Genomic DNA, 54,583 nt, shown 5'->3' with positions numbered 1-54,583 from the left:
TCGATCAGTGCCAATTGCTGACGCGCCTGGCGCTCGATGCGCTGGGCGTGGGCGCCTTCGGGGCTGTCCTGCAATGCCTTGGCATGGTCCAAAATGCCCACCAGTGGCGAGCGCAGGTCATGGCTGATACGCGCCAGCAGGCTGCTGCGGTCCAGCAAGGCGGTGTGCAGCTCTTTGGTACGCAGGGCGACGGTCTGTTCCAGGCGTTCGTTCTCGGCCTGCTGCGCTTTGTACAGGGCACGCCGGGCGGTGCGTTCGCGCTGACGGCTGCTTCTGACCACCATGATCAACGAGCACGTCAGGAAGAACACGCCCCCCAGGCTTGAGGACAGGCTGTAGAAGGTGCTGCGTTCCTGCCAGGGCAGGTCTTCAAGACGCAGCACATAACGGGCCAGGCACTGCGCCGCCAGCGACCCCACCACTACCCAGGCCAGCCAGTTGTAGTTCAGACGCTTCCACCACCCCCAGCAGAACGCGACGATCACCACCGGGTACATCAGTTTCAGCAACCAGTAGACGACCGCGCGACCGGCGACGGCGTCCACCACCATTCCGTACAGCCAGGCTGCGACGTAACCGAACAGCAGCAGGCTGAACAGCGCCCCCACCCACCGGGACAGTTCGCGGACGCGTAGCAGTTCGCGCAAATAGGCCAGAAAGGCCATGAACGACACCGCAGCCAACACGCTCGTCAGCGCGCTGGACCAGGACAAGGCTTGCGGCCAATACAGCAGGTAACCGCTGATCAGGCAGGCCAAGCCTGCATAGCTGCCTACTGCCACCGCGTGCAGCAGCAACAGGCGTGACCGGAAGATCCAGCTGACCAGCAAGCTGAACGGCACTACCAGCAGGACGATGCCCAAGGCGATGCCGTCATGGAAATAGGTACGCTCGCGGTCTTTGTGCAACGCCGCATCGGTCCAGACATGGGGGTTGAGCAGCAAGGCGTTGGTACTGCTGACCCGCGCCAGCACCGTCTTGCCCTCCCGCGGTTCGAGCGTTATGGGAAACGCCGGCTGGCGCTCCTTGGCCGCCCAGCGCTCCAGCGGGTAGTCACTGCCGCCAACCAGCGTCTGCCAGCCCGAGAGCGCCGGCACGAAGACTTGCAGGTTTTCCAGCCGGGGCTCGCCCAACGTCAGCCAGCACTGCACGCGGTTCGCCGACGGGTTGACCACCGGCAGGCGCAGCCAAATGGCCGAGCGCGTCGGCACCTGCGGAACCACTTGGTTCAAAGAGCCGAAGCGCTGCGGTGCCAGGGCGGCCACCTGCTCGACAGACAGCAGGCCGTGCGGGTCTTCCAACGCCCCTGCCCCGCTCGCCAGGTGTTGTTGCGCCACCTCGCACGGCCCGGCAAATGTCCACGCGCTGATGAACCACAACACCAGCAGGTGCCAGCGCACACGCTTCATTCGGTGGATGTTCGAGTGGCAGCCTGGTTGCGAAACTCCCGAGGCGTCATGCCGCTGTATTCACGAAACGCCGTGGCGAAGTTGCCGGCGGCGCTGAAGCCCACATGGGCGGCGATGTCCTGCACGCTCATGTCGCTGGTGGCCAGCAACGCCTGCCCCGCCCGCAGGCGGGCGCCGCGCGCGAAGGCGAAGACCGTGGTGTTCAAATGCTGGCGAAACAGCAAGGACAAGCGCTTGCTATTGGTGCCCACCGCCTCGGCCAGGGCATCGAGTGACGGCAGTGCGTCCAGGTGCTCGTCGATAAATCGCATGGCCGCGCGCAGCACGAGCTGATCGCTGTCCACGGCGTCGCCGCCTGTACCGGCATCGGCACCGGTCTGGCGCCAGGTCAGTTGCAGGTGAATGCGAATCCGGGCGATGACTTCGGCGGGCTGGTAGGGCTTGACCACATAGTCCACCCCACCCAGGCTCAGGCCTTCTAGCCGGTGCTCCAGCTGGCTGGCAGAGGTGAGAAAGATGATGGGTACATCGCGGGTCACCGGCGACTCGCGCAGCAGCCGACTAACCGAGAACCCGTTCATTCTGGGCATGTGCACGTCCAGCACGATCAGGTCGGGCCGCAGCGCCAGGGCCCGCTGAAAACCTTGATGCGGTTCATGGCACACCGACAGCTTCCAGGGTTGCGTGCTGAGCTGGGCCAGCAGCGGGCGCAGGTCTTCGGGGGAATCGTCGATCAACAATAGGTGTGGCTTACGTGCCACTTTCAAGCCCTCGGGCATTGTTGTTATCCCATGTAATCATTCACTTCACCCGTGTCAGGCACGCGCTGGCTTGGGCTTGTAGGGTGCGGCGCAGAGCGGGTAATACGGGTGCAGGCGCTGGAAGAGAGGCTCTGACTGGCGTGCGAAACCGAACCGGTGCGCTGCGACGGGGCGCAGTATGATCAAAATTTGTGCTGTGGACAACGCGTGAACATGCTCGGCGGTACCCTGCTTGTAAGCGCAGCGCAGTGTTGCTAGTGTCGGGCAATGCTCATCTACCGCTCGACCCCGACAACCACCACCACGACCGCCCCTGGCGGAGCGTGCGAGGTGTCGTGAGCACATAGCGAACAGACTTCAAAGGCCCGCCAGTGATGGACAGGGCCTTTTTTGTGCCCTTGCTTCGCTGGCCTCATGCAAGGAAACGCACGAATGTACGCGCTAGTGATTCTGGATATTCAAGTTGGGTTGGTGCATGGCCAGGAAACGCCATGGCGTTGCGAAGCCCTGTTGGAAACCATCAATGAACTGATGGACAAGGCGCGCAGTGCTGGCGCGCCGATCTTTCTCGCCCGCCATGTAGGGCCCGCTGGCTCGCCGATTGCGCCGGACAGTGCATTGACGCAACTTGCGCCGGAGCTGCGGCTTGCGGGTGGCGAGGTGGTGTTCGAGAAGCACCGGCCCAATGCGTTTACGCGGACGGGCCTGGCTGACGATTTGCGGGCACTTGGAGCGACCGGGGTGGTGATTACCGGGATGAAGACCCAGTACTGTGTGGACAGTACCTGCAGGGCCGCTCGGGATCTTGGGTTCGAGGCGGTGCTGGTTGCGGATGGGCACAGTTGTACGGATACCGCGCAGATGCGGGCTGAGCAGATTGTGGCGCATCACAATGCGACGCTTGAGGGGGCGTTTTGTGAGGTGGTATTGGGGCGAGATTGGACTTTCAGGTGATTAGTACGGTGATGCCTGCATGGGCGGGCGTTACGAGAGAGCGCGTATCGTGTCGAAAGAGGCCTGGCCTCGCGCCCTGTTGGCTGTGGAAGCAGGCAAGCCGATTACATCTGATCTAGGAAAGCGCGAATCGGTGACCGTCTGGATCAATGAATACGTAGCTCGCGGCCTATATCATCAGCCCCGAGTACGATCCAACGTGATGGTTGATGTGCGAATGTCTGATCGCTACAGCACGCCGTTGATATCTAACTCGAGCCCGAACCACGGGACAATGCTGAATCTGATTCTGGACAAATAATGAGCATGGACAAAGCGCAACTGTTGTTGAATCAGGCAGGCAGCCTGGTGAGGGAGACAGAAGCCAAGCTCGCAGCAAGCGGTGAGCTTTTCAATATCTTCTCCATCACCCGAATCGAGCGGGCCGAGGTCAATACCCATTCTGCGATGATTGCAGAACTCTTGAACCCCAAGGGCCGCCACGGTCAGGGTGAATGCTTTCTAGAACTGTTCCTGGCGACAATGGGCTTCGACTACGAAGGCAGCATCAGCGATGCCAAGGTCAATAAAGAGCAGTTTTTTGCGGGCTACGGCCGTGTCGACGTGGTGATCCACCTGCGGGACCACCTCATCCTGATAGAAAACAAGATCGACGCCCCTGACGGCAACCAGCAACTCAAGCGCTATAACGACATTGGCGAGGTCTCACGCAAGCCGTGGCAGTTGTGGTACCTGACGACGAAAGGCACGCAAGCGCACGCAAACAGTCACTGCGGCGTGAGTTACCGCCAACTGTCCTACCAGGAGCACATCCTCGGCTGGCTTGAGCAGTGCATCAGCATCTCGACCGCAACGCCGGCGCTTCAGCACGCGTTGCTCCAGTACAAGCATCTGGTCCAGAAAATCACCGGGCAAACCATGACGCATACAACACGACATGCACTGATCGAACTTCTCATTGCCGGCGACAATTTGCAGGCTGCCGAAGCCATTGCCCAGGCACTGCCCCATGCGAAGGGGACGGTGTTGTTTGGCTTCTTCAATGCAGTACGACATGGGTTGTCGGCACAGTGCACACCGGTGTCAGCGCCGCCTGGCTTTTCTGGGCATGACTGCAGCGAGGAGAATTGCCGCAAATGGTTCTATCCCAAGGCTTCGAGATTGAAGCACGTGGGGCAGTTTTTCGACATTGGCGTCGATGGCATGCTGCTTAGAATTGAGGTTGCGTCTGAGGCGCTGCACTACGGGGTGGTGCGGATCACGGGCGGGAAGATGGCGAGCGAGGGTGAGTTATCTGGGCAGACGCTTTCATTGCCTTCAGCTTTGATGTGGAGGAATTGGAATGCGTTTAAATGGTATTCCTGCCTGTATCAGGACAATGTTGCTAGCGGCATGGAGGGTTTGTCTGATGCTGGGCCGTTGGTCATGGAGGTGCTGCGTGTGGTGGATTTGATCAGATCGGGCGAGGTGGACCGGTCTGGACTGCAGCTCGAAGGTGCATTGAGCTGAATCGCTGTCGGAGTTTGATAGACCCGTTAGATCGTTGGGGCCGGTCCGACGCCCCGGCAAGGCCGCTCCGGTGGTCGTGTGATGCCCTGGAGTGACGGGATAGGCTGCTAGGCCGTTCTGAGTGAACAGCGTGGTGCACTGAGGCGGCTTTTGCGGGGGTTCCAGAGATTTTAGTGGCCTTCGCTGGAATCTGAAGTGGTGCGGAGACAGGAATCGAACCAAACACCTAAAGCCCATGTAATTCGGCAAATTAACCGCAAAAAGCGCTATCCATATACCTAAACGTATACCTAAACCCAAATGTACCACCCGGCACCTTGAAAATGACAGCCCACCCGCCCGCCAACTCACCACGGGCCATATCAACACCTCGCCCTTGATGAACGCCCCACCACAGCGTCATACCAGCAGATCCTCCTGCTTTCTTGCGCCGCCTACAGCGGTGAAGCGTTGCTTCGCTACGAAGAATCTCGACACCCAGGGCGTTATGTGCGGCTTGAATCATTACCGATCAGCTAAATTTAAACTAAATAAAACGGATCAACTCACACCCAACCTTCGAACTAACACCTATTGCAAGGCCCACCTCAGCCTCTTCAACAACGATTGCCTTCGATACATCATCTCCATTTAAGCGCACGCTTTGCACGCTCACCAACATCGCTACCCCATCACCATACACATATAGAGGATCATTAACAGAAATTTCTGCATTGGAAATTTTTGCGACCACAATCCCTCTACTAAACTTTTCTGATATCACCCCCACCACTTGAACTCTACCTATCTCTTTCGCTCGACGCAAAGTATCATGCTGAACAAAATCCACTATACTCTGACACATCGCCTCAAAAAAATGACTGATCTCTATTAGAACATCCGCACCAAGAACATCATCAACTTCTCCATGGGCGGCTTCATTTCTATATTCGACAATTTGTTTAAGCTCACTGGCCGCTGTCTCTGAAAGACGAGACTGGTCAGCAAAAAAGCTCTTCATAGCAGAGTGAGCATTTATCCAACCTTCAATTCCACTCAAACCACAATGACTGAACAAACGTTGCAACTCAGGCATTCTCAGGTTTTGCTCAGCTCGTATTAATGCCTCGGGCTGAAGTTGATATCCCGCCCGTCCCGCCAACGCATCACCAGCTGCACTTAATACACTATCGATATCAAGCGCTTGATAACGCTGCTTATCTTGGTCTAACAAAATCTGACCAATACCTCGCGTATACTTCGCTTTGAAATCGGTTCCAAGATCGCTAAAGCTATAGGAGCCCGATAGAAATACCAAGTACTCTCGCAGCACTTGTAAAACAAATGACTCATACAGGGCATAAATCCTGGTGACTGCCGAGCAATGGTCTATTACTTTCCAATTAGTTGCATCCGGAGCATAGCTCAGCATCTCATCGACATTAAAACATTTTTCCGCCTCAGCCTTGCACACGAAACTCATCGCGCCTATTTTTTGGCGCATCATATTTGAGAAAGATATATGTTTTCGTACAGCACCAATCGCCTCAACACATCGTTCAAGCAGCGCTGTATGCATCAGACTAACGCCTCTTCGATCATTTCAGAGAACAAACGAATTCGAGTCAAAATATCTTCTTTCGTATTGCCTCGCCCGGTAAACGTACCGGCCTCATGCGCTTCAAACATTCTCTTTGTTGCGTCTACGATCTCAGCAGCCTTAGCTCGCACAAGATGTGCTCTTGGCAAGAAGGAAGACATTCCTACCATAACAGCATCGTAGTACGCTTTTTGCGGCTTCTTAGCCCATGCGCCAGTTCCGGCATCGTAAGGTCTAAAAAGCAGATCACCGTAAATATCGGAGGCCAGATCTAGGGTATCGATAAACTCACGCTCAAGTATTTCGATATCTTGCTCTGTAAAATCGGCCGCCTTACGCATATATAGATCTAGAAAACCTTGCATACCGTTACTATAATGCGCAGCATGCCTTAGAGCGAAGAACCGAAGAACCATCTCCACATCCTCCATCTTGGCATAGATCACTAAATCCAATAGCCCTGGAGTTTCATCTATCTCATTTTCAACATATTGCGGTATTCCCCATGCCTCACGAAATGCCGACCGACGAGAAAGCCTATCAATTAACTTATTGAGACGACCTCGGTACAGCGCATTCCGGATTTCTTGGCGTGTCAACTCAACACCCCCAGTATTCAAGCGCTCAAACACAGTCTCTCGTAGACTCGATGCTTCATCCTCATCCGTGGTGGATTCTTTAAGCAAAACGATAGAAGTGATAGATCGCCGATCTAGACCCGCCTGAATCTTTTCTGGAAGTGTTTGATAGCTCCGACCATTGATCTCTGGCCACTGAGTCAAACCGGTAAGCTCAAACTTACCTGCGTAAAACTCTCTCAGTGCCGTGATACGTTGCTGCCCGTCCATCACCTCGTAGGAATTGTATTCTTTCTCATAGAGGAATACCGGAGGGACTGGAATGTTCATTATAAATGATTCAATCAGAAGGCTCTGTTTCTCAACTGACCAGCGAGGCCGCCGCTGGTAAAATGGTCGAAGATCCATGTAGCTATCTTGCTTCAGCAAAGAGACGAAACCAGGCAACTTCTCACGGTTGGTTTCAATGACAATGCGTCCCTCGCCTCGCGCGTAGCGTTCATTGATTTCAGCATCAGTGGACCGAGCAGCCTTCACCTTAGGCTGTTTGACCCACAGAATCTCCTCGCTTGGTGAAAGTGACATCCGCTATCTCCTCATTTTTAAGTAGCTAACCAGCGTTAGCTCAATCTTTCTTGCTTAATTTTGCCTGAACACCAGCACACAAGCCCAGCACAAATCAATGTCCTCGTCATAGCATGGGGGATCGGGCAAATCCGGTGGCAGTGAGGCTTCATCAGCTCGTCGCGGGGAGAGGATTCAGCGGAGCCGACTTCTCAGATTCAAAGAGGCGTTCTACCGTGTCGTTTGGCGCAACGTAGAGCCAATGGAGCGCATCATGATTGGTGGCCTTTTCCGAACCGATCAGCCTACGCTGCAAGTTACCCGACACTTGCAGCCACCAGTTCCGCGATACCCCGTCGCACGGCGCAGATGTTGTCATCCATGGTCGCCAACGCGCCATTGACGTTACCTATTACTGCATACGATCCGCGCTCGCCAACCCACTTGGCCAGTTCCTCCACTGAGGCCCTAAGCGCGTCTTGGTTGTGACTGAGGCGTTCAAGCACCTCGGCCACGGTCCGTAGCTCTTTCATCGATGCCTCTCCCTTAGGTTGTCGAAGAACCATAGTCGGTCGGTAGCGTCTGGCAAATGCTCTAGGAGTCTCCGTCTCGGAGGTACCTTTGCCGCTAGGACGTGGTGATCTCCACCATTCCTTATCCGTGGTGGTGGCCCTGGTTCCCGCTTACACAAGGTGCGCCACGGATTTGTGCCGCGCCACCTTGGCCGCCATCTTCGCAGACCCGACATGTCATATTTTGGCAGGTTCTGGACCACCCGTTTTTCCCTTGACGAGCATTCGCGGAATTTCTTGACGACGCCCGCTCCAACTGGCCTACCAAAGTCAGCGCCAGCTCTAGCACAGCAAGGCTTACAGCCGAACCTGCTTGAGCGCCAGCGACGCAATCCGTCAAGAGTGGTCAAGAACCCCGTCAAGGACTGTCAAGGGCGAGAATAGGGTGAGAGCCATTCTGGACAGACACTCGACGGAGACCCAACGGCACATGCGCGCAGCCGCGGACCTACGCGCCTCCCGACCCACCTAGCCTCCTGCTGGCGCCCTGAATCCGTCCAGAGCCTGTCCAGAATTCGGGCTTCGGCATTAGACGGGACTGTCCTCGCCAACCCATCACGCATAGGCCCAGGCCAAGCCCGGCAAGTGATCCAGCGCAGGGAGCCACCGCTTACCGTCTAGTAGGGTCTAGTGCTGGTCTAGTTTCACCAGGCGATTCTGGACGAGCGTGCGGCCGAGCAGACCACCACCAGATCGGCAGCCTATTCATCACGCGCCATAGCGCCAGCATCATAGCGCAACACCAGCTACGATCCGTCCAAAGCTGTCCAGAATCCGTCAGAGGTCTGTCAGGGGTATGAGACGGCCAGGGCCTCGACTTTGACGGCCTCCAGCACCGGCCAGACCTCAGACGCCCGGACGCAAGGGCCACTGCTATCTGCCTGGCCCGTGATCCGTCAAAGCTTGTTCAAAGTAGCGCCCAGCACCACCAGCAATGTGAGACGGCGCCGACTCCAAGGTTTTGTCGGCACGGCCAGGTGCCCGGCCTCGGGCGTCCAGGCAATGCGGGTTTCGTCTCATGCCTGTCTCACATTCGGTAAAGGCTGGGTAAAGCAAGCCAGCACTCTGGGCACTCCCCTATGCAGGGCCGCCCATAGTGAGGTACAAATAGAGACAGATGGCCATTGACATGGTATGCCCCATGGCAATAATCAGCGTCCCTGTTGATAGCCAACCCGGGTGTCCCCATATCCTGGGGGTGACCACTCAGCCCAAAGGAGGTGCTCATGGCTTACTCAGCGCTAGCCGTAGCGAATGCCTTCATAGAGCAAGGCTTACGCGGGAATATCCCCAGATTGACCCCGATGAAGCTTCAAAAGCTCCTGTTCTTCGCCCAGTCTTGGCATTTGCGCAAGAATGGTCCAAATGCGCCGCTTTTCGATGACAATTTCGCTCGTTGGAAGTATGGCCCGGTGATTCCTTCGCTTTACCATGAGCTGAAGACTTATGGTTCGAGCCCCATCACCTCTATGTTAAGAAACGTGGAAAACGATGATGAGGGTGGCTTCGTACTGGTCACGCCATCGATCCCTGCATCAGACGCCAACGCTCATGAGCTGATTGACGCAATCATCACAAAATACGGTCGTCTCACTGGCTCACAGCTCTCCTTCCTAACCCACGAGGATGGCACTGCATGGCAGTTGGGATTGGAAGACGGCGAGGCTAATGGCTCCGTGATTACTTGGGAACAGATGGCCAGCCATATCCACCCGCCGAGCCGTATGCGTGGCTGAGAAGGCTGACAGCGGCCTGTCAAGCCTTGATCTTTCGGATATTCCCTCTGATCCAAGCGGGGTAGACGAACAGCCTGTGAACGAAAACCCTTCACGGGTCAAAGACGATGAGCGACGGGAGCACGTCAAGTCACTGGCCTCAGATCGCGCTCTACGCGAATCTTATGCCGACAAGGCGTGCTACATCGTGGTCGGTTGCCTGTGGGGATGGGCGATTTTCCTTCTATTCGCAGGCTGGACCAAGTTTCACGACAAGCCCGTTTTTTCTGATCAGACAATTGCAGTGGTGACCACTGGGGTCACTCTGAACATTTTCGCCGCCCTCCTGACAGTGATCCGCGGCTTGTTCCCCTCCCAAGCCAAACCATCCTCGGCCAAGAAGTCTAAGGGAAAGGGCAAGCGCGGCAAACGTTGATCTCCTCTTTGATTGTTTCCCGTGCGCATCGCAGTAGAGATTCCTCCGCCTTGCTGATCCCTACACAGTGCGTCGCTTTCGACAAGGTAGGGACCTGAGAAAATCTGAGGTTTGATCAATTGCCGCTGGGCAGCAAGCATTGTGGTTATCATGTGGTCAGTCACTGAGGCATGGTGGTCATCAGAAGCCGCAATACCGTGGAAACCAGAGTGGAAACCTGGGTGTGGAAACCATAACTTTTGATAACAGGCAGGCCGCCCAGGTTCGCACAAAAGGTTCGCGCATAGGGGTTGCGAACCTTTATCGCGAACCACTGGTGCGAACTGACTGCCCTTGCGACATGATCGACTTGAGCAGGCGTTTGCATCGGATTTGACTTGCAGGACAGGCAGTTATGAGTGGGGCAGCGTTGAAAGCGGTGGACGATAATCGGGATGCCCCTCGGTGCGCTCACCACGGGCTGAGGCCCAAAAAAATTTTGCGTAATGTTTGTAGACGTTGGCGGATTCCGATAAGTCGTACGCCATGCCATTCACCACACTCAACAGTAAACGTAGGATCTCGAGATTATCTTGATAAAATGCTTCAATCTGGTCATCAGTCGGCCAGGCACGCATTTCATCGTCTTTTTCTCGTCCTGAGGCATCCAATTCTGCCACTGATACAGGAACACCTGGCAACTGCCGGTGCGCCAAATGCTCGTGACGTAGGCGCTTCAGCTTCTCTAGGACCTCAAAGGCAGTACCACCCTGGCTGTATTTTCTGATCAATTTCAGTACTTGATTACGTCTAGAGGTTAGCTCTTCCCTCATACGGTCTGGGACAAACATGGATCTAAGGCCTAGGCGTCGCGCCCTGTACTGAACTAGGGCTTCAAAGAACGCCTTATCACCCAAATGGTGCGCAATCACGCTCATCCTCACGGCCCTATCGTCCTTATCCCACAGACGCGTAAGCGCTAGGATTAGCTCACGCCGCAGAGACATACGGATGATCTGAAAGGCATGGGACGCATATGAAGTACCTATACGGCTATGAAGGTCGGTGTCATATGCCGCAGGCCGCCATGTCTCATGGAACATAACTGCCAAATCGACCTCCTGCCGGGCCGTATCGACGATGCTCTTCAATCGCTCGATCTTTTGCTGGCTATCTTCCATTTGCTTCGTCTGCGAGTCAGTTTGGTCTGAGTGTAATGTGTGGGGACGAGAGAGGATCTGCAAGTTGGCGAACCACCGACGCAAACTCGCCCGGTACGCGCACCCGGCTGCGTATTTCGGGGGATCACGCACTCCACCTGCGTGAGGATCGTGCTTGAAGCACTGCGCGAAACAGGGCCGGCACTGCCTGCTGGAGCTTCCTATCTCGTGGATACCAGCTGATCTGTTCCGCGCCGGCGACACGGCCAGACGTTGACAAATGTTGACATGAGAAAGGCCAACGCCGGAGCAAAGCCGTCGCCCTGTTAGCAAATGTTAGTGCCTGACCGGGGCTGGCCAGCCTGCCTAGATCTAACCCATGACGTTGAGCTTCACGTAGGTAACTCACTGGCTATTTGTACTGTCCCAGAATCCTGTTGGCCATCAGCTCTAGGTCAGCGATTTCGACGCTATTCAGTACGATATTCACTGCGTACTCATCCGCCATTACATAGTGGAGTTTGACTTTGTTGTTCTTGCAAATGAGTTCAAAGGAGATTGATGAATCACTGAAGCTGCGAATTCTACCTAGCTCTCCACTTTTAACGACAGAGTTAGGACACCTGCCTGTGGAGATGATCTCTTGACTCGCGGACCTAGCCTTTTTGACCACATCTTGCAGCTTCTCTGCATCTGCCTTATCAAGTTGCCGCATCAGAACATCGTCACTTTCATCGCTTTTGTACATCCCCCAGGTGATTTCAGTTCCGGTCGTACTAACTGTGACCGAAGGCAGCGCTGGGTTTAAGCCCTTCACAGTAACCTCTCGCGTGAGCGCTGAGGCTGCTTGGGAAACCAGAATCGCAGAAAGTACGCTGAGCGCAATTTTTCTCATTTTTGTCATCCGTATTTTTTTCAGTCTAGGAATTTTGCCATCAATCAGACCAGACGTTTTGGTCTGTCTCGCGCCACAAAACGGTGAGGTCGCATTTCGTGGCGCGGGAACAGTCACAGGCAGCTCTTCGTCGACTCCAGCGCCGTTGCTCTACCAGCGCCAAAATCCATGTACCAGCGCTGATAGAACTTCACATCGCTGCCGCTGGCGGACTTGGTGATCTGCAAAATCTCGTTGGTGCCCATATCGTCACCACTGAGCAGGCGGTAACCGCTTTCGGTTTCAGCCAACGTAGCCCCTGGGCGACTCTCTTGCCACTGAGGGAAGACGCACAGAGCATATGCCTTGGGCTGCTTGGCTGTCTGAGCAGAATAGGTCGGGCCCTTCTGAATCAGTTCACCGGGTGAATAACAGCCCGCGACACTTAGGGCAAGAGTTGCGATTATGGCTAGGCCGGTAGAGCGCATGGTTCAGTCATCCGTTACTCAAGAAACGGAAAAGCTAACATGCGCCCGACCAAAGCCCAATCAGTGACGACGCTCTCCGAGCATCTCGGCGCCAGCGGCAACAGCGAACGAATGCCGCCAGCTCTCCATAAGATCGCCCTTGGCACTTGGAGACAGCCCCGTCAGGTAAACGACCGCAGGATGATGACCACCAACGGTGCTAATCAGATCTCGCGTACTCACGCCATGGTCGCTGCAGAAATCTGCAAAAGCTTGGTTCGCTGCGGCAATCTGATCAAGACATTCCAGCTTAGCGGCGCCATCCATAGCTGAACTCGCGAAGTTCAATGCCAGGCCGCGCATCTCGCACTCGAAAAGCTGGGCCACACGACATAGCATTCTCGTCGTGTTGAGAAACTCCAGGCTTGCCACCTCCACATGCTCTGTGGGGCAGTTATCTATCAACTGGCGGACCTGGGCGTGATCTTTTTGAGCAATGGCCTCAATCGTGCGGGCGATCCTTTCACGTACGTTCATACCTTGTCCTCCGCGACAATCGAGGCCGAAATGATCGCCCCGCCCCAGCGTCGTTCGCCGATGCAGATCGGAACGGGGTTACCGCTGGCGGTGGTGTTTTTGGCTGAGCCGAATGCATATGACGGCAGGTTTTCAGGGGCCCCACTCTGGGACAGCCCACTGGCTTGAGGACTTAGCATCTGGATGACGCCGCCGGCCGTCGATCCAATGCCCGCGGCAAGGAATGCCGCCTGAGATCCTGGTGCGACAAAAAACGATGCGATGATGAGCACTACCCCGATGACGGTTTGCAGAACCCCTGCCCGTTTGCTGCCTTGAATCACGGGTAGGAACCAGAGCTCCCGAGCGCCGCCCAGGTCTAGTTCATCCTGTCCGATGTTTTTGCCGTTCTTGAATACCGCGAATCTAAGTCCTCGACTTTCAGCATCGGCCACGTCCTGGGCAAAGCCCGGATAGTTCACGTCAATAGCCTTGACCGCCTCCTTGGGATCGCCCCGGTCCAGCAGGAAACTCTGTTCCTTGAAGTATTTTTTACGAAGGAAGCCGCCGAGGCGCACTTTCGTCCGGGGGGTGTAATGAGCTGCTGTAGCTGCCATGAGTAACTCCTTGATGCGCCGCTGGCGCTTGTTGTGGGCAGGTGCCCGATGGTGTGGTTGATCGGGCCGGTCACCCGATCAGGTTGCAAAGAATCGCCTCTGACTCCGCCATGTCGTCTCGCTGGCTGGCTATCAAGTAGCGGAATACCGCCAGCGCCTCGGCCTTATCGCGTGGCCTGATTTGCGCCAGCAAGCCGAACACGAACCAGTCACGCGCCGTCGCTTCGGGCGGCCCATCGCTGGCGTCTCGGTCTACGGCGTTGCGCAGCCGGTACAGGTGATCCCAGTAGCCCAGCTCGTACAGGCAGTCCGCCAAGGTGTGAGGCAGCAGCTCAGGGTGGGCGTTGAACAGGGCAGCCACTTCGCTCTTGTCGAAGTCACCGAGTTGGCCGGTAGCCTCCAGCCCGCGGAGCGCATCGATGCAGAACGTTTCCGCCTCGGTGTCAGCCAGCAGGGCATCACCGAAGCGAGCGTTACCCTCCAGCCTCAGCCGGTGCCGCTCGATAGCCCGAGTGGCCAGCGCCTCCAGGTCAGCGAAGCCGAACGACGACATGGCGGCGAATGGGTGGCCGGGGTTGGTGGCTATCAGGTGAGCCGTGTAGCGCTTCTCCAGCACATCGAGCGACGTTTTGATCTTCTTGACGCCCTCCATGGCCCGGTCAATCAGAACGGCCTGACCGGTGTTGATGATCGAGCGCAGCCACAGCACCGCATCCACCTCCTTGTCGCCTGTGACCACCTCCTGCGGCGGCAGCTCGGGCACGCTCGGCAGGGTCTCGGCGCTGGCGCTGATCGGCGGCAGTGTGAACATGGCGCGATGCTGCTCGTTGTCGCGGAACGCCCCGGAGCGTGAAACCAGGGTCTTAACCGTTCCCAGTGGTAGGCCTGTAATCTCGGCCACCTCACGCAGCGAGTGACGGCGGCGAAGGTCCAGCACCTGCCGGCGCTGATCGACTGAAACCCGCTGTTTCGTTTTGGCGGCTGAATCCGCTTGTTTCATTGCTGGTGCGGTCATGGCTTACACCACGCTCAGCTTGGGTGGCAGTTTCGGCCCGAGTGGCGCGCCAGGTGCGAACGGGTCAGGCAACACGCCATCCGGGCAATCCCTGATGAAGTCCGCCATGGCGGCGTGGCAGGCGTTGAATAGCGGCGCGTCATTCCACTCCTGTGCCCTGCGCTCTGCGCTGTCCTCCAGCGCATGGGTGAACACCAGGCCTTCCAGGTTGGTGACGCCCTCCTGCCTGGCCCGTTCGCGCTCCACCGTGTTCACGCTCAGCAGGTCGCACAGGCGCTCGAATCCCAGGGCCTGGGCCAGCCCGTCATGGTCGAACAGCAGCGATTGGCCAAACCCGGCCAGCGCCACCAGCGCCTTGGCTCGCTCAACGGATCGGTGCGTCTGTGCCTGTTCCTCCAGGTCGGCAATGGCCTGTCGGGTGAACGGCAGGAACGCTTTCAACTTGCCCGCCTGGCGGCGCATGGCACGTCGCTCAGCGTGGATCGCATCGAGGTTGCTGCTGATGTTGCGGCAGATGCGCCGGGTGGTGATGAGTTGTGTACTAGCGCTGATCCCAGGCTTCAAGGCGATATCGCACAGGCGCATGGTCGGTGTGGGCGTCATGGGTGTGCCTCCATGGGCGTGTTGTCGTAGGTGGCGCGCAGCTCGGCACCAATCGGGCAATAGCGGCCACCAGGCGCATAGCAGCCCCGGCAGGTCATCACGTGGCTGATGTACCGGTCGCGGGCCTGGCGCCATTCAGGCGTGGCGTTGGCGGCGTTGGCGTAGGGGCTGGACGGCAATGGCGCAGGCTCGACTAGCACCAGGCGCGGACGATCCGGGGTGCGTTTCGCCATGGGTGGTTTGCCAGCGCCAGCAACGTTCGGCGGCATGTGATTGAGCAGGTCGGCAAGGAGGCTCATGGCGTCACCATGCCTTGATAGCTGCTAATCAAATGTTTCTGTGAATTCAGAAAGTGTGGGAACAGTGGGAACGGTGGGAACGCCCCAGTAAATTCGCGGCCTCCAGGGGTGTTTTTCTGTTCCCAGTTCGTTCCCACGCCGACTATTGTGGGAACTGTGATAACCAAACAGGGCTGATTAGCACCGCGCTTATATTGAAAAGCGATTGTGTGTTCCCACTTGTTCCCACTCTTTTTATTGGGTGGGAACGGCTGTAAGCCCCGGCCCTGCTGGCTGTTCCCACCGTTCCCACTGTTCCCACCGAATCTAAGTTCCTGTGGATATTGGCAATCTCGGCTAGTGGTTTTGGTGGTCATACTGCAACACCTTCACTGTCCAGGGCCTCGGGGTCGATCACATACAGCCAAGGTGAACCACCACCAGGTACGCGGTACTTTTTGGCGTGTCGTTTACGATCCGCCCCGCGCTCGGCAATCGCGCTGGCGCCATCCAGCGCTTTCACGATGCGGCTCAGCCCGTACCCATGCGCCGCCTCGATCAATGCCGACTTGTTGAACAGATACAGCTGCTTGCCGCCGGACACCTTCCAGTATCCCGCCCGGTTGAACACCTTGGCGTCGGGCGTCTGGTCATTCACGTCCGAAAACCGGCTGCTGCCGTGCTTATCGATGAAGTCGAGGATGCCCGCCAATATCTGGCGGTCTTCGGCATTGCCGCTGCCCACCCGGCTCAGCCACTCACCATAGAGCAACTGGCAGTCAGCCAGAGCGGTGCCCGGCGTCCAGGGCAGTAGGCCGTAGGCAATGGCCATTTCGCCCGCCAGCGCGATCACCGCGAAGCGATCCGCCACGCGTCCGGCCTGAGCGTTGTCCTCCACGAACTGGGCGCGGATACCGGCGAAGTCCTCGAGCAGGCCGGGGCGGTCATCGCTGGCCAGCAGCTTCTCCACAAAGGCCGGCCCGATGTGTCCGTGGTTCGCTCCTACGGCCACCGTGAGCTGGCGGTGGAAGTCGGCGCCCTCCAGGCCATGCAATTCATCGAAGGCGCGGTGTGTGCGGGTACCGGCATTCACGTCGACCATACGCAGCTCAGCGCCAGCGTGGGCGGCATTGCCGCTGATGGCCGCGTGCTCGGACAGAGAGCGCTCACCGCTGGACAGCGCCAGCAGGCGCCAGCTCAGTTTGCCGCGGGCCTCCCGGTCACGGGTCATGGTGCCCTTGCCCTGGCCGTTGGCGAGCGAGTAGGCCATTTCCTGTACGCGCTTGGGATCGGCCCGTTTGATCTCGTCCAGGGGCAGCATGGTGTCGTTACGGCTGGACGCCTCGATCTCCAAGCCGCCCTTGGTCATGTCCCACGATGCGGCGAAGATGCCGGGGTCGCCCCATACGGATGAGCCGATCAGTTGCGCCAGCGACTTGCCGCTGGAACTGTCGCCCACCAGGTGAACACCGCCACCCAGCACGCCCACTAGGCTCAGCAGCGGGCCAGCGAGGGCGCAGCCGATGGCCAAGGTCAGTACCGGGTTACCCTCGCACTTGGCCGCAACCTCGACCTTCCAGCCCTCCAGGCTACCGCGCACGCTGAACAGGTTCTGTCCCTTGGCGCTGGCCTGGTAGCGCACCTTGTCGCTGCCAATGGTGCGCCCAGGCAGCACAAAGGCGCCCGACTCATGCCAGCCGGGGCGGCAGGTGGTGGCAAACACTTCTGCAGGGCGCTGGTCCAGCAGGTACTCCATGAACTGGCCGCGCTTCTTCAAGGCGATGATGACGCCCATGCCGAACAGCGTCCGCCTGGCGTCCTCGCCGCTCCCACCGAACACCTCCATGGGAATGATCCACTCCTTGGGACCGCTGTCGGTGAGCAGGCGCAGAAACCGGCCTTCGCTACCATCGTCGCTGTTGGTGGTGCGGGCAGTGACGGTCACCGGCGTGGCGATCCACTCGTCAGTGATCGGGCGGTCGGCCTTGTCGTCGTCGCTGTCATCATCGCCGGCGCTGCGCTTGAAGCCGTGCCAGTACACGCCGGGCTTGAGCCTGCGGCCCTTTTCATTGGTTACCCAGTGCTCGTACACGCCCCAGCACGGGCGATCAGGCTCGACCCTGGGCGCTTCGGGGCGCAGGTTGATGACATTGGTATCAGGCGGGCGCATGGCGGCACCTCCAGGCGGCGAGGTCGTTGAAGTCGGTAAGGGTCAGCGGCGCGTCGGCAGGCCACTCGGGGAAGGTCACCAGGCCACCGCATGCGGCTGCGGCATCATTGGCGGCGGTGCGCCCCGGATTGCCCTTGCCTTCGGCCTCGGTCTGGCGGTCGTCGTCGCCGGCGATGATGATTTCGGTGTCGGGGTGGTCGGCCCGTAGCGCCAGCGCCACCGGTTTCAGGTTCCCGGCGTTCATCGCACAAGCGACCGTGTAGCCGCTTTCGTGAAGCGTGGCACCCGTGGCCCATCCCTCACAGATACACAGTGGCTTGCCCGGCGTGATGCGCCCCAGTGGCGAATAGGCGCCTTTGATCCGCCCGCCATACAGAAAGCGCTTGTCGCCGTCCGGGGCGATCCGTTGCAGGTTCACCAGCACACCACCGGCATACAGGGGGACCAGCAGGTCGTCACCACGCTGGCGCAAACCATGGGCTCGAATGTCCTTGGCGACCAGGTAGGGGTGGGCCGGATCAGCACGACGGGCATCACGCCACCAGCGCTGCGCCAGGCCGGCCGCTCTGAGCTGGCGCCGCTGCCGTTCGGCCTCCCGCTGCCGCCGGGCCTGCTCGATGCGCTGGCGCACATGCTCGGCTTCGCGGGCGTCCACCGGTTCACGGCTACACCAGGTGTTGGTGCCGCCCGTCTTCCAGCTCCCGAACGCGCCCGAGGCAATGCCATCAGCAAACAGGCAGTACCAGCCATTGAGCGTGCCAGGCTTGTCGCCGGGAACGTGGAAGCGGTGAATGTCGCCATCGTCCAGGGGCAGCCAGTCGAGCGGCCCGTAGGCCGACTGGAGCACGTCACGGAACAAGATCACAGGATCAGTCATGCGGCCCCCTGCGGCGGCGTGAAGCGCTTGGCCAGCCGTTCCAGTTGGTTGGTCAGGCGTTTCAGCTCAGGGCAGTGACGGCCAGCATCACCCTCGGCAATGCGCAGCTCCAAGAAGCCCACCAGGGTTTCCACCAGCAGGGCATAGCTGGCGGTGTCGATGTAAGCGCCAGCAGTCGGCGGACCACCGGCACCCTTGCGGCGAATCGGCGTAACCTTACTCATGGTTCACCCCCTCGGCGCCAGCGAAGGCCCGGCAGACCTGGCCGTTGTTCACAGCGTGCCAGTAGGTCAGTTCGTCCAGCGACTCGACGAGGCAGGCCGTCACCACCGCCTCAGCACTACGCAAAACTACGCGCCCGCACTCGGCATCGGCCTGGCTCAAGAACGGCCCCAGCAGCGCACGTTCGGCCTTCGGATGACTCACGTAAAACAGCTCGGTGGCTTTCTTCGGGCAAGCCGATCCCGTCAGCGCAGCGAGGCGCTGTTGAAAACTGGTCATTTTTAACCCCTCAGTCTGGAGTCGCGGCGATGGACGCGGCGGCGGTTTCGGGTGTGTTCAATCAGCGCCGGGGAGACGTGCGGCCCGACGAATGCGGCCAGTTCCTCGGTTTTCAGCATCGAGGCAGGCACATAGGCGTACTGGCCACTTGGCAGCGCCTTGGGCGTCCCGCGGGTGCGAGGCATATGCTGGTTGAGCAACTCCAGGTCGGTAGCCATTTCCTCCTGCAAGCGCTTGCCTGTCTCGCTCAGCGGCAGTGGCTCGCCGGGCCTTACCTGCTCCCAGGCATAGCGATCTGCAAGCATCTCGTTCACGCGGTACATCACCTTGTGGCACCGATCGCGGGCTGCCAAATCAGGCATCAGGGCGATATCCCAGTACGCGAAATTGTCAACGTGGTGGCCGATCTCATGACTGACGATGAACGGGTAAATTTCGCTGTCATCCAGCGCCGACCAGTCCAGCTCAGGGCGGTGGGTACCACGGAAAGCGCCAGCATTCACACTGGTGGCCAGCTTGATAGCAATACGTTCATCACACAGACGGCTGTCACTCGACACGTCATGAATGATCGGCTGCGCCCAGCAGCTGTACTCGCCCCAAATGCCGCCCAGGTTGGTGAAGGTGTCCAACGTCAAGCCAACCCCATTCGACTTGGCCAACTCTGCGAACTGGCGATACTGACGGCGGGTAATGCGCAGGGTCGTGTCGGTCTTCACAGATCACCCCCTTGCTCAGCAATCACGCCGTCCAGCAGCTCGGCCCAGGCCATGGCGGTGTGCTGCGCCATCACTGCGGTGACGCGGGCGACGATGACTGGCGTGGTGGGTGCGGCGATCAGCGCCAGAGCCATGCTCAGTAGTACCAGCACGCCTTGTACGTCGCGCAGATCGTCTTGGATATCGCTCGGCAACTGGATAACGGAAGTCATACAAGACCTCCGTTAGCAGCAGGCTGGCCAACAACACCATGCGAGGCACCAAGGTGGCGGTGGCGCCAGCAATAATTGCCACTGAACGACTGGATCTGCTCGAGGTGACGGGCAATGTCGCAGGCCAGCTCGTTGTCATACCCGCCCATCGCCGGGATCACCAGCGTGAGCAGGATCTTCTCCAGCTTCTTGTGCTCTTCGCGGGCGAAATTCATGTAGCACATCTCGCGAGCATCCAGCACCGCCTCAGACAGAACCTCACCATCAAGAGCCGCTACTGCCGGGAAGTTATTCATTGGGCACCCCCGACTTGGGCTGCGGCCTTGAAATGCTCAACCAGCGCAGCGCCTGGGCGCGGCTGGCGCTGGCATTTCTCCAGCGCGGCGGAGACTTCTTCTGATACGCGCAAGGCATGATCCAGGCCCGCCAAGGAACCGCGGCAGCGCCCTTGGATGCTGATTGATGCGGACGGGAAATCAGCGCCCACGATGGCCGCGATATCCGTAGCAATGCCGCAGCCGATCACCGGAGGAATGCGGAACATCTCTTGGCCCGGCATGGTGACCACAACCTGAGATTGAATGAAGCCCTGTACAGCTTCGACGGCCTGTTGAACGCAAGTCACTGGGCACCGCCTTGCGCTTCCAGGGCGCGGGCTTTCGCCATGGCGGCGTTGTAGCGCTTGAGGCGCGTGGCAAGGCTGGAGTCAGCGCGAAGTGCGGCCAGGGCCAGGCGGCGGTGGGCGTATGCGCGAAGGCTGAAGTTCTTCATCACTGGGCACCACCCTTCAGCCAGAAGCTGCGGTAGACCTCATAGGCTGCATCATTGAGGCCAGGGACGAAGCGAGTTGCCAAGGTCTTCGCCACCTCACCTTCAAGGGTGGCAGTGATACGGGAAAGCTCAGAGGGGGTGGAGTAGCGCGTAAGCGTCTTCAGCAGCTTTGAGCAGTAGGCGCGCTGATGCTCGCGGGAAATTTCGGACGGATTGAGGGCGTGCATGGGTCGAGCTCCTTGATTTGAGGAGCTGCCACTGATCGTCGCCAAACGATTTAGGGTGGCAGCTGTACGCAGGTTGGCGAACCGGGAATCAAGGAACCCGGCAGACCCAAGGGTCTCCCGCGCACAGCCGCCATAACACGGGACTGCGGGCACAAAAAAAGCGCCTGCAATCGTGATAGGGGCGCTTATGCGCCTTGATTTCGTCGGGTCGCCAAACCCGGCCGCTGAATTTGCAGCGACCGGCGAACCATACCGAGCATCACAATTGCCTGCAACCAGAATTATCGACCGTTCATCGCGGTTCTTGAGCGCCAAACTAATCATGCCGCCACCCGCTGGCGCTGCTTCAGCGGCGAGCACAGCATTTCCAGCACCGCGCTGGCGCGACGGCGCTCGCTGGCGGGAAGGGTGTACCGGGTCACGGTGCAAGGTTCGCCCCAGTGATTAGGTACATGCTCGAGTTGGCGCTGGAACTTCAGGCCATAGCCATTGGCCAGGCTGCTGATAGTCGAGTGCAAGCAGTGGTCGCCCAGGCGTTCGGCCTCGAAGCGTTGCAAGCTGCCGTCATTCACCATGTACGCTAACACCCGGGCGATCTTGCTCGGCGGCTTGCTGGTGGTAATATCGCCTTGCGACTGGCTGCGTTTCTCTTCGGGGATCGTGGCCTTTTTCATTTACGCCACCTCGCGCAAAGCGATGCGCTGGCGCACCCAAGCCTGAATCTCAGCGAGAACGAATCCCACAGGCGATCCGCGAGACTTGCTGTTGCTCAGCGATACAGGGCGGGGGAAGGTCGGATCATCCTTGAGGCGCTTGTATACGGTGGCGCGAGCCAGGCCAGTGATGGCCTCGACCTCGGGGAAGCGGATGATGGTGTTCGTTGGATCGAATAGGTGAGTAGTCGAAAAGGCAGGCTGTACATGAGCCGATATTTTCTGCATGTCCTGTGTCCCGTGATAGCTGTAGATAACGGGATACAGGTTCGCAAGTTGTTTGCTCGTTGAGCACGACGAAGCGCGGGTATTTCACCCTTGGTTTTGGCTCGGAAAGATAAGGCTTTTGTTCGCCTTAAGTGTCGTCAGAACATGCTCAAAATCGAGTCCTCTTCTGTCGGCAATACGCTTTGCGACGACCTCCCGGTGAGCATCCATTTCGCTCTTCGCCAAACGTTCTATGGTCCGCATCTCCAAGGGGCGGCTTACGAACGACAGTCCCATGAGATGAAAGACTGACTTCTTATGGAACGACTGAAATATTTGCTGATGTATCCGCAAAAGATCAGTAGCGAAGAGGCGTGCCGGCAAATCGATATCGTTTCTACGGCTCGGCGTAAATACGTTCTCGTCGTGGGTATTCAGATCTCGAAGAGCAGCCCCTGTCCTTAAGCTATAGCCTAGGTTTTTTCGCAGGTCGTCAGGAAGCCATTCAGCGCCTAGTACGTCCTCGAGCTCAGAGATCAGATCTTTCAAACGACGTATGGTAGACGGCCCCTCAATCACCGCCCGATGCCCTATGCCGCTGACATATCGATAGGAAGCCCCGGCAACTAAAGAGAGATATGTAAGGTAGTGGCAAGGAATTCTGGCAATCTTCAGCGCCATACTTCCGGCATGCGGTCCTCTATCTAGCCGAACATTTGCCCTCCAGCGCTCTAATTCACGCAGGATGGGCCCCTCCCAGTGATTCTCGGGCACCTTGACGTAGGACAGGCATTTGAATGCCATTGCAAAGGCAGGCTCTGCATCGAACCATTCAATTGTGCGCTTGCATTCAGCGCCTAAAACCTCGTTGTATTTCTCTTCTAGAAGCTTGGCGCAAGCAATAGCAGTTTCTGCTAGGGAGGAGTCGGAGTGACGGGCTCCCGGCAGCTTATCCAGTTCAAAGACAATTGCCCTGGAGGCTTGTTCGACAAACTTATCCGCCACCAACGACAGTTCAAGAAAATTTTCTGGTGTAGGTATTTCTGTCATATGCACTCCAACGCTATCTATCCTGCCTGTCGGCACGCTCCCGCTCACCAGCCAAGGGGCTGACCTGGAGACCAAAACACTGTCCATCCAGACAGTGCTGTTCAGTCTATATCTGTCTACGCGAGCAATGGAAGGTCCGCATCAGGCCCTCTTGATCGGCACCACACTGGCATTCTGCTCAGCACGATTCGCGTAGTCGTATGGGGTAACGTGCTTCTCGCGATTTGCATCGAGGTAGTCCGCCCACCACTGAACCATTAGCCGGCGCTCCTCGATGTACTCGGCCTTATGGATGTACGCCGCTCGCACACTGTTGCGCTCTTGGTGGCTCATCTGTCGCTCTACCGCGTCCTTGCTCCACAGCCCTGACTCGACCAGAGCGGAACAGGCCATAGCCCTGAAACCATGCCCGCACACCTCGGTTTTGGTGTCGTAACCCATGCGCCGAAGAGCCTTATTCACCGTGTTCTCGCTCATCGGCTTCCAGTGGTTGCTGTCACCCGCGAACACCAGGTCGAAGCGCCCGGTGAGCTGGCGTACCTGCTCGAGCGTGGCCAGGGCCTGGCGACTGAGAGGTACCAGGTGGGGCGTGCTCATCTTGGAGCCTCGGTGCGAGTTCTTCACGCCCTCGATCTGCTGGCGCTCGCCGGGGATTTCCCACATGGAGCGACCGGCGTCGATCTCTGGCCAGCGAGCAAACCGCAGCTCACTGGAGCGGATAAAGACCAGCAGGGTGAGTTGGGTGGCCAGCCGGGTCAGCGGGCGACCGGTGTCGCTGTTGATTCTTTGCAGCAGCTCAGGCAGCCGATCCAGCGCCAGCGCAGGCCGGTGGACAGTCTTGCGTGTGGCGGTTGCGCCCTGAAGGTCCACCGCTGGGTTGGTGTCGATGTGTCCGTGCTGGACAGCCATGCGCATGATCCCGGTCATGTACTGACGTAGCCGGCCGGCAGTGTCCAGAACTTCGCGCTTCTCCACAGCCTTGAGCGGCGCCAGCAGGTCGCGGGTCTTGAGGCCGGCCACCGGGCGCTGGCCCAGGGCCGGGAGCAGGTAAGTTTCGATTCGCCGCCACACCGTCGCGGCATGACCTGTAGACCACTTCTTAGAGCAAGCGTCATGCCAGTCCTTGGCCAGCACGGCGAAGGTGTTGGCCCTGGCATTCGCTGCCTCGACCTTCTCCTGCCTGGCGTTCTCAATCGGGTCTTTGCCGTGCGCCAACAGCTCCAGCGCTTCGGCCCGCCTCTCTCGGGCAGCCTTCAGAGACAACGCGGGGTAGTTGCCGAAGGTGGCCAGCCCCTCCCTGCCATCCGGCCGCTTGAACTTCATGCGCCAGATCTTGCTGCCGTTCTTCTTGACCAGCAGGAACAGGCCCTGGCCGTCGAATAGGGTGTAGTCCTTGTCCCGCGGCTTGGCGGCCTCGCATTTGGGGTCTGAGAGTGGCGTAACAGTGCGTGCCATAGGTATACGTTTTCTCGTCGAACCGGCGTATACCCTAACGTATACCTAAAATCGGTATATGCCTAGAGACAGAACGAGATAGGTAGAAACAAGAAAGCCCGCACTTGGCGGGCTTTTCAGGGGATTCCGTGTACAAGGAGAGACGTATCGAAACAGCTGGATGGTGCCGGAGACAGGAATCGAACCTGCGACCTTCGCGTTACGAGTGCGCTGCTCTACCGACTGAGCTACACCGGCGTGTAGCGCAACGTACCACTGCTGCACCCGTTACGCAAACCTCTGTTTCCATTCGTTTATTGCGTCACCCTTAGGGCGCGGCGCAGCCGTTGGGGGCGAGGTCGGTTTCGATGTCGGTGGTGCAGGCCCAACCGGTGGCTGAGCGGGTCAGGGTCAGGGCCTTGCCCAGCACGGTCGCGGGGGCGTCGACCAGGGTGCAGACGATGCGGCCACTGGCATCGCTGGCCTTGCCGGTGGCGGTGATCGCGCAATGGGCGGTGCTGGGCTGGCCGCCGAGGCTGGCGACGTCGGTGACGTCGCGGCCTTCGTTCAAGCGCAGGTCCATCGCGGTTTTCAGGGCGCTGATCTCCAGCAGGCCGGCGGCGGCCTTGGAGCGGGCTTGGTGGTTGGTGTACATCGGTAAGGCGATGGTCGCCAGAATGCCGATGATCGCGACGACGATCATCAGTTCGATCAGGGTGATGCCGCGTTGCCCTTTCATGAACAATTTCCTTTTCGATACGCAGACTCAGTGAGGTCAGGCTTGCCTCGACCGGCAGCGGCGCAGTAGGCCTGAACAGACACCTTTTGTCACCCCTACCCGCTTGGGCTTTGCCCTCGCTGCACTACTCTAGTGACCATCGGAAAGGCGCGCCTTTCCATGGATGGGGCAAGCTGTTTCCAGGCTTGTCACAGGGACGAAAAGGACATGTGCATGACGTCATCTACGCATCTCTATACCTGGCAGGGCACGGACGCCAGCGGCGCACCCGTCAGCGGCCAGACCACGGGGCGCAGCCCGGCCTATGTACAGGCTGCGCTGATTCGCCAAGGCATCACGGTGGCGCGGGTGCGGCCAGCGGGAGGGCTGGCACTGACCTGGCCGCGTTGGCAGGCCAGGCCGGACACGGCGGGTTTCAGTCGGCAGTTGGCGACCTTGCTGCGAGCGGGTGTGCCGTTGTTGCAGGCGTTCGAAGTAATGAGCCGTAGCGGCTGCCCCGAGGGGCAGGCGGTGGTGCTGCTGGCGCTGAAAAAAGACTTGGGCGCGGGGTTGGGATTGGCGGATGCCTTGCAACGCCATCCGCGCTGGTTCGATGGGCTGTACTGCAACCTGGTACGGGTGGGTGAGCAGTCGGGGACGCTGGATCGCCAGCTCGAACAGTTGGCGTGCATGCTGGAGCAGCGGCGCACACTTGAGAAGAAGGTACGAAAGGCGATGGCCTATCCCATCCTGCTGTTGCTCACGGGGTTGGGGGTTTCGACCATCTTGTTGCTGGAAGTGATTCCGCAGTTCGAATCGATGTTCGTCGGCATGGGTACGGCATTGCCAGCTCTCACCCAGTGGGTGATAGACCTGTCTGCGGGGTTCGGGCAGGTGGCGCCCTGGGTGGCGCTGGCAGGGGTACTGCTGGGCATCGGTGGGCGCCAGCTGTATCGCCAGCATGCACCGGCACGCCTGTGGTGCGCGCAGCAACTGCTAAGCATGCCGGTGTTCGGAGCGTTGTTGGGGCAGGCTGCGCTGGCGCGGTTCGCCCGCAGCCTGGCGACCAGTTATGCGGCTGGGGTGCCGTTGCTGGACGCGCTGGGCACGGTGGCCAGGGTTTGCGGCGGTGAGCTTCACGAGCAGGCGGTGATGCGTTTGCGTCAAGCACTGGTGAACGGTCGGGCCCTCAATCAGGCGATGGCTGAGGAGCGCGTGTTCCCGCCCCTGCTGGTGCAAATGACGGCAATCGGCGAGGCGAGCGGGACCTTGGACCAGATGCTGGACAAGGCTGCGATCCATTATGAGGACCAGGTCAGCCAGGCCCTGGACCAGCTGGCCAGTCTGCTGGAACCGGCCATCGTGCTGGTGCTGGGAGTGCTGGTCGGTGGACTGGTGGTGGCGATGTACCTGCCGATTTTCCAACTGGGTAGCCTGATCTGATATGACGGTATGGACACTGCAGGGCATGGAGCCTGCGCATTTCATCGCCTGGGCCGCGCTGCTCGGTTTGTTGGCAGGCAGCTTCATCAATGTTGTAGCGCATCGTTTGCCGATCATGCTCAAGCGGCAATGGCGACGCACTGCGCAAGAGATACTGGAGCTACCCCCAACCTCGTCTGCGCGGTTCGATTTATGGTTACCCGGCTCCCATTGCCCTCTGTGCAAGCACGCCATCCGGGCGTGGGAGAACATCCCTGTGCTCAGTTACCTGGCACTCAATGGCCGTTGCCAGGGATGCAAGGGCCGGATCAGCGTGCGCTATCCCTTGGTCGAGGTGGCCTGTACCCTATTGTCGGTGACAATTGCGTGGCGCTTCGGCCCGTCGGAGCAAGCGCTTTTTGCGCTGCTGCTGACCTGGTGCCTGCTGACGCTGAGCCTGATCGATGCGGATCACCAGCTGTTGCCCGACGTACTGGTGTTGCCGGCAGTGTGGCTGGGGCTGATCGTCAATGCTGGCGATGTGTTCGCGCCACTTGGCGATGCGCTGTGGGGCGCCGTGCTGGGTTATCTAAGCCTCTGGACCGTCTACTGGGCATTCAAGTTGATGACCGGCAAGGAAGGCCTTGGGTACGGTGACTTCAAGTTGATGGCGCTCATCGGTGCCTGGGGTGGCTGGCAGGTACTGCCGCTAACCCTCTTGCTGTCCTCGGTAGCGGGCGCATTCATAGGGTTGTGCCTGATCGGGCTGCGCCGGCATGCCATGGGGGCGGCAATGCCCTTTGGGCCTTATCTGGCCATTGCGGGGTGGATTGCCGTGCTCTGGGGTGATGAAATACCCCCCTCCTACATGCAACTGCTTGGATTCCAATGACCACAGCGGCCACAACACCCTGGATTCTCGGCCTCACCGGCGGCATTGGCAGCGGCAAGAGCGCCGCAGCCGAGCGCTTCGTCGAGCTTGGCGTGCACCTGGTCGATGCCGATCAGGCAGCGCGGTGGGTGGTCGAGCCCGGCCGCCCAGCCTTGGCGAGCATCGTCGAGCACTTCGGCCCTGCCGTGCTGCAGGCGGATGGGCAGCTTGACCGTGCCGCGCTGCGCCAGTTGATCTTCACCGACCCGGCGCAGCGCAAATGGCTGGAGCGATTGCTGCACCCGCTGATCGGCCAGGAGATTTTCAGTTACCTGGCCAAAGGGCAATCGCCTTATGCGGTGTATGTCTCGCCCCTGCTGATCGAGTCGGGGCAGTATAAGAAAACCCAGCGCGTACTGGTCATCGACGCCCCGCAGACCCTGCAGGTAGCACGCACCCTCGCCCGCGACCACACCAGCGCCGAACAGGTGCAGGCCATTCTTCAGGCCCAGCTGCCGCGTGAAGAACGCCTGCGCCATGCCGATGACGTGGTGGTCAATGACGGCGACCTAGGTCACTTGCATGCGCAGATCGACCGACTGCACCACTTTTATCTGACTTTACGAGGAGGCCAGCCATGAGCCAGCCATTGACCGTCGATTGCCCGACCTGTGGCGCACCTGTGGAATGGAACGAGAAGAACACCTTCCGGCCGTTCTGCTCCGACCGCTGCAAACTGATCGACCTGGGCGCCTGGGCGTCCGAGGAGCACAAGATTCCCGGGGCCGAGGACTCGGAAGACGAATTGTATTCGGGGGACCTGGAGCCTCGTCACTGAACATTTCAGAAACCCACCAGGTAGACGCTGCTCAGCGAGGCATGGCTGTCAGCCACCGCCTTCCTTCCAGGGAGCCTGCAGGTATCGAGTGCGGTTGAACGTCTCCAGCCATTCGGGGCAGAAGACCACCAGTGCGCTGATGACGGTTCCGTTGATGAACGCTTCGGGAAACATCATCAGCCACAGGTAGCCCACGAAATCACTCAGCCACTCCGGCATGGCGAACAACCCATCGAGCCAGAGCAATCCCAGCGCGGCGGTGAGGCAGACGATCACCGTCAGTGCCGCCGGGAAAAACCCTGAGCAAAAGATGTACACGAAAAGGTTTCGCGGCTGCGCGCGTTCCACCGCGATGGCACAGACTTCGGTGACCAGCACCGGCAGGCCGACCAGCAGCAGGCCGTTGACCCCTAACGCAGTCAACTCCTGACGCCCGAGCAGCAGCAGGCCCACTTGCGCCATGAAGCCACCTAGAACTGCCAGCGGCCAGTCCAGCAGCAGGGTGACGGCGGTCATGCCGATGAAGTGGTAGGACACGCCCGTGTCGAAATCACGCCGAACCAACCACAGCGCGAACAACCCGACCACGGTGCCGAACAGCAAGTGCTGGCGCCGCCGGTCGGTGACCAGCTCGACCCAGCGGGCCTGACTGGCGGCCCAGGCGAGCAGCGGCACGTAGCCGAGCCAGCAAACGGTCAGCGTTGTTCCCGACAGCACATGCGCGCTGATCATTTAGGAATAACCTCAATCAATGCATGGACAAAGGGAGTCTACACGGATTGCCTTGGTATCAGCGTCTCCCTACACCACAAGCATGCAATTCATTGATTCAAGGCGCGATCAACACCGGATCGTCATCAAATTACAGCTAAGCTTGCTTCATGGATGATTCCGATTACCTGCGCCTGCTGACCATCCAGGCCGAACAAGCCAATGCGTTTCTGTCCAATGCCCGCAAATGGGAGCGTGAGCGTTGGGTCTGCCAGCGCCTGCTGCAAGGCCTGAACATCGCGTATCGCAACGACGACTTCACACCCGCCGGCCAGGAGCCGCCTGACGTATTGTTCCGCGATGCGGCCTTCGAGGTGTTCTTCGTGCTGGACGAGGGTCGCCGGCTTAACGATGAATGGCGAGAAGAGCTGCAACGCAGGCGCAGCGCCTTTTCACTGGCGCAACTGGTACGACGCGAAGCGCGCCCTCGCCGCATCAGTGCCACCGAGTTGCTGGGCAGGCTGGCACCTACCCTGCGCAAGAAAGCGCACAACTACCGTGAACGCGGGCTGGACCTGAACGAGCTGGACATCATTGCCTTCGCCAGCCTCAAGCGCGAGGTGCTGGACCTCAACACCCACTTCCCGCCGCCCACCGAGTATTTGCGCCAGGGCTGGCGCTCGCTGTCGCTGGTCGGGCCAACCTTTGCCCGGGTGTTATTCGCTCACCCGGATGCGCCGGACTTTCTACGCGGCAACCTGGGGCGCAGTATCGTCTTCGACGTGGGAATCAGTCTTTGATCCTGTGCAGTGATCGTTTGCGATGACGTACACTCGGCGGCGCGGATAGAAAGCATTATCATTTGTTACAGCCGCGTGAGCGATCACTGTAGCGTTTGCCCCTGCACGAACGTCTATCCGTAGAGGCCCAGCATGACCCACTGCCTGAACCCTGCGTGTCAGCCAGTGTCGATGATGACCTGCGAGCCCGGGGGACACTGTGTCGAGCACCTCACTACCCCGTCGTCCTGGATCAGGCGCCTATTGAGTGGACCGGAGCTATGAGCTGCCTTGCGCTCGCCCTCCCCTCATGCCTCGTGCGGCAGGCCCGTTGGGCCAAGAATTCCGTAAACCTTATGAGATATCCCCATGACTCATCGCATCGTGATTGTCGGCGGCGGCGCCGGCGGCCTGGAACTGGCGACCCGCCTGGGCAAGACCCTGGGCAAGCGCAAGCATGCTGACATCACCCTGGTGGACACCAACCTTACCCATATCTGGAAACCGCTGCTGCACGAGGTGGCCGCCGGCTCCTTGAACTCCTCCGAAGACGAACTGAACTACGTGGCGCAAGCCAAGTGGAATCACTTCAATTTCCAACTGGGGCGCATGAGCGGCCTGGAGCGTGAGAGCAAGCGGATCCAGTTGGCTGCCACGCTCGATGAAGACGGCCGCGAGCTGCTGCCCGCGCGTACCCTTGCCTACGACACCCTGGTCATTGCCGTGGGCTCGAATACCAACGACTTCGGCACCTTGGGTGCGGCGCAGCATTGCCTGTTCCTGGACACGCGCAAGCAGGCAGAGCGCTTCCACCAGCAACTGCTCAACCATTACCTGCGCGCCCATGCAGGCGATGTGGCCAGTGAAAAGATCAGCGTAGCCATCGTCGGTGCAGGTGCCACGGGCGTGGAGCTGGCTGCCGAGCTGCATCACGCGGCCCATGAACTGGCGGCCTACGGCCTGGACCGCATTCAACCGAAAGACATGCACATCACCTTGATCGAGGCAGGCCCGCGCGTGCTGCCGGCATTGCCGGAGCGCATCAGCGTGCCCGTACATCAGACCCTTGAGAAGCTGGGGGTGAAGGTAATGACCAACGCGGCCGTCAGCGAAGTGACGGCCGAAGGTCTCAAGACCAAGGACGGCGAAGTGATCCAGGCCAGCCTGAAGGTCTGGGCAGCGGGCATCCGGGCGCCGGGTTTCCTGAAGGAGATCGATGGCCTGGAGACTAACCGCATCAACCAACTGGTCGTACGGCCCACCCTGCAAACCACCCGTGATGACGATATTTTCGCCTTCGGTGACTGCGCCGCCTGCCCGCAGCCAGACAGCGATCGCAACGTACCGCCCCGGGCGCAGGCGGCCCACCAGCAGGCGTCGATGCTGGCGCAGAGCATCAAGGCGCGCCTTGAGAACAAACCGCTGCCGACCTACCAGTACAAGGATTATGGCTCGCTGGTGTCGCTCTCGCGCTTCTCGGCCGTGGGTAACCTGATGGGTAACTTGATGGGCAGTGTGAAGCTCGAAGGCTGGCTGGCAAGGATGTTCTACGTGTCGCTGTATCGTATGCACCAGATGGCGTTGTACGGTTTCTTCCGCACGGCCCTGATGATGCTGGGCAGCAAGATTGGTCGCGGCACTGAACCACGGCTGAAGTTGCACTGACCTGGCTGCTGGCCGGGTGCTCTCGCAGGCGCCCGGCTAGCGTCGCGTTCGAACGATTTCCTCGGCTGCCAGACGGCCGAGGTGGGGCGCAAGCACGATTCCAGGATGTGCCACCAAGGCGTACACCCCCTCGACGCCAGGAAGGTAACCCATCACAGGCTTGCCTTCCGGGGTCATCGGTCGGTGCCCGATACTGACCGCGCGCAGCGAAAGCGCCGTGGCGCCGATGAACATCTGCCGGATGGCTTTTGTGGTGCGCTCGACCAAGGCTGGCAACCCTGCCTCACCCTCGGCAGGCGCTTCTTCGGCGCAGGCCACGCCCCCTTCCAATGCCGGGCGTAACTCCAAGCCATTACCGTACACCAGGTGCCGCACTACACCGGCTGGCGCCGCGAAGCGCATCAGCACAGCAGGCCGGGTAAGCAAGGGCAAGGGCAGACCGACACCTGCTGCAAGGCCGATTGCGGCACTGGCATTGGCCAGCACCACGGTATCGGCGGCGTAGGTTTGCGTTGCGCACCTGGCGGCCGTCACGCGTCCGTTGTGCGTCTCTATGCCATCGACCCGCCGGCCGTATAGAACCTCTGCCCCGGCTTGCTCGGCGCCGCTCAACAGCATTTTCGCCAAGGCAACAGGTTCCACGGCAAAATCGTCCGGCGCCCAAGCGGCCAGTGCGGGTGGCGTGATCATGCACGGCTCAAGGGCGCTTATCTGCTGGGCGTCCAGTGGTTGAAGGTTTACGCCGGCAGAACGTTGCTGGTCAATGAGGGCGGCCGTTTGCGCATCGTTGTCCAACCACACCATGGCGCCACGGGCGGCAATCGGCAAAGGCCCGAGGTCAAGCGCCAGCCGGTTGAAGTCGGCGATGGCCTGCAATGTGGAGGAAAATGCCGCCGGGTTGTCCGATGCACTGGCGCTGGCAGTGCCTACCCAGCCATATGACCAACGGGTAACGCCACTGGCGGCTCGAGACCCTTGCTCCAGAACAGTGACCCGAGCACCGAGCCTTGCAAGGTGCCACGCAATGGAAGCACCCATGATGCCTCCACCCACGACCACGACACTTGATGTGTTGGCTCCCATGCCAATAGGTCCCCAGACTGCGAAAGACACAGGCCAGAATAGCGGATTTGCGGGAAAACACAGGGCTTAGAAAAACCGAGGCAAAAGAAAAAGGGCATCTCATTCGAGATGCCCTTCTTACATGGTGGGTCGTGTAGGATTCGAACCTACGACCAATTGGTTAAAAGCCAACTGCTCTACCAACTGAGCTAACGACCCGGAAAATGGTCGGGGTGAGGGGATTCGAACTCCTGACATCCTGCTCCCAAAGCAGGCGCGCTACCGGACTGCGCTACACCCCGAGATTGGCTCCGCGACCTGGACTCGAACCAGGGACCCAATGATTAACAGTCATTTGCTCTACCGACTGAGCTATCGCGGAACTGAACTTCGGTACAACCTTACATCTTCGAAGCTTGTGTTAACTTCGGTCTCTTTGGCTATCCGCTTTCGCGTTATCGCTGCTGAGGCCGGCTATTCTACATTCTTCGTTTTGCTTGTCAACCACTTTTTTTCATTCAACTTACTGATTTCTAAGTTGTTTTGCGGTCACCGGTGTTGCTGGTGATTCGCTTAGTGCCTGACAACGCGGCGTATATTAGGGCCACTCGATTGATCATGCAAGCATAAATTTCAAAAATTTCAGCAAGTTATCTTGGATTAGCGCAAATGCCCGGATTTACGGGGGTTGGCTGGGCTCGTCGATGACAGCATAAGGGTTGTCGGGGCCGCTTTGCGGCCCATCGCGGCACGAGGCCGCTCCTACCCTGACCGCACATTAGGATTTGGAGCGACACTGCCGGGGCGCCGGACCAGCCGCAATGGGCCGCGAGACGGCCCTAACAACTTAACGTCACGCAAAGACGATCTCGTCGCCTTCCACCGTGGCAGTGATCGCCGTACCTGGCACGAACTTGCCCGACAGGATCAACTGCGCCAGCGGGTTTTCGATCCAGCGCTGAATCGCACGCTTGAGCGGCCGCGCGCCATACACCGGGTCGTAACCCACTGCGATCAGCTTGTCCAGGGCCTGCGGGCTCAAGCTCAGCGAAAGCTCGCGCTCCATCAGGCGGCTGCGCAGCCGTCCCAGCTGGATCTCGGTAATGCCGGCGATCTGCTCGCGGCCCAGCGGTTCGAACACCACCACTTCGTCGATCCGGTTGATGAATTCGGGACGGAAGTGCGCCCCCACCGCATCCATCACGGCAGCACGCTGTGCCTCGCGGTCGCCCACCAACTCCTGGATCTGTGCCGAGCCGAGGTTGGACGTCATCACGATGACCGTATTGCGGAAGTCCACGGTTCGACCGTGGCTATCGGTAAGGCGTCCGTCTTCCAGTACCTGCAACAGCACGTTGAACACGTCGGGGTGAGCCTTTTCTACCTCGTCGAGCAGCACCACCGAGTACGGCTTGCGGCGCACGGCCTCGGTCAGGTAACCGCCCTCCTCGTACCCCACATAGCCTGGTGGTGCACCGATCAGCCGCGCCACGGAGTGTTTCTCCATGAACTCGGACATGTCGATACGCACCATGGCCTCCTCGGTATCGAACAGAAATTCGGCCAGCGCCTTGCACAGTTCGGTCTTGCCCACGCCGGTCGGGCCGAGGAACATGAACGAGCCGCTGGGCCGGTTAGGATCGGACAAGCCTGCCCGGGACCGGCGCACCGCGTTGGCCACGGCGGTAACGGCCTCGCTCTGGCCAATCACGCGCTGGTGCAGCAGCGCTTCCATTTTCAGCAGCTTCTCGCGCTCGCCTTCCAGCATCTTGGACACAGGGATGCCCGTCCACTTGGAAACCACTTCGGCGATTTCTTCCTCGGTCACCTTGTTGCGCAGCAATTGGTTATCGGTCTTGCCGTGCTGGTCGACCATCTGCAGGCTGCGCTCCAGGTCCGGGATTACCCCGTACTGCAGCTCAGCCATGCGGCTCAGGTCGCCTTTGCGGCGGGCGGCCTCGAGCTCCTGGCGCGCTTGCTCGATCTTTTGCTGAATCTGGGCCGAACCCTGCACTTCAGCTTTTTCCGACGCCCAGATCTCTTCGAGGTCGGAATATTCACGCTCAAGGCGCTCGATTTCCTCGGTCAACTTCTCCAAGCGTTTCTTGGCAGCCTCATCCTCTTCTTTCTTGAGCGCCTGGGACTCGACCTTAAGCTGGATCAGACGGCGGTCGAGACGGTCGAGGACCTCAGGCTTGGAGTCGATTTCCATCCGAATACGGCTGGCTGCCTCGTCGATCAGGTCGATGGCCTTGTCAGGCAACTGGCGATCGGTAATGTAGCGGTGGCTGAGCTTGGCCGCCGCGATGATGGCGCCGTCGGTGATGGCCACCTTGTGGTGCACTTCATAGCGTTCTTTCAGGCCACGCAGAATAGCGATGGTGTCCTCTTCGCTAGGCTCCTCCACCAGTACCTTCTGGAAGCGACGCTCCAGGGCCGCATCCTTCTCGATGAACTGGCGGTACTCGTTCAAGGTAGTGGCGCCTACGCAATGCAGTTCACCACGGGCCAGGGCCGGCTTGAGCATGTTGCCCGCATCCATGGCACCCTCGCCTTTACCGGCGCCGACCATGGTGTGCAGTTCGTCGATGAACAGGATCACCTGCCCTTCCTGCTTCGACAGTTCGTTGAGCAGGCCTTTGAGGCGCTCTTCGAATTCACCCCGGTACTTGGCGCCGGCAATCAGGGCCCCCATGTCCAGGGCGAGCAAACGCTTGCCTTTCAGGCCATCTGGCACTTCACCATTGATGATGCGCTGGGCGAGGCCTTCGGCAATGGCGGTCTTGCCCACGCCGGGCTCACCGATCAGCACGGGGTTGTTCTTGGTACGGCGTTGCAACACCTGGACGGTGCGGCGGATTTCGTCGTCACGGCCGATCACAGGGTCAAGCTTGCCTTCTTCGGCACGCTTGGTCAGGTCGACGGTGTACTTGTCCAGTGCCTGACGCGATTCCTCGGCGTTGGCATCGTTCACGGCCGCACCACCGCGCAGGTTGTTGATGGCGTTCTCCAAGGCTTTCTTGCTCACGCCCTGGCTGAGCAGCAACTTGCCCAGCTTGCTGTTCTCGTCCATGGCCGCCAGCACGACCAGCTCGCTGGAAATGAACTGGTCACCCTTTTGCTGGGCCAGGCGGTCTGCCTGGTTGAGCAGGCGCGCCAGATCCTGCGACATGTTCACATCGCCCGTGGGGTTCTGGATTTTCGGCAGTTGGTCAAGCTCCTTGACCATCGCCTGACGCAGGCTATTGATGTCGAAGCCGACCTGCATCAGCAGTGGCTTGATAGAGCCACCCTGCTGTTCGAGCAAGGCCTGGAGCAAGTGGACAGGCTCGATGGCGGGGTGATCCATGCCAACGGCCAGGGATTGCGCATCGGATATTGCAAGCTGGAGCTTGCTGGTCAAACGGTCTATTCGCATGATGTACCTTCCTGTAAAGGGCAGGTCGGAGCGATGGACAGCGCCTGTTTATGAAGAAACCTGCCTGAGATGTCTTATAGATAAGGCTGATTCTGGAAGATTCAAGCGTAGCGGGGTTGACGGAAGTCAAGCTGTTGGATTTGCACCGGTGTAAGGGCAGGTGCAGCCCATTGCTAGCGCGGCGCCAGCCACACCAAGGAAGCGAAACGCCCACCTTGCGGGGTACGCCGGTAGGAGAAGAACCGCTCGTCGCTCACCGTGCACAAGCCGCCACCGTAAACAGCCGTGACCCCACGGGCTGCCAGGCGAATACGGGCCAGGGCGTAGATATCGGCCATCAGCTTGCCGGGGCGTTTGCCGTCGACGAATGCCCGCGCGGCCTCCGGGTGCACCGCAGTAAAGGCATCACGCACTTCCAGGCCCACTTCGAAGGCCTGGGGCCCAATCGCCGGGCCCAGCCATACCAGCACCTGAGCCGGTGGTACGTCAAAGCGATCCAGGGTGGCTTCCAGCACGCCCCCGGCAAGCCCGCGCCAGCCCGCATGGGCTGCCGCCACCTGCGTACCGGCCTGGTCACAAAACAGTACAGGCAGGCAATCGGCGGTCATCACCGTGCAGGCGATGCCTGGCCGGTCGGTCCAGCTGGCATCGGCTTCGACCACGCGGGACGGGTCCGCATCGGCGACGGCCAAGCCGTGCACCTGCTTGAGCCAGGCGGGCTGGATGTCGAACTCGCCGCTCAGGCGCAGGCGGTTCTGGGCAACGGCCGCAGGGTCGTCCCCCACATGGTCACCCAGGTTGAAGGTATCGAAAGGCGGCAGGCTGACGCCGCCCTGGCGGGTGGTGACGCAGGCGCGAACCGAGGCTGGCGCAGGCCAGTCCGGCGTCAGCAGCGACTGCGTCAGGCCACTCATCCGATGAAACTCTCGCGATCCTGGTTGAGCAGCGACAGCAGCCAGACGAAATCATCGGGCAGTGGCGATTCCCATTCCATGCGCTCGCCCGTCGCCGGGTGCACCAGTGCCAGGAAGCGTGCGTGCAGGGCCTGACGCGGGAAGGTCTTGACCGCTTCGACCATGGTCGGGCTTGCCGCAGGCGGGATGCGGAAGCGCCCGCCGTAGGTCTGGTCACCGACCAGGGGGAAGCCGACGTGGGCCATGTGCACGCGAATCTGGTGGGTACGGCCGGTTTCGAGCTTGACCCGCACGTGAGTGTGCGACCGGAAACGCTTGAGCACACGGTAGTGGCTGACTGCTGGCTTGCCACCGTCTGTGACAGCCATGCGCTGGCGCATGCCGCCGTGGCGACCGATGGGGGCGTCGATCTTGCCACCAGCAGTGACCACGCCCACCACGATGCATTCGTAGATACGGCTGACCGAACGCTTCTGCAACTGGTCCACCAGGTGGGTTTGCGCCTGCAAGGTCTTGGCCACGACCATCAGGCCGGTGGTGTCCTTGTCCAGGCGGTGGACGATGCCGGCACGTGGCACGTTGATGATGTCGGGCACGTGATGCAGCAAGGCGTTGAGCAAGGTACCGCTGGCATGGCCGGCAGCCGGGTGCACCACCAGGCCCGCAGGCTTGTTGATGACCAGGATCTGGTCGTCTTCATAGACGATGTCCAGCGCAATGTCCTCGGCCTCCCATTCGCCCTGGGCTTCCTGCTCGGCTTCCAGGGCCAGCACGGCACCGCCATGCACGGTGTCACGCGGGCGCAGGACAGCACCGTCGACCGTCAGACGGCCATCTTTGATCCAGGCCGTCAGCCGCGAGCGCGAATACTCGTCGAACAATTGGGCGGCGACCTGGTCGAGGCGTTGACCGCCCAGTTCGGACGGGACCTCTGCGCTAAGTTGAATGATCTCGGACATGCTCGATTCAGTGGGCGCACAGCCTTTGGTTTCAGCTGCGAGCTTGTGGTTAAATACGGCTTCTTTTGTCCCGGGGTTGGCCGGGGCGCTCATCATAACAGGACGGCCCCGCCCAAGACAGCGGCCGTCAAAGGGACGCAAGCCGCCATGCAAGTGAAACACCTGCTGCTGATCGCCATCCTCGGGCTCACCGCGGCCTGTTCCTCTAATAAGGAAGTCATCGACGAGAACCTCAGCGAGGCCGAGCTGTATCAGCAGGCCCAGGCTGACCTGGACAATTCCAGCTACACCAGCGCCGTGAACAAGCTCAAGGCCCTGGAGTCGCGTTACCCGTTCGGCCGCTATGCCGACCAGGCGCAGCTGGAGCTGATCTACGCCAACTACAAGAACTCGGAGCCGGAGGCTGCCAAGTCGGCTGCCGAGCGCTTCATCCGCCTGCACCCGCAGCACCCGAACGTCGACTACGCCTACTACCTCAAGGGCCTGACCTCCTTCGACCAGGACCGTGGCCTGCTGGCGCGCTTCCTGCCGCTGGACATGACCAAACGCGATCCGGGCGCGGCACGCGACTCGTACAACGAGTTCGCGCAGCTCACCAGCCGTTTCCCCAACAGCCGTTACGCCCCGGACGCCAAGCAGCGCATGATCTACCTGCGCAACCTGCTGGCCTCCTATGAAATCCACGTGGCCGACTACTACCTCAGCCGTCAGGCATACGTGGCTGCCGCCAACCGTGGCCGCTACGTGGTCGAGAACTTCCAGGAAACGCCTTCGGTTGGCGACGGCCTGGCGGTGATGGTCGAGGCGTACCAGAAGATGCACCTGGACGACCTGGCTGCCACTAGCCTTGAGACCCTGAAGCTCAACTACCCGGACCACCCGAGCCTGGCCGATGGCGAATTCCAGCCCAAGCAGACCGAGTCTGACGGTCGCGGCTGGCTGTCCAAGGCTACGCTGGGCCTGATCGAAACCGACACCCCGCTGCCACCGGGCCAGACCCGCGCCAACCAGGACGTGATCAAGCAGTTCCAGGATGCGCGTGACGAAATGCCCAAGGAGCTGCTGCCCAAGGACGAAAACGGCGACCCGATCGAGCCACCAGGGCCCAAGGAAGCCGACAGCAACCGCTCCTGGTTCAGCTACATGACCTTCGGTCTGTTCGACTGATTCAGGCGTTGCATGAAAGGGAGGTCCTGGACCTCCCTTTTTTATTGCCTGCGCCCTAGACTGTCATCCTCTTTCATTCGACAAGCTGAACACCATGGTTCGCCTACTTTTCTGGATCGTCCTGATCGCCGCCGCGTTCTGGCTGTGGCGCAAATTCAAACTCAGCCAGCAACCGCGTCAAGAGGCCAAGCTCGATGCGCCTCTGAAAATGGTTCGCTGCGCGCATTGCGGCGTGCACCTGCCCACCGACCAGGCACTGGCGCAGGGCAACACCTGGTATTGCAGCCAGGCGCACTTGCAACAGGGGCCTGGCCGTCAGGGTTGATCAGGCGGTTAGCCAAGACGCCCATCAGGGGCGTAGGGTGCCGGGTCGATGATGGGCTCAGCGCCATTGAGCAAATCGGCCAGCAGTTGGCACGAGGCTGGCGCCAGCACCAGCCCGTTTCGGTAATGGCCGCAGTTCAGCCATAACCCATCAAAACCTGGCACCGGCCCGATAAACGGAACGCCTTCAGGCGAACCTGGCCGTAGCCCGGCCCAGTGGGCCACCACGGGCGCGCCATCCAGGCCGGGCAGCAGATCCACCGCCGATGCCTTGAGGCTTGCCAGCGCCTGATCGGTGGGGGTCTTGTCGTAGCCGGCATGCTCCAGCGTGCTGCCTACCAGAATGTGCCCATCCCGGCGCGGAATTGCATAACGGCCTTTGGCAAGCACCATGCTTGGCAGAAAATCCTCAGCGCATTTGAACAGGATCATCTGCCCTTTCACCGGCTCGACCGGAAGCTCAAGGCCCAGGTGGCGTAGCAGTTCGCCGCTCCAGGCGCCGGCACTGAGTACGACTTCGTCGGCGGCCAGCTCGCCTTCGGCGGTGCTCACCCCAACAATACGACCGTCCTGCTGCACAAAACCCGTGATCTGGCAGTGCTCACGCACACTCACATTGGGTAATGCCAGCAACGCTGCCTTCAGCGATTTGACCAGGCGTGGGTTGCGCACATTGGCCACGCCTTCCATGTAGAGGGCCCGCTTAAAGCCTGGCCCCAGCACAGGGACTGCCTCGTACACCGCCGAAATGTCCACGGCGCTCAGCGGGCGCTGCTCACGGCCCGCCCAAGCCAAGGCCTGGGCTTGATCATCCAGGTCGAGCCAGTAGAGCCCGGTGGTATGCACTTCAGGGTCCAGGCCTGTGCTGGCGAACAAGCGCTCGCCCAGCTGTGGATAAAAGTCCTGCGACCAATGTGCCAGGGCGGTCACTGCCGGGCTGTAGCGCCACGGATACAGGGGTGAGACGATACCGCCCCCGGCCCAGGATGACTCGCGACCTACCTCGCCCTGGTCGCATATCACCACCTGGTCAACGCTCGCCGCCAGGTTGAATGCCGTCAGCAGGCCAATGACCCCGCCACCGACCACCACTACTTGCTTGCTCATCTGTCGATTCAACACCTGAAGTAAAAAACCGCGATGCACCGGGCACCTGTGACCGTTCAGCCTCCCCAGCAGCGCGCGCTGTCGCTGGCGCCGTGGTTGCGCCCTACCCCAGCTTGATCAAGCTCGAAATCGCCACAGCGGTCTTCGGCCATGAGCCCTGTGGGCAAACGTCGGGCACGCAGGGTGAAGGTCTGGTCCTCGCGCAGCGCTTGCAGGCTGTAGTAGCGGTTGCCCGAAGGCAGACTCGGGTCGCCTTCGGCATACTGGCCAGTAAGCAAGCGATGGCGTTCCAGGCGCAATGCGGCATCTTGCAACAGGGCGACCACCTCGTGATGCGCTGCCTGCCGCAGGTGGTCGTTGTAACGGGGGTAGGCAATGGCTGCCAGAATGCCGGTGACGGCCAGCACAATCAACAGCTCGATCAGGCTAATGCCTTGCTGCATGTCAGTCTCCTCTGAATCTTTGTCGCCACGCCATGCGGACAAGCTCACCGCCATCGTTGGCATACACCGCTTCCACTGCCTGCCGCGGATGACTTCGCTGGCTGACCGCGGTGACCCGGAAAACTGTCACTGGCCGCCCCATCGGGATAGCCACGGCGCGTTGCGTAGTACCCAGGTTCTGCACCTGAAAAAAGCCTTCCGGCCCGGTCTGCCAGGCCCCGGCCAGGCGATGAGGCTGCTCAGGCGGTAGACACACTTCACACGGCGGTGGCGGCGCCTGCACGATCGATTGCCTGCCAACCGCCAATGTGGCTTCGGCCTGCTCGAAGGCCAGCTGACCTTCTTTGAACAGGCCTACCATTTGCGTTTCAACGGCGGCTGCACGTAGCGCCGAAGTGCTCAGCACCCCCAACAAAAGGCTCAGCACCAACGCCAACAGCAGCACCACCCCCCGCTCGCGTGTCATGGCTCGCCCCCGTTGCGGCGGGCCACGCTGACAACGTACTGCTGCTCCAGCGCCAACAAAGGGTCGAACAGATTCAAGTGCAGGTCGATGCGCTGGCCATCGTCCGCAGCCACCACGTGCAGACGGCGCACATGCTCAAGCAGGGGCTGGGTGCTGCTGCCACGGGTGAAGTACAGGGTATCGTCCCTGACGGCGTAACGATGCCGGGTGATGGGGATGGCCATCAGCGGCGCGGCGGCGTGGACATGTCCACGATGTACCTTGACGTATCCGACGCAGTCAGTGAGTAGGGTCCATTGGGGCTTGAGCGAATGGCCCGGAAGGTCGGCCACTACCACCGTAAGGCTTGATTCCTCGACTGCCAGTGGTCGGCTAAAGGCGGCAAGGGTGTCGCTGTCCGGCAGATCGGCGGGCTCTAAGCGCAGGCAGCCGAACATGCCAGCCATGCGGACGTCCTGGGCCATGCGCAACAGGGCCAGCCGTGCATCTTCCTGCATGCGCAGCGCAGCCCCTTGCAACTGCCACGCCCGGTGGGCAGAGGTGAACAACTGGCTGGCGCCGGCCAACAGCATCAACCCGAGTGCCAGCACCAGCAGCAGTTCGAGCAATCCGACCCCGTTTTGCCGAAGCCTCATGGCAGCGCCTGCTCATGTGCACTGGCAGATGCCAGCACCCCCTGCACCTGCTGCCGAGCGTCATGCGTGGCCTGCAAAGCCTGCATGTGCAGCGCCGCTGCGGCAAACATGCCAACGGCAATCACCACCATGGCCAACAGCGTTTCCAAGAGCGTCATGCCCCGTTGCGTTACCTGCATCCCTGCAGCTCCTGCGACTTTTCATGCGTTGTCGATGTACGCCTGCCACTGGAAGGGTGACCCCGCGTGCGTGAGGCTAAAGCCAAGCACGTCCAAGGAGAAATGCACGGTGAAGCAACAGGGAGTAACACTGATACAAACGGTGTCGGCGCTGGCGGTGCTCGCTGTCCTGACGCAGCTTGGGGCGCCTGCTTACGTCAAGCTCAGCGATGACCTACACCGTGCTGCCGTCACGCGGGACTTGGCGCAAACGCTGCGTAGCGCACGCGGGCACGCCATGCTGTTGGGTGAGGATGTGCGGGTGCAGGCGCTCGACGATGCGTGGGGCAACGGATGGCGAGTGATGCTGGAGAAGGATTCGCGGGTGCTGCGTGAGCAACGCCTGCGCCGGCCTCTGCAGATCGCCGCGAACCTGGGTACGACGATGACGTTCACGGCCATGGGCCTGCCAGTCAACCCTGCCGGCAACTGGCTGGCGGCGACTTTCGAGGTATGCACGCGCTCAGCCGGCATCAGCCAGCATCAAGTGGTGATGGCGTCCAGCGGCAGGGTCCGGGTATCGAATGAAATCCGCGCTAGTCGAAGGTGCACAGGTGCTGGGGCCTGAGCGTTCATGGATAAACGCTCAGGCCCGCGCAGGCGATCAGATCAATGAGCGCACACGCAGCTCTTTGGGCATCGAGAAGGTGACGTTCTCTTCACGCCCGTCCAGCTCTTCGGCGCCCGTAGCGCCCCATGCCTTGAGCTGTTCGATGACGCCGCGCACCAGCACTTCCGGCGCGGACGCGCCTGCGGTGATGCCGATGCGGTCAACCTGGTCGAACCAGGCCCGCTGCAGGTCTTCAGCACCGTCGATCAGATGGGCCGGGGTGCCCATGCGCTCGGCAAGTTCACGCAGGCGGTTGGAGTTGGAACTGTTGGGGCTGCCGACCACCAGGACCACATCACACTCGTCGGCCAGTTGCTTCACGGCATCCTGGCGGTTTTGCGTGGCGTAGCAGATGTCGTCCTTGCGAGGCCCGCCGATGTTGGGAAAGCGCGCACGCAGCGCGTCGATCACGCGGCTGGTGTCGTCCATCGACAGGGTAGTTTGCGTCACGAATGCCAAGTGGTCAGGGTCTTTCACCTGCAGATTGGCCACATCGTTCTCGTCTTCTACCAGGTAGATGGCCCCGCCGTTGCTGGCGTCATACTGCCCCATGGTGCCTTCGACTTCCGGGTGCCCGGCATGGCCAATCAGGATGCACTCACGGCCATCGCGGCTGTACTTGGCCACCTCGATGTGCACCTTGGTAACCAACGGGCAGGTGGCATCGAACACCTTCAGGCCGCGCCCACCGGCTTCCTGGCGCACGGCCTGGGAAACCCCATGGGCGCTGAAGATGACGATGACATCGTCCGGTACCTGATCGAGCTCCTCGACGAAAATGGCGCCACGGCTGCGCAGGTCTTCGACGACGAACTTGTTGTGCACCACTTCGTGACGCACATAGATGGGCGGGCCGAACACTTCCAGCGCGCGGTTGACGATTTCGATTGCCCGGTCGACCCCCGCGCAGAAGCCGCGCGGGTTGGCGAGTTTGATTTGCATGATCGGCTCCAGGCCTACAGGGCCTTCACCTCGAGGATCTCCACCTCGAAGGTCAGGGTCTTGCCAGCCAGTGGGTGATTGAAGTCGATGGTCACCTGATCGTCGTCGAAGGCCTTCACCACGCCCGGCAGCTCGGCGTTGGCGGCGTCCTTGAAAATGATCAGCAAGCCATCGGACAGCTCCATGCCTTCGAACTGAGACCTCGGCATAACCTGCACATTCTGTGGGTTGGGCTGGCCGAAGGCGTTCTCCGGGGCAACCTCCACGGTACGCTTGTCGCCAGCCTTGAAACCGAATAGCGCGGCCTCGAAGCCCGGCAGCAGGTTGCCGTCGCCCACCTTGAAGGTGGCAGGTGCCTTGTCAAACGTGCTGTCGACCGTGTCACCGTTTTCCAGGTGCAGGGCGAAATGCAGGGTGACTTCGGTGTTCTGGCCGATACGAATGTCAGTCATGGACCGGCTCCTCGGATTTCTTGCTCTTGAACATATCCAGCGCCAACATGATTGCGCCGACGGTGATGGCGCTGTCAGCCACGTTGAAGGCCGGGAAGTAGTGGCGGTTCTGCCAGTGCACCAGGATGAAATCGACCACATGGCCCAGCACGATGCGATCGTAGAGGTTGCCGATGGCACCGCCCAGTACCAGGGCCAGCGCTACGGCCAGCCAGGTTTCATGACGACCGAGGCGCTTGAGCCACACCACCAGCACTGCGCTGACCACCACGGCGATCAGGGCGAACAACCAACGCTGCCAGCCGGCGCCATCGGCCAGGAAACTGAACGCAGCGCCGGTGTTGTAGGCCAGGGTCCAGCTGAAGTAGTCGGGGATGACGACAATTTGCTGGTACATGGTCAGGGCGTTGTTGAAGTACAGCTTGGTGGCCTGGTCGACGACCAGGACCAGCACGCTCAGCCACAGCCATGCGAGGCGCCCGAAGCGCCCCGCTGCAAGGTTAGGCATAGTGGCGCACCTCGCCGGAGCCGGTCAGGTTTTCCACACAGCGACCGCAGATTTCCGGGTGCTCCGGATGGCTGCCGACGTCTGCACGGAAGTGCCAGCAACGGCCGCACTTGGTGTAGCCGGACTTGACCACTTTCAGCTTGAGGCCTTCCACTTCGGTCGCCACCGCCTCGGCAGGCGCTTGCGCGAACGGCACAACGCTGGCAGCCGAGGTGATGAGCACGAAGCGCAGCTCGTCGCCCAGCTTGTTCAGGTCGGCGCTCAGGGCCTCGTCCGCATACAAGGTGACCTCGGCCTGCAGGTTGCCGCCGATGACCTTGGCGGTCCGCTGGTTTTCCAGTTCCTTGTTGACCGAAGCCTTGACCGCCATGACCCGATCCCAATAGGCGCGATCGAGTTCGGTGCCTTCCGGCAGCTCGCTCAGGCCCTCATACCAGCCATTGAGCATGACCGACTCGTTACGCTCACCCGGCAAGTACTGCCAGATTTCGTCGGCGGTGAAGGCCAGGATCGGCGCGATCCAGCGCACCAGCGCCTCGCTGATGTGGTACAGCGCGGTCTGGCAGGAGCGACGGGCGACGCTGTTGGCACCCGTGGTGTACTGGCGATCCTTGATGATGTCGAGGTAGAAACCACCCAGCTCCTGCACACAGAAGTTGTGCACCTTGGAGTAGACGTTCCAGAAGCGGTACTCGCCGTAGTGCTCTTCCAGCTCGCGTTGCAGCAACAGGGTGCGGTCCACCGCCCAACGGTCCAGGGCCAGCATGTCCTGCGGCGCCAGCAGGTCGCGGGCCGGGTCGAAGCCGGTCAGGTTGGAGAGCAGGAAGCGTGCGGTGTTGCGAATACGCCGGTAGGCATCGGCGCTGCGCTGCAGGATCTGCTCGGACACTGCCATTTCGCCGGAGTAGTCGGTGGCAGCTACCCACAGGCGCAGGATATCGGCACCCAGGGTGTTGTTGACCTTCTCGGGCTCGATGGTGTTGCCCAGCGACTTGGACATCTTGCGGCCGTTCTCGTCCACCGTGAAGCCGTGGGTCAGCAGCTCGCGGTACGGCGCGTGGCCGTCGATGGCGCAGCCGGTCAACAGCGACGAGTGGAACCAGCCGCGGTGTTGGTCGGAACCTTCCAGGTACAAATCGGCGCGGGGGCCGGTGGCATGGCCGATGTCGTGGGAGCCGCGCAGTACATGCCAGTGCGTGGTGCCGGAGTCGAACCATACGTCCAGGGTGTCGGCGATCTTGTCGTACTGCTCGGCTTCGGCGCCCAGCAACTCGGCGGCATCGAGCTTGAACCAGGCCTCGATGCCCTGTTGCTCGACGCGCTTGGCAACCTCTTCCATCAACTCGACGGTGCGTGGGTGCAGCTCACCCGTCTGCTTGTTCAGGAAGAACGGGATAGGCACGCCCCAGTTGCGCTGGCGCGAGATGCACCAGTCAGGCCGGTTGGCGATCATCGAGTGCAGGCGTGCCTGGCCCCACGCCGGGACGAACTTGGTGTCCTCGATGGCCTTGAGGGCACGCTCGCGCAGCGGTTCACCGTCGCGTGGCTGTTTGTCCATGCCCACGAACCACTGTGCGGTGGCACGGTAGATCAGCGGCGACTTGTGACGCCAGCAGTGCATGTAGCTGTGGCTGATGGTCTCAGTGTGCATCAGCGCACCGACTTCGCCCAGCTTCTCGACGATGGCCGGGTTGGCCTTCCAGATGAACTGCCCGCCGAAGAACGGCAGCGATTCGACGTACACCCCGTTGCTCTGTACGGGCGTGAGGATGTCATCGTTGACCATGCCGTAGCGCTTGCAGGTCACGAAGTCGTCTTCACCGTAGGCCGGCGCGGAATGCACCACGCCAGTGCCTGCGCCCAGTTCGACGTACTCGGCCAGGTAGACCGGCGAGAGGCGGTCGTAGAACGGGTGACGGAAGTTGACCAGTTCAAGGGCCGAGCCTGGAGCGGTGGCGATCACCGAACCCTCAAGTTCATAGCGCTTGAGGCAGGACTCGACCAGCTCTTCGGCCAGGACCAGCAGGCGCTCGCCGATGTCGACCAGGGCGTACTGGAATTCGGGGTGAACGTTCAGTGCCTGGTTGGCAGGGATGGTCCACGGGGTGGTGGTCCAGATCACGATGGCGGCCGGCTTTTCGAGTGCCGCCAGGCCGAAGGCTGCGGCCAGCTTGGCGTCATCGGCGACAGGGAACGCCACGTCGATGGTCTGCGACTTCTTGTCAGCGTATTCGACTTCGGCCTCGGCCAGTGCCGAGCCGCAATCGAAGCACCAGTTCACCGGCTTGAGGCCCTTGAACACGTAGCCCTGCTTGACCATCTCGGCCAGGGCGCGGATTTCACCGGCCTCGTTGGCGAAGTTCATGGTCTTGTAGGGGTTGTCCCAATCGCCCAGCACGCCCAGGCGAATGAACTCGGTCTTCTGCCCTTCGATCTGCTCGGCAGCGTACTCGCGGCACAGCTCGCGGGTACGGTCGGCGGTCAGGTGCTTGCCGTGGGTGACTTCGACCTTGTGTTCGATCGGCAGCCCATGGCAGTCCCAGCCCGGCACGTACGGCGCATCGAAGCCGGCCAGGGTCTTGGAACGGACGATCATGTCCTTGAGGATCTTGTTCAGCGCATGACCGATGTGGATCTTGCCGTTGGCATAGGGCGGGCCGTCGTGCAGGACGAACTTGGGACGATCCTTGCCAATCTCGCGCAGCTTCTGGTACAGGCCAATGCTGTCCCAGCGCTGCAGAATCTGCGGTTCGCGCTGAGGCAGGCCGGCCTTCATGGGGAAGGCGGTGTCCGGAAGGTTTAGCGTGGCTTTGTAGTCGGTCATTTCAGGCTCTTGGTTAGCGGTTGAGCGTGCCAATGTGCACGTGCGGCGGCGATATCCGCATCGATCGCCGACTTCAGCGCCTCCAGGGAGGCGAATCGCTGCTCTTCACGCAGCTTGTGGTGGAACACCACCGTCAGGCGGCGGCCATAAAGGTCACCGGCATAGTCCAGAAGATGGATTTCCAGGTGCGGGCGTCCGTCACCGGCAACGGTAGGACGCACGCCAATGTTGCCGACACCCGCCCAGGCCTTGCCATCGATCTCGATACTGGCCAGGTAGACCCCGGCCAACGGTACACGACGCCGCTTGAGTTGGATGTTGGCGGTGGGTGTGCCGAGCTGGCGGGCCAGCTTCTGGCCATGCAACACGCGGCCGGTGATGCTGTACGGGCGGCCCAGCAGGTGCTCGGCCAGCTCGAAGTTGCCTTGCGCCAGCGCCTTGCGCACCTCGGTGCTGCTGACCCGCAGGCCGTCCTGGATCACGGTGTTGGCGGCTTCTACGGTAAAACCATACTGCGCGCCTGCCTGGACCAGGAAGGCGAAATCGCCTTTACGGTCACAGCCAAAGCGGAAGTCGTCACCCACTTCAAGATGCTGCACGCCCAGGCCATCGACCAGGATGGTCCTGACGAAGTCGTCGGCGTCGAGCTCACCCAGGCGCTGGTTGAAGGCCAGGCACAACACGCGGTCGATGCCCTCCCCGGCCAGCAACGCGATCTTGTCGCGCAGCCGGGCCAGGCGGGCCGGCGCGGTGTCAGGCGTGAAGTACTCACGCGGCTGCGGTTCGAAGATTACCACGCAGGTCGGCAGGCCCAGGGCCTGGCCGCGCTCGCGCAGGCGCGCCAGGATTGCCTGGTGGCCACGATGTACCCCGTCGAAGTTGCCAATGGTGGCGACACACCCCCGGTGTTCGGGGCGCAGGTTGTGAAGACCTCGAACCAGCTGCATAACGCGCTTCTTGCTCATAAAGTGGCCGATTATAACCACACCCGGGCGCCGGTGACAGGCAGCAGCGCCTTGGGGTGGCGTGGATTGCGAAAAACCGACGCCTGACGCGCCCGCCGCCTCAGTGCAAGGCTTTGCGGGCGAACTGCCGAGGCCGGAAACCGCACAGGTACAGGCAACCAAAGTAGGTGACGACGCCCGCCATGATCAGCGCCATCAACCGCATCAGTCGCTCAAGCATGTTTCCCTCGACCCAGGCCGGCAGGTAGTGCATGCCGGCCAACAGGACACCGGACATCAGGCCTGCCGCCAACACCAGCTTGAGCAGAAACACGGCCCAGCCCGGTTGCGGCTGGAACAGCTGCTGGGTGCGCAGTTTCCAGAACAGCAAGCCGGCGTTGAGGCAGGCGCCAAGGCTGATGGCCAGGGCCAGTCCGGCATGCGCCAGCGGGCCGATGAGCACAAGGTTGAACAGTTGCGTGCAGGCCAGGGTGAAGACGGCGATCTTCACTGGCGTGCGGATATTTTGCTGCGCATAGAAGCCCGGCGCCAGCACCTTGACCATGATGATTGCCAGCAGGCCAACGGAATAGGCGATCAGCGCCTGCTGGGTCATGGCCGCATCGGTCGCGCTGAATTTGCCGTACTGGAACAGGGCCACGGTCAGCGGCTCGGCAAGGATCGCCAGCCCCAGCGTACACGGCAGCACCAGCAAAAAGCACAAGCGCAGGCCCCAGTCGAGGATGCGCGAGTACTCTTCCCGGTCCTTGTTGGCGTAAGTCTTGGCCAAGGTCGGTAGCAAGATGGTGCCCAAAGCGACGCCCAGGACACCAGACGGCAGTTCCATGAGCCGGTCTGCGTAATACATCCAGGAGACGGAACCTGCCACCAGGAACGAGGCGAAAATAGTATTGATGATCAGCGATATCTGGCTCACCGAGACGCCGAGGATGGCAGGGAGCATCTGCTTGAGCACCCGCCACACGCCGGCATCTTTCAGGTTCAGCCGCGGCAACACCAGCATGCCGATCCTTTTCAGGGCCGGAAGCTGGTAGAGCAGTTGCGCCAGGCCACCGGCCAGCACCCCCCAGGCCAGCGCCATGATCGGCGGATTGAAATACGGCGTGAGCAATACGGCGAACACGATCATCGCCACGTTGAGCAAGGTCGGCGTGAAGGCCGGCACGCTGAAGCGGTTCCAGGTGTTGAGGATGGCGCCCACCAGCGATGACAGCGAGATTAGCAATATATAAGGAAAGGTGACCCGCAGCAGATCGGTGGTGAGCTGGTATTTCTCGGCGTTGTCGACGAAACCAGGCGCCGTGGCCCACACCACCCAGGGTGCGGCCAGTATGCCGATGCACGTCACAACGGCCAGCACCAGCGTCAGCAAGCCGCTGACGTAGGCCACGAAAGTACGCGTGGCCTCTTCGCCCTGCTGGCTTTTATATTCGGCAAGAATGGGCACGAATGCCTGGGAGAACGCCCCTTCGGCAAAGATGCGGCGCAGCAGGTTGGGTAGCTTGAATGCAATGAAAAAGGCATCGGTGGCAACGCCGGCGCCGAAAATACGCGCCAGGATGGTGTCGCGGACAAAGCCCAACACCCGCGAAATCATGGTGATCGAGCTTACCGCAGCCAGGGATTTGAGCAGGTTCATCGAAAAGATTCACGCCAATGACAGAGGACGCTGCCAGAGCGCGCCCGAATGTGCGATACTCCCGCGCCTTCGCAGGGGAGCCAAAAATTCCCGAGTGTACAGGTCGCGCAGCAGAAAGGAATCTTTCCCGCTTGTTGGCGCACCGCTCGGCGGAACCTTGCAAGTGGCCTTGACATCCGCCCGACTGATCGGCATGATTCGCGGCCTATTTTGTTTGCTATTTACCTAAAGTCTTTCGAGGAGCTCGACGGTGGCCAACTCACCTTCCGCCAAGAAACGTGCAAAACAGGCTGAGAAGCGTCGCAGCCACAACGCCAGCCTGCGTTCCATGGTCCGCACCTACATCAAGAATGTAGTTAAAGCCATTGACGCAAAAGACGCCGAAAAAGCGCAAGCCGCTTACGTTCTGGCTGTACCTGTAATCGACCGTATGGCCGACAAAGGTATCATCCACAAGAACAAGGCTGCTCGTCACAAAGGCCGTCTGAATGGCCACATCAAGGCGCTGAAAGAAGCTGCAGCTGCCTAAGCGACGCGCTAGTCAAAAAACCGACCTCAGGGTCGGTTTTTTTATGCCTGCGTTTTGTGAGTTGCCAGGCTCGCGGCTCAACCCACGCTCTATAAAGTGGCAGGGCCGCATGGCGGCCCTGCCCTTGTATCACTTGGCGATCTGGATCTTGGGTGCCCACTGCAGCCAATCGTCTTCGGCTTTTTCGAACAGCGGGAAGGTTTGCCTTGGCCGAGCCGGGGTGCCCATGCGTTCACCCTCGGGCGTCGCGAAGGCGATACCGCCATCGATCAGTGTTTCCAGCGACTCCGTGCGCACGGTGGCGCCCTTGAACAAGCCCCAATCGAAGCCGAAGCCGCTGCTGTTCCAGAAGCGGCTGCCGCTACGTACCAGGCTGGCATAACGTGGCTCGATCAGAATGTGGATCAACACCCTGTCGGCACTCTGCCCCAGCTCGACATCGGTCACCTTGCCCACCGCCACCTCGCGGAATGTCACGGGCACACCGGGCTTGATGGAGCCTAGCCGAGGTGCGCTGAGGGTCACTGGCAAACCCACTTCGGGCCCCGCAACCTCGGGCGCTTCGGCCAGTGCGATGAAGTCACGCTGAGGGCCCCTGTCCTTGACCGCAGGCTGTACCTCCAGGTACTGCCCGCCTACCAGCGTGTCGAGGTTTTCGGTGCGCACCAGGCCGAAGGATGGCTTGACCACCCAAAACTGAGTGCCGGCACGGGCAATGCGCTCTGCCGCTTCGGTAATACGCGCCTTCAACAGCACTGCCTGCATGTCCTTGGTAAGGTCCACACTTTCCACACTGCCCACATCCAGCCCACGGAAGCGTATGGCGGTGCCTGGCTTGAGCCCATCGGCACGTTCCACACGGATGGTGATAAGGGTACCGGCGCGGTTGGCTGCCTCCTGGCTCTCATGCAAACGGAAACGCGGGATATGGCGCTTTAGCGGCACATTGGGCCGTGGCGTGTCGAAGGCAATGCCGCCTGCCATCAAGGTCTGCAGGGATTCACTCTTGATCTTGATGCCGGACAGGCCACCGGTGAGGGTAATACCACTGGCGTTCCAGAACCGTGTCGAGCCGTTTACCAGTTTTTCGTATTCTTTCTCGATGTGAACACCGATCAGAATGCGGTTGCTGTCACGGGCGAACTGATAGCTTTGCACGCTACCTACCTTCACCTGCTTGAAGGTTACGGGGCTACCTACTTCCAGGGAGCCCAGGGTATCTGCGAACAGCACCATGTGCAGGCCCGGCGCCTTCAGGTCCAACGGCGGCGCCTTGGCGCGCGCTTCGAACTCGCGTTCAGGTCGAGCGCCTTTCTCACCAGGGCGGATGGCAATGTAGTTACCCTTGACCAGCGCTTCCAAGCCCGTGATACCCGCCAGGGAAATGGAAGGCTTGACCACCCAGAACTGGGCGCCCTCTACCAGGTAGTCTTCAGTCAATGGATCCAGCGTCAGCTCGGCGGTCGCGCTGGAAAGGTTGTCTTCCATTTTCAGGGTCTTGAGAGAACCCACCTGGATACCTTTGTACATGACGGGCGTACGGCCTGCCTGCAAGCCCTCGTAGTCGCTCAGCTTCACCTTTACCCGAATACCGGCCTGGGCTGCATCGAAGTCCTCGTACAGGCGAAATGGCAGGCTTGGGTCAGTGGGCGGGCTGTCCTTGCGGTGCTCTGGCGTGGCAAAGGCGATGCCGCCGGCGACGATACTCGACAGCGACTCGCTGCGCACCTTGACCCCCGACAGCGAGGCATCGATGCTGACGCCGCTGGCGTTCCAGAAGCGCGTGTGCTTGCGCACCAGACTCGCATAGGCCGGCTCAATGAAAATCTTCACCTCGACCGTGCTCTGGTCTTCGGAAAGCCGGTAACTCTTCACGCGGCCGACCTGGATTTGCTTGTAGAAGATCGGGCTGTCTTTATTGAGCGACCCCAGGCGCTCGGCCTTGAGGGTAAGGTGCAAACCAGGCTCGGAATCCGACAGGGGCGGTGCCACCTTGAGCGCGGTGAACCGCTTGGTGGGCTCCCCTTCTCCAGGGCTGACGGCAATGTAGTTACCAGACACCAACGTCTCGAGGCCGGAAATGCCTGCCAGGCTGACGCTCGGCTTGACCAGCCAGAAACGCGTGCCCTTGTTCAGATGCCCTTCGGCCGCCTGGTTCATCTCGATGGTAGCGATGACACCCTGATTCTCGCCCTCGGCATCCAGCACCAGGCTCTTGACCTTGCCGACCGGCATGCCTTTGTAGATGACTTCAGTCTTGTTGGCGACGATGCCTTCACCCGACTCGAAACGCACCTCGATCTGCACGCCGGCCTCACGGTAGGCCTGCCATGCGAGCCAGCCTCCGATCATCAGCGCGATCAGGGGCAGGATCCAGATGGCCGACCAGTTGGAGGCAGGGCGGGTTTTAGCCGTTGGCAGGTCACTCATGGTCGTCATCCGACTCCGTGTTATCCCAAATCAGTCGGGGATCGAAAGTCAAAGCAGCAAGCATTGTCAGGATCACCACAGTTGCGAAGGCGACAGCGCCCAGATTGGCTTCGACATTGGCTATCCTGCCGAAATTCACCACTGCCACCAGAATGGCGATGACGAATATGTCGAGCATGGACCAACGTCCTATGAATTCGATGAAACGGTACATCCAGATCCGTTGACGCGCCGACAGGGGCTGCCTGCGCTGCACGGAATACAACAGCAGGCCGATCCCTACCAGCTTGAACGTAGGCACGAGGATACTGGCCGTAAATACCACGGCCGCAATCGGTACCATGCCGTGCTTGAGCAGGGCAACGACGCCCGACATGATGGTGTCGGGCGTGCCTTGACCGAATGAGCTGACGGTCATGATCGGCAGCACGTTGGCCGGAATATAAAGAATGGATGCAGCGATGAGCAGCGCCCAGGTGCGCATGATGCTGTTCGGTCGACGCGGATGCACCCTGGCACCGCACCGCGTGCAGGTTTGGGATGCGTCACCTGTGGCTTGCCTGTTCAGTTCATGACACTCGTTGCAGACAACGATACCTGCATCAATCGCCCGCATGCGGGTCCTCCCCCGATAACGCACTCCAGACTTGGTGCGGTGACATGACGACCTCCAGCCAGACCTGAATCAACAGCAGGCTGATGAAGCAGAACAGCCCAACCCCTACGGTAAGTTCTGCCAGGTCCACCAATTTGACGATAGCCACGAGCACGCCCATGAAGTAGACCTCGAGCATGCCCCAGTCACGCAAGTGGTGATAGGTCCTGTACAGCAACAAGCCTAGCCTGCGCCCTGTGTTAAGCCGAATCGCCAGCAAAACGACCAGCTGACACATCAGTTTTGCCAGCGGTATCGCCATGCTGCACAGGAAAACCACGATGGCCACCCCCTGCATGCCCGAATCGTACAACCCCAGTACGCCGCTCCAGACGGTGTCGTCCGATGTCTGACCTAGCAGATGCAACTGCATGATCGGCAGGAAATTGGCTGGGATGAACAGCGCGAGCGCCGTCAGCACCAACGCCAGGCTGCGATTGACCACATTATGCCGGTGCGCATAGAGCTCGTAGCCGCAGCGTGGGCAAAGCGCTTTTTCACCGGGGTGGATCGCAGGTTTGCGTAAGAGTAGATCGCATTCATGGCATGCGACCAGGTCTTCGAGTGGCAGATCAGCCAGCGTTTCTGGCTCGACGGGGTTGGACATAGGACGCTTCTGAGTAAGTGCGTGGGGTTATTCTAGTGATCTTATGGAGGGCGGCATAGGCTGGAGATACGGCTTCGAATGGCCGGGCGATCAAAATGCGGGCTCCTGACGAACAGGGAGGGGTTCTTTGAGCGACAAGCAGGCTTGGAAAAATTTTGACGCCCAAAGACAAAACCCCTACCTGCATGCGCAGATAGGGGTTTTGCGAAATGAATCTTGACGATGACCTACTCTCACA

Annotated in this window: 61 protein-coding genes and 4 tRNA genes (1 of these 65 cut by a window edge); 14 read left to right on the top strand and 51 right to left on the bottom strand. The window is 60.3% G+C overall.

What is annotated here, in order from left to right; genetic code table 11:
- Together FS767_RS18890 and FS767_RS18885 are read right to left on the bottom strand one after the other, a co-directional pair.
- A protein-coding gene (locus tag FS767_RS18890) for an ATP-binding protein (RefSeq protein WP_144967412.1) crosses the window boundary here: on the bottom strand, positions 1-1,409 show its 5' portion. 949 nt of this gene lie to the left of the window's left edge; 1,409 of the gene's 2,358 nt are visible here — the first part of the coding sequence; the start codon lies at positions 1,407-1,409; its stop codon lies beyond the left edge, outside the window.
- Positions 1,406-2,188: a response regulator gene (locus tag FS767_RS18885; RefSeq protein WP_144967410.1), complete on the bottom strand. Its 783-nt coding sequence runs from the start codon at positions 2,186-2,188 to the stop codon at positions 1,406-1,408. Before FS767_RS18885 ends, FS767_RS18890 begins: the two co-directional genes overlap by 4 nt.
- 414 nt (positions 2,189-2,602) lie before the next feature.
- Between FS767_RS18885 and FS767_RS18880 the strand changes: the two genes are divergently transcribed.
- The gene (locus FS767_RS18880; RefSeq protein ID WP_144967408.1) at positions 2,603-3,124 is read left to right on the top strand and encodes a cysteine hydrolase family protein; all 522 of its coding nucleotides are present in this window, start codon (positions 2,603-2,605) and stop codon (positions 3,122-3,124) included.
- A 300-nt stretch (positions 3,125-3,424) separates the two neighbouring features.
- On the top strand, positions 3,425-4,633 hold the full coding sequence (locus tag FS767_RS18875) for a PD-(D/E)XK nuclease family protein (RefSeq protein ID WP_144967406.1): 1,209 nt from the start codon (positions 3,425-3,427) through the stop codon (positions 4,631-4,633).
- Between the two features lie 526 nt (positions 4,634-5,159).
- On the opposite strand, the gene FS767_RS18870 is transcribed toward FS767_RS18875, so the two are convergent.
- The 3 genes from FS767_RS18870 to FS767_RS18860 form a co-directional block, all read right to left on the bottom strand.
- On the bottom strand, positions 5,160-6,191 hold the full coding sequence (locus FS767_RS18870) for an MAE_28990/MAE_18760 family HEPN-like nuclease (RefSeq protein ID WP_144967404.1): 1,032 nt from the start codon (positions 6,189-6,191) through the stop codon (positions 5,160-5,162).
- Complete coding sequence (locus FS767_RS18865; protein WP_144967402.1) at positions 6,191-7,375, bottom strand: DUF262 domain-containing protein; 1,185 nt, start codon at positions 7,373-7,375, stop codon at positions 6,191-6,193. Before FS767_RS18865 ends, FS767_RS18870 begins: the two co-directional genes overlap by 1 nt.
- A 296-nt stretch (positions 7,376-7,671) precedes the next feature.
- Positions 7,672-7,887 carry a hypothetical protein gene (locus FS767_RS18860; RefSeq protein ID WP_144967400.1) on the bottom strand — a complete coding sequence of 72 codons (216 nt, stop codon included), beginning with the start codon at positions 7,885-7,887 and terminating at the stop codon, positions 7,672-7,674.
- A 1,265-nt stretch (positions 7,888-9,152) separates the two neighbouring features.
- On the opposite strand from FS767_RS18860, the gene FS767_RS18855 reads away from it, so the two are divergent.
- Together FS767_RS18855 and FS767_RS18850 are read left to right on the top strand one after the other, a co-directional pair.
- The gene (locus tag FS767_RS18855) at positions 9,153-9,662 is read left to right on the top strand and encodes a Panacea domain-containing protein (protein ID WP_144967398.1); all 510 of its coding nucleotides are present in this window, start codon (positions 9,153-9,155) and stop codon (positions 9,660-9,662) included.
- Positions 9,655-10,077 carry a hypothetical protein gene (locus FS767_RS18850; protein ID WP_144967396.1) on the top strand — a complete coding sequence of 141 codons (423 nt, stop codon included), beginning with the start codon at positions 9,655-9,657 and terminating at the stop codon, positions 10,075-10,077. Before FS767_RS18855 ends, FS767_RS18850 begins: the two co-directional genes overlap by 8 nt.
- Positions 10,078-10,469: 392 nt before the next feature.
- Here the strand turns inward: FS767_RS18850 and FS767_RS18845 are convergent, their stop codons facing one another.
- From FS767_RS18845 to FS767_RS18740, 24 genes are all read right to left on the bottom strand, one after another.
- Complete coding sequence (locus tag FS767_RS18845; protein ID WP_144967394.1) at positions 10,470-11,237, bottom strand: hypothetical protein; 768 nt, start codon at positions 11,235-11,237, stop codon at positions 10,470-10,472.
- 391 nt (positions 11,238-11,628) lie between these two features.
- Positions 11,629-12,228: a hypothetical protein gene (locus FS767_RS18840; RefSeq protein ID WP_144967392.1), complete on the bottom strand. Its 600-nt coding sequence runs from the start codon at positions 12,226-12,228 to the stop codon at positions 11,629-11,631.
- Positions 12,225-12,401: a hypothetical protein gene (locus FS767_RS22920; RefSeq protein WP_178097494.1), complete on the bottom strand. Its 177-nt coding sequence runs from the start codon at positions 12,399-12,401 to the stop codon at positions 12,225-12,227. The genes FS767_RS18840 and FS767_RS22920 overlap by 4 nt, the downstream gene beginning before the upstream one ends.
- Before the next feature lie 237 nt (positions 12,402-12,638).
- On the bottom strand, positions 12,639-13,094 hold the full coding sequence (locus tag FS767_RS18835; protein ID WP_144967390.1) for a hypothetical protein: 456 nt from the start codon (positions 13,092-13,094) through the stop codon (positions 12,639-12,641).
- Positions 13,091-13,690, bottom strand: coding sequence for a tail assembly protein (locus tag FS767_RS18830; protein ID WP_144967389.1), 600 nt, complete (start codon positions 13,688-13,690; stop codon positions 13,091-13,093). Before FS767_RS18830 ends, FS767_RS18835 begins: the two co-directional genes overlap by 4 nt.
- A 70-nt stretch (positions 13,691-13,760) precedes the next feature.
- Positions 13,761-14,705, bottom strand: coding sequence for a hypothetical protein (locus tag FS767_RS18825; protein WP_256674287.1), 945 nt, complete (start codon positions 14,703-14,705; stop codon positions 13,761-13,763).
- 3 nt (positions 14,706-14,708) lie between these two features.
- Entirely contained in the window at positions 14,709-15,308 is a 600-nt protein-coding gene (locus FS767_RS18820) for a hypothetical protein (RefSeq protein WP_144967387.1), read from the bottom strand.
- On the bottom strand, positions 15,305-15,607 hold the full coding sequence (locus FS767_RS18815; RefSeq protein WP_144967385.1) for a hypothetical protein: 303 nt from the start codon (positions 15,605-15,607) through the stop codon (positions 15,305-15,307). The genes FS767_RS18820 and FS767_RS18815 overlap by 4 nt, the downstream gene beginning before the upstream one ends.
- 352 nt (positions 15,608-15,959) lie before the next feature.
- On the bottom strand, positions 15,960-17,756 hold the full coding sequence (locus FS767_RS18810; protein WP_144967383.1) for a DUF927 domain-containing protein: 1,797 nt from the start codon (positions 17,754-17,756) through the stop codon (positions 15,960-15,962).
- Complete coding sequence (locus FS767_RS18805; protein WP_144967381.1) at positions 17,743-18,633, bottom strand: toprim domain-containing protein; 891 nt, start codon at positions 18,631-18,633, stop codon at positions 17,743-17,745. The genes FS767_RS18810 and FS767_RS18805 overlap by 14 nt, the downstream gene beginning before the upstream one ends.
- Entirely contained in the window at positions 18,630-18,857 is a 228-nt protein-coding gene (locus tag FS767_RS18800; RefSeq protein WP_144967379.1) for a hypothetical protein, read from the bottom strand. Before FS767_RS18800 ends, FS767_RS18805 begins: the two co-directional genes overlap by 4 nt.
- Positions 18,850-19,134 carry a hypothetical protein gene (locus tag FS767_RS18795; RefSeq protein WP_144967377.1) on the bottom strand — a complete coding sequence of 95 codons (285 nt, stop codon included), beginning with the start codon at positions 19,132-19,134 and terminating at the stop codon, positions 18,850-18,852. Before FS767_RS18795 ends, FS767_RS18800 begins: the two co-directional genes overlap by 8 nt.
- Positions 19,135-19,136: 2 nt before the next feature.
- Positions 19,137-19,853: a hypothetical protein gene (locus tag FS767_RS18790; protein ID WP_144967375.1), complete on the bottom strand. Its 717-nt coding sequence runs from the start codon at positions 19,851-19,853 to the stop codon at positions 19,137-19,139.
- On the bottom strand, positions 19,850-20,065 hold the full coding sequence (locus FS767_RS18785; RefSeq protein WP_058603143.1) for a hypothetical protein: 216 nt from the start codon (positions 20,063-20,065) through the stop codon (positions 19,850-19,852). Before FS767_RS18785 ends, FS767_RS18790 begins: the two co-directional genes overlap by 4 nt.
- Entirely contained in the window at positions 20,062-20,361 is a 300-nt protein-coding gene (locus FS767_RS18780) for a hypothetical protein (protein ID WP_058603144.1), read from the bottom strand. The genes FS767_RS18785 and FS767_RS18780 overlap by 4 nt, the downstream gene beginning before the upstream one ends.
- Positions 20,358-20,690: a hypothetical protein gene (locus tag FS767_RS18775; RefSeq protein ID WP_058603145.1), complete on the bottom strand. Its 333-nt coding sequence runs from the start codon at positions 20,688-20,690 to the stop codon at positions 20,358-20,360. Before FS767_RS18775 ends, FS767_RS18780 begins: the two co-directional genes overlap by 4 nt.
- Positions 20,687-20,836: a hypothetical protein gene (locus FS767_RS22915; RefSeq protein ID WP_178102750.1), complete on the bottom strand. Its 150-nt coding sequence runs from the start codon at positions 20,834-20,836 to the stop codon at positions 20,687-20,689. Before FS767_RS22915 ends, FS767_RS18775 begins: the two co-directional genes overlap by 4 nt.
- Positions 20,836-21,063 carry a hypothetical protein gene (locus tag FS767_RS22910; protein ID WP_058603146.1) on the bottom strand — a complete coding sequence of 76 codons (228 nt, stop codon included), beginning with the start codon at positions 21,061-21,063 and terminating at the stop codon, positions 20,836-20,838. The genes FS767_RS22915 and FS767_RS22910 overlap by 1 nt, the downstream gene beginning before the upstream one ends.
- 320 nt (positions 21,064-21,383) lie before the next feature.
- Positions 21,384-21,737, bottom strand: coding sequence for a hypothetical protein (locus tag FS767_RS18765; RefSeq protein WP_144967373.1), 354 nt, complete (start codon positions 21,735-21,737; stop codon positions 21,384-21,386).
- A complete protein-coding gene (locus tag FS767_RS18760; protein ID WP_144967371.1) occupies positions 21,738-22,004 on the bottom strand; it encodes an AlpA family transcriptional regulator in 267 nt (88 codons plus the stop codon). It lies immediately after the preceding gene.
- Positions 22,005-22,088: 84 nt separating this feature from the next.
- Positions 22,089-23,033, bottom strand: coding sequence for a hypothetical protein (locus FS767_RS18755; RefSeq protein ID WP_144967369.1), 945 nt, complete (start codon positions 23,031-23,033; stop codon positions 22,089-22,091).
- 141 nt (positions 23,034-23,174) lie between these two features.
- Positions 23,175-24,488, bottom strand: a complete 1,314-nt coding sequence (locus FS767_RS18750; protein WP_144967367.1) for an integrase arm-type DNA-binding domain-containing protein — start codon at positions 24,486-24,488, stop codon at positions 23,175-23,177.
- A gap of 161 nt (positions 24,489-24,649) precedes the next feature.
- A tRNA-Thr gene (locus FS767_RS18745) sits at positions 24,650-24,725 on the bottom strand.
- A 70-nt stretch (positions 24,726-24,795) separates the two neighbouring features.
- Positions 24,796-25,206 carry a pilin gene (locus tag FS767_RS18740; protein WP_058638634.1) on the bottom strand — a complete coding sequence of 137 codons (411 nt, stop codon included), beginning with the start codon at positions 25,204-25,206 and terminating at the stop codon, positions 24,796-24,798.
- Positions 25,207-25,419: 213 nt separating this feature from the next.
- Between FS767_RS18740 and FS767_RS18735 the strand changes: the two genes are divergently transcribed.
- From FS767_RS18735 to yacG, 4 genes are read left to right on the top strand one after another with little or no spacing between them, the layout of a single operon-like run.
- Positions 25,420-26,628: a type II secretion system F family protein gene (locus tag FS767_RS18735; protein WP_144967365.1), complete on the top strand. Its 1,209-nt coding sequence runs from the start codon at positions 25,420-25,422 to the stop codon at positions 26,626-26,628.
- Position 26,629: 1 nt separating this feature from the next.
- A complete protein-coding gene (locus tag FS767_RS18730; protein ID WP_144967363.1) occupies positions 26,630-27,499 on the top strand; it encodes an A24 family peptidase in 870 nt (289 codons plus the stop codon).
- On the top strand, positions 27,496-28,119 hold the full coding sequence (gene coaE, locus FS767_RS18725) for a dephospho-CoA kinase (RefSeq protein WP_144967361.1): 624 nt from the start codon (positions 27,496-27,498) through the stop codon (positions 28,117-28,119). Before FS767_RS18730 ends, coaE begins: the two co-directional genes overlap by 4 nt.
- Complete coding sequence (gene yacG, locus FS767_RS18720; RefSeq protein WP_023533231.1) at positions 28,116-28,316, top strand: DNA gyrase inhibitor YacG; 201 nt, start codon at positions 28,116-28,118, stop codon at positions 28,314-28,316. The genes coaE and yacG overlap by 4 nt, the downstream gene beginning before the upstream one ends.
- A 48-nt stretch (positions 28,317-28,364) precedes the next feature.
- Here yacG and FS767_RS18715 read toward each other — a convergent pair whose 3' ends face one another.
- Positions 28,365-29,048: an energy-coupling factor ABC transporter permease gene (locus FS767_RS18715; protein WP_144967359.1), complete on the bottom strand. Its 684-nt coding sequence runs from the start codon at positions 29,046-29,048 to the stop codon at positions 28,365-28,367.
- A 149-nt stretch (positions 29,049-29,197) separates the two neighbouring features.
- On the opposite strand from FS767_RS18715, the gene FS767_RS18710 reads away from it, so the two are divergent.
- The gene (locus FS767_RS18710) at positions 29,198-29,827 is read left to right on the top strand and encodes a DUF1780 domain-containing protein (protein ID WP_023533234.1); all 630 of its coding nucleotides are present in this window, start codon (positions 29,198-29,200) and stop codon (positions 29,825-29,827) included.
- 348 nt (positions 29,828-30,175) lie between these two features.
- Positions 30,176-31,471, top strand: coding sequence for an NAD(P)/FAD-dependent oxidoreductase (locus FS767_RS18705; protein WP_144967357.1), 1,296 nt, complete (start codon positions 30,176-30,178; stop codon positions 31,469-31,471).
- Positions 31,472-31,507: 36 nt separating this feature from the next.
- Here the strand turns inward: FS767_RS18705 and FS767_RS18700 are convergent, their stop codons facing one another.
- The 7 genes from FS767_RS18700 to rluD form a co-directional block, all read right to left on the bottom strand.
- A complete protein-coding gene (locus FS767_RS18700; RefSeq protein WP_144967355.1) occupies positions 31,508-32,554 on the bottom strand; it encodes an FAD-binding oxidoreductase in 1,047 nt (348 codons plus the stop codon).
- Positions 32,555-32,676: 122 nt separating this feature from the next.
- Positions 32,677-32,752: transfer RNA gene (locus FS767_RS18695), tRNA-Lys, on the bottom strand.
- Between the two features lie 6 nt (positions 32,753-32,758).
- Positions 32,759-32,835 (bottom strand) — tRNA-Pro (locus FS767_RS18690).
- Between the two features lie 4 nt (positions 32,836-32,839).
- A tRNA-Asn gene (locus FS767_RS18685) sits at positions 32,840-32,915 on the bottom strand.
- 471 nt (positions 32,916-33,386) lie between these two features.
- Positions 33,387-35,951, bottom strand: a complete 2,565-nt coding sequence (gene clpB, locus FS767_RS18680) for an ATP-dependent chaperone ClpB (protein ID WP_023533276.1) — start codon at positions 35,949-35,951, stop codon at positions 33,387-33,389.
- 173 nt (positions 35,952-36,124) lie between these two features.
- A complete protein-coding gene (gene pgeF, locus FS767_RS18670; RefSeq protein ID WP_144967351.1) occupies positions 36,125-36,865 on the bottom strand; it encodes a peptidoglycan editing factor PgeF in 741 nt (246 codons plus the stop codon).
- Complete coding sequence (gene rluD, locus FS767_RS18665; protein WP_023533229.1) at positions 36,862-37,824, bottom strand: 23S rRNA pseudouridine(1911/1915/1917) synthase RluD; 963 nt, start codon at positions 37,822-37,824, stop codon at positions 36,862-36,864. Before rluD ends, pgeF begins: the two co-directional genes overlap by 4 nt.
- A 147-nt stretch (positions 37,825-37,971) precedes the next feature.
- Between rluD and FS767_RS18660 the strand changes: the two genes are divergently transcribed.
- Together FS767_RS18660 and FS767_RS18655 are read left to right on the top strand one after the other, a co-directional pair.
- Complete coding sequence (locus tag FS767_RS18660) at positions 37,972-38,991, top strand: outer membrane protein assembly factor BamD (protein ID WP_058603159.1); 1,020 nt, start codon at positions 37,972-37,974, stop codon at positions 38,989-38,991.
- Between the two features lie 94 nt (positions 38,992-39,085).
- Positions 39,086-39,316: a PP0621 family protein gene (locus tag FS767_RS18655; RefSeq protein WP_023533255.1), complete on the top strand. Its 231-nt coding sequence runs from the start codon at positions 39,086-39,088 to the stop codon at positions 39,314-39,316.
- 8 nt (positions 39,317-39,324) lie between these two features.
- Here FS767_RS18655 and thiO read toward each other — a convergent pair whose 3' ends face one another.
- The 5 genes from thiO to FS767_RS18630 are packed head-to-tail and all read right to left on the bottom strand — an operon-like array spanning position 39,325 to position 42,145.
- Positions 39,325-40,422, bottom strand: a complete 1,098-nt coding sequence (gene thiO / locus FS767_RS18650) for a glycine oxidase ThiO (RefSeq protein ID WP_144967349.1) — start codon at positions 40,420-40,422, stop codon at positions 39,325-39,327.
- A 56-nt stretch (positions 40,423-40,478) separates the two neighbouring features.
- The gene (locus tag FS767_RS18645; RefSeq protein WP_144967347.1) at positions 40,479-40,865 is read right to left on the bottom strand and encodes a type IV pilin protein; all 387 of its coding nucleotides are present in this window, start codon (positions 40,863-40,865) and stop codon (positions 40,479-40,481) included.
- Position 40,866: 1 nt separating this feature from the next.
- On the bottom strand, positions 40,867-41,331 hold the full coding sequence (locus FS767_RS18640) for a hypothetical protein (protein ID WP_144967345.1): 465 nt from the start codon (positions 41,329-41,331) through the stop codon (positions 40,867-40,869).
- On the bottom strand, positions 41,328-41,966 hold the full coding sequence (locus FS767_RS18635; RefSeq protein ID WP_144967343.1) for a PilW family protein: 639 nt from the start codon (positions 41,964-41,966) through the stop codon (positions 41,328-41,330). Before FS767_RS18635 ends, FS767_RS18640 begins: the two co-directional genes overlap by 4 nt.
- Positions 41,963-42,145, bottom strand: a complete 183-nt coding sequence (locus tag FS767_RS18630; RefSeq protein WP_144967341.1) for a prepilin-type N-terminal cleavage/methylation domain-containing protein — start codon at positions 42,143-42,145, stop codon at positions 41,963-41,965. Before FS767_RS18630 ends, FS767_RS18635 begins: the two co-directional genes overlap by 4 nt.
- Positions 42,146-42,254: 109 nt before the next feature.
- Here FS767_RS18630 and FS767_RS18625 point away from each other — a divergent pair, with 109 nt between their 5' ends.
- Entirely contained in the window at positions 42,255-42,752 is a 498-nt protein-coding gene (locus tag FS767_RS18625) for a GspH/FimT family pseudopilin (RefSeq protein ID WP_144967339.1), read from the top strand.
- 36 nt (positions 42,753-42,788) lie between these two features.
- Here FS767_RS18625 and ispH read toward each other — a convergent pair whose 3' ends face one another.
- From ispH to murJ, 6 genes are all read right to left on the bottom strand, one after another.
- Entirely contained in the window at positions 42,789-43,736 is a 948-nt protein-coding gene (gene ispH / locus FS767_RS18620; RefSeq protein WP_144967337.1) for a 4-hydroxy-3-methylbut-2-enyl diphosphate reductase, read from the bottom strand.
- Positions 43,737-43,750: 14 nt separating this feature from the next.
- Positions 43,751-44,188: an FKBP-type peptidyl-prolyl cis-trans isomerase gene (fkpB, locus tag FS767_RS18615; protein WP_058603168.1), complete on the bottom strand. Its 438-nt coding sequence runs from the start codon at positions 44,186-44,188 to the stop codon at positions 43,751-43,753.
- On the bottom strand, positions 44,181-44,696 hold the full coding sequence (gene lspA, locus FS767_RS18610) for a signal peptidase II (protein ID WP_058603169.1): 516 nt from the start codon (positions 44,694-44,696) through the stop codon (positions 44,181-44,183). Before lspA ends, fkpB begins: the two co-directional genes overlap by 8 nt.
- A complete protein-coding gene (ileS, locus tag FS767_RS18605) occupies positions 44,689-47,520 on the bottom strand; it encodes an isoleucine--tRNA ligase (protein ID WP_144967335.1) in 2,832 nt (943 codons plus the stop codon). Before ileS ends, lspA begins: the two co-directional genes overlap by 8 nt.
- Positions 47,517-48,467, bottom strand: coding sequence for a bifunctional riboflavin kinase/FAD synthetase (gene ribF, locus FS767_RS18600; protein WP_027915689.1), 951 nt, complete (start codon positions 48,465-48,467; stop codon positions 47,517-47,519). The genes ileS and ribF overlap by 4 nt, the downstream gene beginning before the upstream one ends.
- Before the next feature lie 118 nt (positions 48,468-48,585).
- A complete protein-coding gene (gene murJ / locus FS767_RS18595) occupies positions 48,586-50,124 on the bottom strand; it encodes a murein biosynthesis integral membrane protein MurJ (protein ID WP_144967333.1) in 1,539 nt (512 codons plus the stop codon).
- Positions 50,125-50,374: 250 nt separating this feature from the next.
- Between murJ and rpsT the strand changes: the two genes are divergently transcribed.
- Complete coding sequence (gene rpsT / locus FS767_RS18590) at positions 50,375-50,653, top strand: 30S ribosomal protein S20 (RefSeq protein ID WP_023533220.1); 279 nt, start codon at positions 50,375-50,377, stop codon at positions 50,651-50,653.
- Between the two features lie 129 nt (positions 50,654-50,782).
- On the opposite strand, the gene FS767_RS18585 is transcribed toward rpsT, so the two are convergent.
- Genes FS767_RS18585 through FS767_RS18575 form a run of 3 tightly spaced genes read right to left on the bottom strand, consistent with a single transcriptional unit; the run spans position 50,783 to position 54,345 of the window.
- Positions 50,783-53,083, bottom strand: coding sequence for a PqiB family protein (locus tag FS767_RS18585; protein ID WP_144967331.1), 2,301 nt, complete (start codon positions 53,081-53,083; stop codon positions 50,783-50,785).
- The gene (locus FS767_RS18580; RefSeq protein WP_144967329.1) at positions 53,076-53,699 is read right to left on the bottom strand and encodes a paraquat-inducible protein A; all 624 of its coding nucleotides are present in this window, start codon (positions 53,697-53,699) and stop codon (positions 53,076-53,078) included. The genes FS767_RS18585 and FS767_RS18580 overlap by 8 nt, the downstream gene beginning before the upstream one ends.
- The gene (locus FS767_RS18575; RefSeq protein WP_144967327.1) at positions 53,686-54,345 is read right to left on the bottom strand and encodes a paraquat-inducible protein A; all 660 of its coding nucleotides are present in this window, start codon (positions 54,343-54,345) and stop codon (positions 53,686-53,688) included. Before FS767_RS18575 ends, FS767_RS18580 begins: the two co-directional genes overlap by 14 nt.
- Between the last annotated feature and the right edge of the window lie 238 nt (positions 54,346-54,583).

It is taken from the genome of Pseudomonas sp. DE0010 (assembly GCF_007680745.1).
GTDB lineage: Bacteria > Pseudomonadota > Gammaproteobacteria > Pseudomonadales > Pseudomonadaceae > Aquipseudomonas > Aquipseudomonas parafulva_B.
This window is presented reverse-complemented; position numbering and strand designations above follow the sequence as displayed.

Excerpts from the sequence above, each read along its gene's own strand:
- FS767_RS18785 (WP_058603143.1), bottom strand. The coding sequence starts at position 20,065 with ATGACTTCCGTTATCCAGTTGCCGAGCGATATCCAAGACGATCTGCGC.
- lspA (WP_058603169.1), bottom strand. The coding sequence starts at position 44,696 with ATGCCTAACCTTGCAGCGGGGCGCTTCGGGCGCCTCGCATGGCTGTGG.
- FS767_RS18885 (WP_144967410.1), bottom strand. The coding sequence starts at position 2,188 with ATGCCCGAGGGCTTGAAAGTGGCACGTAAGCCACACCTATTGTTGATC.
- FS767_RS18750 (WP_144967367.1), bottom strand. The coding sequence starts at position 24,488 with ATGGCACGCACTGTTACGCCACTCTCAGACCCCAAATGCGAGGCCGCC.
- FS767_RS18630 (WP_144967341.1), bottom strand. The coding sequence starts at position 42,145 with ATGCAGGTAACGCAACGGGGCATGACGCTCTTGGAAACGCTGTTGGCC.
- FS767_RS18820 (WP_144967387.1), bottom strand. The coding sequence starts at position 15,308 with ATGACGCCCACACCGACCATGCGCCTGTGCGATATCGCCTTGAAGCCT.
- clpB (WP_023533276.1), bottom strand. The coding sequence starts at position 35,951 with ATGCGAATAGACCGTTTGACCAGCAAGCTCCAGCTTGCAATATCCGAT.
- FS767_RS18815 (WP_144967385.1), bottom strand. The coding sequence starts at position 15,607 with ATGAGCCTCCTTGCCGACCTGCTCAATCACATGCCGCCGAACGTTGCT.
- FS767_RS18585 (WP_144967331.1), bottom strand. The coding sequence starts at position 53,083 with ATGAGTGACCTGCCAACGGCTAAAACCCGCCCTGCCTCCAACTGGTCG.
- thiO (WP_144967349.1), bottom strand. The coding sequence starts at position 40,422 with ATGAGCAAGCAAGTAGTGGTGGTCGGTGGCGGGGTCATTGGCCTGCTG.
- FS767_RS18645 (WP_144967347.1), bottom strand. The coding sequence starts at position 40,865 with ATGCAGCAAGGCATTAGCCTGATCGAGCTGTTGATTGTGCTGGCCGTC.
- FS767_RS18830 (WP_144967389.1), bottom strand. The coding sequence starts at position 13,690 with ATGGCAGCTACAGCAGCTCATTACACCCCCCGGACGAAAGTGCGCCTC.
- FS767_RS18860 (WP_144967400.1), bottom strand. The coding sequence starts at position 7,887 with ATGAAAGAGCTACGGACCGTGGCCGAGGTGCTTGAACGCCTCAGTCAC.
- FS767_RS18805 (WP_144967381.1), bottom strand. The coding sequence starts at position 18,633 with ATGACTGATCCTGTGATCTTGTTCCGTGACGTGCTCCAGTCGGCCTAC.
- ileS (WP_144967335.1), bottom strand. The coding sequence starts at position 47,520 with ATGACCGACTACAAAGCCACGCTAAACCTTCCGGACACCGCCTTCCCC.
- FS767_RS18880 (WP_144967408.1), top strand. The coding sequence starts at position 2,603 with ATGTACGCGCTAGTGATTCTGGATATTCAAGTTGGGTTGGTGCATGGC.
- yacG (WP_023533231.1), top strand. The coding sequence starts at position 28,116 with ATGAGCCAGCCATTGACCGTCGATTGCCCGACCTGTGGCGCACCTGTG.
- FS767_RS18765 (WP_144967373.1), bottom strand. The coding sequence starts at position 21,737 with ATGAAAAAGGCCACGATCCCCGAAGAGAAACGCAGCCAGTCGCAAGGC.
- FS767_RS18760 (WP_144967371.1), bottom strand. The coding sequence starts at position 22,004 with ATGCAGAAAATATCGGCTCATGTACAGCCTGCCTTTTCGACTACTCAC.
- murJ (WP_144967333.1), bottom strand. The coding sequence starts at position 50,124 with ATGAACCTGCTCAAATCCCTGGCTGCGGTAAGCTCGATCACCATGATT.
- FS767_RS18715 (WP_144967359.1), bottom strand. The coding sequence starts at position 29,048 with ATGATCAGCGCGCATGTGCTGTCGGGAACAACGCTGACCGTTTGCTGG.
- FS767_RS18580 (WP_144967329.1), bottom strand. The coding sequence starts at position 53,699 with ATGCGGGCGATTGATGCAGGTATCGTTGTCTGCAACGAGTGTCATGAA.
- FS767_RS18845 (WP_144967394.1), bottom strand. The coding sequence starts at position 11,237 with ATGGAAGATAGCCAGCAAAAGATCGAGCGATTGAAGAGCATCGTCGAT.
- ispH (WP_144967337.1), bottom strand. The coding sequence starts at position 43,736 with ATGCAAATCAAACTCGCCAACCCGCGCGGCTTCTGCGCGGGGGTCGAC.
- FS767_RS18780 (WP_058603144.1), bottom strand. The coding sequence starts at position 20,361 with ATGAATAACTTCCCGGCAGTAGCGGCTCTTGATGGTGAGGTTCTGTCT.
- FS767_RS18635 (WP_144967343.1), bottom strand. The coding sequence starts at position 41,966 with ATGAGGCTTCGGCAAAACGGGGTCGGATTGCTCGAACTGCTGCTGGTG.
- rluD (WP_023533229.1), bottom strand. The coding sequence starts at position 37,824 with ATGTCCGAGATCATTCAACTTAGCGCAGAGGTCCCGTCCGAACTGGGC.
- coaE (WP_144967361.1), top strand. The coding sequence starts at position 27,496 with ATGACCACAGCGGCCACAACACCCTGGATTCTCGGCCTCACCGGCGGC.
- FS767_RS18865 (WP_144967402.1), bottom strand. The coding sequence starts at position 7,375 with ATGTCACTTTCACCAAGCGAGGAGATTCTGTGGGTCAAACAGCCTAAG.
- FS767_RS18870 (WP_144967404.1), bottom strand. The coding sequence starts at position 6,191 with ATGCATACAGCGCTGCTTGAACGATGTGTTGAGGCGATTGGTGCTGTA.
- ribF (WP_027915689.1), bottom strand. The coding sequence starts at position 48,467 with ATGCAGCTGGTTCGAGGTCTTCACAACCTGCGCCCCGAACACCGGGGG.
- FS767_RS18795 (WP_144967377.1), bottom strand. The coding sequence starts at position 19,134 with ATGACCAGTTTTCAACAGCGCCTCGCTGCGCTGACGGGATCGGCTTGC.
- FS767_RS18700 (WP_144967355.1), bottom strand. The coding sequence starts at position 32,554 with ATGGGAGCCAACACATCAAGTGTCGTGGTCGTGGGTGGAGGCATCATG.
- FS767_RS18660 (WP_058603159.1), top strand. The coding sequence starts at position 37,972 with ATGCAAGTGAAACACCTGCTGCTGATCGCCATCCTCGGGCTCACCGCG.
- FS767_RS22910 (WP_058603146.1), bottom strand. The coding sequence starts at position 21,063 with ATGCACGCCCTCAATCCGTCCGAAATTTCCCGCGAGCATCAGCGCGCC.
- fkpB (WP_058603168.1), bottom strand. The coding sequence starts at position 44,188 with ATGACTGACATTCGTATCGGCCAGAACACCGAAGTCACCCTGCATTTC.
- FS767_RS22915 (WP_178102750.1), bottom strand. The coding sequence starts at position 20,836 with ATGAAGAACTTCAGCCTTCGCGCATACGCCCACCGCCGCCTGGCCCTG.
- FS767_RS18655 (WP_023533255.1), top strand. The coding sequence starts at position 39,086 with ATGGTTCGCCTACTTTTCTGGATCGTCCTGATCGCCGCCGCGTTCTGG.
- FS767_RS18755 (WP_144967369.1), bottom strand. The coding sequence starts at position 23,033 with ATGACAGAAATACCTACACCAGAAAATTTTCTTGAACTGTCGTTGGTG.
- FS767_RS18740 (WP_058638634.1), bottom strand. The coding sequence starts at position 25,206 with ATGAAAGGGCAACGCGGCATCACCCTGATCGAACTGATGATCGTCGTC.
- FS767_RS18825 (WP_256674287.1), bottom strand. The coding sequence starts at position 14,705 with ATGACCGCACCAGCAATGAAACAAGCGGATTCAGCCGCCAAAACGAAA.
- FS767_RS18800 (WP_144967379.1), bottom strand. The coding sequence starts at position 18,857 with ATGAGTAAGGTTACGCCGATTCGCCGCAAGGGTGCCGGTGGTCCGCCG.
- FS767_RS18730 (WP_144967363.1), top strand. The coding sequence starts at position 26,630 with ATGACGGTATGGACACTGCAGGGCATGGAGCCTGCGCATTTCATCGCC.
- FS767_RS18640 (WP_144967345.1), bottom strand. The coding sequence starts at position 41,331 with ATGACACGCGAGCGGGGGGTGGTGCTGCTGTTGGCGTTGGTGCTGAGC.
- FS767_RS18875 (WP_144967406.1), top strand. The coding sequence starts at position 3,425 with ATGAGCATGGACAAAGCGCAACTGTTGTTGAATCAGGCAGGCAGCCTG.
- FS767_RS18855 (WP_144967398.1), top strand. The coding sequence starts at position 9,153 with ATGGCTTACTCAGCGCTAGCCGTAGCGAATGCCTTCATAGAGCAAGGC.
- FS767_RS18735 (WP_144967365.1), top strand. The coding sequence starts at position 25,420 with ATGACGTCATCTACGCATCTCTATACCTGGCAGGGCACGGACGCCAGC.
- FS767_RS18810 (WP_144967383.1), bottom strand. The coding sequence starts at position 17,756 with ATGCGCCCGCCTGATACCAATGTCATCAACCTGCGCCCCGAAGCGCCC.
- pgeF (WP_144967351.1), bottom strand. The coding sequence starts at position 36,865 with ATGAGTGGCCTGACGCAGTCGCTGCTGACGCCGGACTGGCCTGCGCCA.
- FS767_RS18705 (WP_144967357.1), top strand. The coding sequence starts at position 30,176 with ATGACTCATCGCATCGTGATTGTCGGCGGCGGCGCCGGCGGCCTGGAA.
- FS767_RS18575 (WP_144967327.1), bottom strand. The coding sequence starts at position 54,345 with ATGTCCAACCCCGTCGAGCCAGAAACGCTGGCTGATCTGCCACTCGAA.
- FS767_RS18710 (WP_023533234.1), top strand. The coding sequence starts at position 29,198 with ATGGATGATTCCGATTACCTGCGCCTGCTGACCATCCAGGCCGAACAA.
- FS767_RS18835 (WP_144967390.1), bottom strand. The coding sequence starts at position 13,094 with ATGAACGTACGTGAAAGGATCGCCCGCACGATTGAGGCCATTGCTCAA.